The 57,671-nt window shown below is 62.6% G+C and carries 36 protein-coding genes, 6 rRNA genes and 2 pseudogenes (2 of these 44 running past the window's edge); 16 read left to right on the top strand and 28 right to left on the bottom strand.

What is annotated here, in order from left to right; translation table 11 throughout:
- A protein-coding gene (locus tag AU252_RS11535; RefSeq protein WP_058930832.1) for a PxKF domain-containing protein crosses the window boundary here: on the bottom strand, window positions 1-681 show its beginning. Its footprint begins 1,248 nt before the window's first position; 681 of the gene's 1,929 nt are visible here — the first part of the coding sequence; it begins with the start codon at window positions 679-681; the stop codon falls past the left edge of the window.
- Between the two features lie 467 nt (window positions 682-1,148).
- On the opposite strand from AU252_RS11535, the gene AU252_RS11530 reads away from it, so the two are divergent.
- The 7 genes from AU252_RS11530 to AU252_RS11500 all read left to right on the top strand — a co-directional run bounded on the left by AU252_RS11530 (window position 1,149) and on the right by AU252_RS11500 (window position 9,065).
- The gene (locus tag AU252_RS11530) at window positions 1,149-2,150 is read left to right on the top strand and encodes an ABC transporter substrate-binding protein (RefSeq protein ID WP_058930831.1); all 1,002 of its coding nucleotides are present in this window, start codon (window positions 1,149-1,151) and stop codon (window positions 2,148-2,150) included.
- Between the two features lie 116 nt (window positions 2,151-2,266).
- Window positions 2,267-2,707, top strand: coding sequence for a GNAT family N-acetyltransferase (locus AU252_RS11525; RefSeq protein WP_058930830.1), 441 nt, complete (start codon window positions 2,267-2,269; stop codon window positions 2,705-2,707).
- Window positions 2,708-2,827: 120 nt separating this feature from the next.
- A complete protein-coding gene (locus AU252_RS11520; RefSeq protein WP_058930829.1) occupies window positions 2,828-3,454 on the top strand; it encodes a TetR/AcrR family transcriptional regulator in 627 nt (208 codons plus the stop codon).
- Between the two features lie 98 nt (window positions 3,455-3,552).
- Entirely contained in the window at window positions 3,553-5,070 is a 1,518-nt protein-coding gene (locus AU252_RS11515) for an aldehyde dehydrogenase family protein (protein ID WP_058930828.1), read from the top strand.
- Window positions 5,071-6,711, top strand: a complete 1,641-nt coding sequence (locus AU252_RS11510; protein WP_058930827.1) for a GMC family oxidoreductase — start codon at window positions 5,071-5,073, stop codon at window positions 6,709-6,711.
- Window positions 6,712-6,837: 126 nt separating this feature from the next.
- Complete coding sequence (locus AU252_RS11505; RefSeq protein WP_058930826.1) at window positions 6,838-8,433, top strand: APC family permease; 1,596 nt, start codon at window positions 6,838-6,840, stop codon at window positions 8,431-8,433.
- 329 nt (window positions 8,434-8,762) lie between these two features.
- Window positions 8,763-9,065, top strand: a complete 303-nt coding sequence (locus AU252_RS11500; RefSeq protein ID WP_058930825.1) for a DUF4193 domain-containing protein — start codon at window positions 8,763-8,765, stop codon at window positions 9,063-9,065.
- Between the two features lie 177 nt (window positions 9,066-9,242).
- Here the strand turns inward: AU252_RS11500 and AU252_RS11495 are convergent, their stop codons facing one another.
- The 5 genes from AU252_RS11495 to AU252_RS11475 form a co-directional block, all read right to left on the bottom strand.
- The gene (locus AU252_RS11495) at window positions 9,243-9,572 is read right to left on the bottom strand and encodes a hypothetical protein (protein ID WP_058930824.1); all 330 of its coding nucleotides are present in this window, start codon (window positions 9,570-9,572) and stop codon (window positions 9,243-9,245) included.
- A gap of 254 nt (window positions 9,573-9,826) precedes the next feature.
- Window positions 9,827-10,414, bottom strand: a complete 588-nt coding sequence (locus AU252_RS11490) for a hypothetical protein (protein WP_058930823.1) — start codon at window positions 10,412-10,414, stop codon at window positions 9,827-9,829.
- Window positions 10,415-10,454: 40 nt separating this feature from the next.
- Window positions 10,455-11,966 carry a recombinase XerD gene (locus AU252_RS11485; RefSeq protein WP_205630561.1) on the bottom strand — a complete coding sequence of 504 codons (1,512 nt, stop codon included), beginning with the start codon at window positions 11,964-11,966 and terminating at the stop codon, window positions 10,455-10,457.
- Window positions 11,956-12,294: a helix-turn-helix domain-containing protein gene (locus AU252_RS11480; RefSeq protein ID WP_058930822.1), complete on the bottom strand. Its 339-nt coding sequence runs from the start codon at window positions 12,292-12,294 to the stop codon at window positions 11,956-11,958. The genes AU252_RS11485 and AU252_RS11480 overlap by 11 nt, the downstream gene beginning before the upstream one ends.
- Window positions 12,291-13,397 carry a tyrosine-type recombinase/integrase gene (locus AU252_RS11475; protein WP_058930821.1) on the bottom strand — a complete coding sequence of 369 codons (1,107 nt, stop codon included), beginning with the start codon at window positions 13,395-13,397 and terminating at the stop codon, window positions 12,291-12,293. The genes AU252_RS11480 and AU252_RS11475 overlap by 4 nt, the downstream gene beginning before the upstream one ends.
- Before the next feature lie 927 nt (window positions 13,398-14,324).
- On the opposite strand from AU252_RS11475, the gene AU252_RS11470 reads away from it, so the two are divergent.
- From AU252_RS11470 to AU252_RS11455, 4 genes are read left to right on the top strand one after another with little or no spacing between them, the layout of a single operon-like run.
- Window positions 14,325-15,488, top strand: a complete 1,164-nt coding sequence (locus AU252_RS11470) for a hypothetical protein (protein WP_058930820.1) — start codon at window positions 14,325-14,327, stop codon at window positions 15,486-15,488.
- On the top strand, window positions 15,485-17,626 hold the full coding sequence (locus AU252_RS11465; protein ID WP_058930819.1) for a caspase family protein: 2,142 nt from the start codon (window positions 15,485-15,487) through the stop codon (window positions 17,624-17,626). Before AU252_RS11470 ends, AU252_RS11465 begins: the two co-directional genes overlap by 4 nt.
- Window positions 17,623-18,594, top strand: a complete 972-nt coding sequence (locus AU252_RS11460) for an AAA family ATPase (RefSeq protein ID WP_058930818.1) — start codon at window positions 17,623-17,625, stop codon at window positions 18,592-18,594. Before AU252_RS11465 ends, AU252_RS11460 begins: the two co-directional genes overlap by 4 nt.
- A complete protein-coding gene (locus tag AU252_RS11455; protein WP_058930817.1) occupies window positions 18,591-23,744 on the top strand; it encodes an SAV_2336 N-terminal domain-related protein in 5,154 nt (1,717 codons plus the stop codon). Before AU252_RS11460 ends, AU252_RS11455 begins: the two co-directional genes overlap by 4 nt.
- A gap of 476 nt (window positions 23,745-24,220) precedes the next feature.
- Here the strand turns inward: AU252_RS11455 and AU252_RS11450 are convergent, their stop codons facing one another.
- From AU252_RS11450 to AU252_RS11415, 8 genes and pseudogenes are all read right to left on the bottom strand, one after another.
- On the bottom strand, window positions 24,221-24,400 hold the full coding sequence (locus AU252_RS11450) for a hypothetical protein (RefSeq protein WP_058930816.1): 180 nt from the start codon (window positions 24,398-24,400) through the stop codon (window positions 24,221-24,223).
- Window positions 24,397-25,761 (bottom strand): NtaA/DmoA family FMN-dependent monooxygenase, encoded by a 1,365-nt coding sequence (locus AU252_RS11445; protein ID WP_058930815.1) that lies wholly within the window; start codon window positions 25,759-25,761, stop codon window positions 24,397-24,399. Before AU252_RS11445 ends, AU252_RS11450 begins: the two co-directional genes overlap by 4 nt.
- A gap of 11 nt (window positions 25,762-25,772) precedes the next feature.
- Window positions 25,773-26,864: an LLM class flavin-dependent oxidoreductase gene (locus AU252_RS11440; protein ID WP_058930814.1), complete on the bottom strand. Its 1,092-nt coding sequence runs from the start codon at window positions 26,862-26,864 to the stop codon at window positions 25,773-25,775.
- A complete protein-coding gene (locus AU252_RS11435; RefSeq protein ID WP_058930813.1) occupies window positions 26,861-27,724 on the bottom strand; it encodes a DUF1684 domain-containing protein in 864 nt (287 codons plus the stop codon). Before AU252_RS11435 ends, AU252_RS11440 begins: the two co-directional genes overlap by 4 nt.
- Window positions 27,708-28,829, bottom strand: coding sequence for an LLM class flavin-dependent oxidoreductase (locus tag AU252_RS11430; protein WP_058930812.1), 1,122 nt, complete (start codon window positions 28,827-28,829; stop codon window positions 27,708-27,710). Before AU252_RS11430 ends, AU252_RS11435 begins: the two co-directional genes overlap by 17 nt.
- On the bottom strand, window positions 28,826-29,854 hold the full coding sequence (locus tag AU252_RS11425) for a transporter substrate-binding domain-containing protein (protein ID WP_058930811.1): 1,029 nt from the start codon (window positions 29,852-29,854) through the stop codon (window positions 28,826-28,828). The genes AU252_RS11430 and AU252_RS11425 overlap by 4 nt, the downstream gene beginning before the upstream one ends.
- 11 nt (window positions 29,855-29,865) lie before the next feature.
- Window positions 29,866-30,663, bottom strand: a pseudogene (locus tag AU252_RS11420) (amino acid ABC transporter ATP-binding protein).
- Window positions 30,660-31,676 carry an amino acid ABC transporter permease gene (locus tag AU252_RS11415; RefSeq protein WP_058930810.1) on the bottom strand — a complete coding sequence of 339 codons (1,017 nt, stop codon included), beginning with the start codon at window positions 31,674-31,676 and terminating at the stop codon, window positions 30,660-30,662. The pseudogene AU252_RS11420 and the gene AU252_RS11415 overlap by 4 nt, the downstream one beginning before the upstream one ends.
- Window positions 31,677-31,986: 310 nt before the next feature.
- On the opposite strand from AU252_RS11415, the gene AU252_RS11410 reads away from it, so the two are divergent.
- From AU252_RS11410 to AU252_RS11395, 4 genes are all read left to right on the top strand, one after another.
- Window positions 31,987-33,960 (top strand): FAD/NAD(P)-binding protein, encoded by a 1,974-nt coding sequence (locus tag AU252_RS11410; protein WP_058930809.1) that lies wholly within the window; start codon window positions 31,987-31,989, stop codon window positions 33,958-33,960.
- Between the two features lie 123 nt (window positions 33,961-34,083).
- Complete coding sequence (locus tag AU252_RS11405) at window positions 34,084-34,554, top strand: GNAT family N-acetyltransferase (protein WP_240484398.1); 471 nt, start codon at window positions 34,084-34,086, stop codon at window positions 34,552-34,554.
- 4 nt (window positions 34,555-34,558) lie between these two features.
- Window positions 34,559-36,286 carry a helicase HerA-like domain-containing protein gene (locus AU252_RS11400; protein ID WP_058930808.1) on the top strand — a complete coding sequence of 576 codons (1,728 nt, stop codon included), beginning with the start codon at window positions 34,559-34,561 and terminating at the stop codon, window positions 36,284-36,286.
- 130 nt (window positions 36,287-36,416) lie between these two features.
- On the top strand, window positions 36,417-37,409 hold the full coding sequence (locus tag AU252_RS11395) for a hypothetical protein (protein ID WP_205630695.1): 993 nt from the start codon (window positions 36,417-36,419) through the stop codon (window positions 37,407-37,409).
- 303 nt (window positions 37,410-37,712) lie between these two features.
- Here AU252_RS11395 and AU252_RS11390 read toward each other — a convergent pair whose 3' ends face one another.
- From AU252_RS11390 to AU252_RS11355, 8 genes and pseudogenes are all read right to left on the bottom strand, one after another.
- The gene (locus AU252_RS11390; RefSeq protein WP_058930807.1) at window positions 37,713-39,764 is read right to left on the bottom strand and encodes an NHL domain-containing thioredoxin family protein; all 2,052 of its coding nucleotides are present in this window, start codon (window positions 39,762-39,764) and stop codon (window positions 37,713-37,715) included.
- Window positions 39,764-41,914, bottom strand: coding sequence for a cytochrome c oxidase assembly protein (locus AU252_RS11385; RefSeq protein ID WP_058930806.1), 2,151 nt, complete (start codon window positions 41,912-41,914; stop codon window positions 39,764-39,766). The genes AU252_RS11390 and AU252_RS11385 overlap by 1 nt, the downstream gene beginning before the upstream one ends.
- A 118-nt stretch (window positions 41,915-42,032) precedes the next feature.
- Complete coding sequence (locus AU252_RS11380) at window positions 42,033-42,320, bottom strand: HU family DNA-binding protein (protein ID WP_056341443.1); 288 nt, start codon at window positions 42,318-42,320, stop codon at window positions 42,033-42,035.
- Window positions 42,321-42,740: 420 nt separating this feature from the next.
- Window positions 42,741-42,857 (bottom strand): 5S ribosomal RNA (gene rrf / locus AU252_RS11375).
- A 234-nt stretch (window positions 42,858-43,091) separates the two neighbouring features.
- A 23S ribosomal RNA gene (locus AU252_RS11370) occupies window positions 43,092-46,227 on the bottom strand.
- 517 nt (window positions 46,228-46,744) lie between these two features.
- Window positions 46,745-48,268: ribosomal RNA gene (locus AU252_RS11365) — 16S ribosomal RNA — on the bottom strand.
- Together the 16S, 23S and 5S rRNA genes form the textbook arrangement of a ribosomal RNA operon.
- A 695-nt stretch (window positions 48,269-48,963) precedes the next feature.
- The gene (locus AU252_RS11360) at window positions 48,964-49,569 is read right to left on the bottom strand and encodes a class I SAM-dependent methyltransferase (protein WP_058930805.1); all 606 of its coding nucleotides are present in this window, start codon (window positions 49,567-49,569) and stop codon (window positions 48,964-48,966) included.
- A gap of 76 nt (window positions 49,570-49,645) precedes the next feature.
- Window positions 49,646-49,929, bottom strand: a pseudogene (locus AU252_RS11355) (transposase); the annotation flags it as partial.
- 231 nt (window positions 49,930-50,160) lie between these two features.
- On the opposite strand from AU252_RS11355, the gene AU252_RS11350 reads away from it, so the two are divergent.
- Complete coding sequence (locus AU252_RS11350; protein WP_058930803.1) at window positions 50,161-50,502, top strand: YciI family protein; 342 nt, start codon at window positions 50,161-50,163, stop codon at window positions 50,500-50,502.
- A 387-nt stretch (window positions 50,503-50,889) separates the two neighbouring features.
- On the opposite strand, the gene rrf (AU252_RS11345) is transcribed toward AU252_RS11350, so the two are convergent.
- The 6 genes from rrf (AU252_RS11345) to rpmB all read right to left on the bottom strand — a co-directional run.
- Window positions 50,890-51,006, bottom strand: a 5S ribosomal RNA gene (rrf, locus tag AU252_RS11345).
- Between the two features lie 234 nt (window positions 51,007-51,240).
- A 23S ribosomal RNA gene (locus AU252_RS11340) occupies window positions 51,241-54,376 on the bottom strand.
- A gap of 517 nt (window positions 54,377-54,893) precedes the next feature.
- Window positions 54,894-56,417, bottom strand: a 16S ribosomal RNA gene (locus tag AU252_RS11335).
- 692 nt (window positions 56,418-57,109) lie between these two features.
- Entirely contained in the window at window positions 57,110-57,415 is a 306-nt protein-coding gene (rpsN, locus tag AU252_RS11330) for a 30S ribosomal protein S14 (protein ID WP_026266887.1), read from the bottom strand.
- A gap of 4 nt (window positions 57,416-57,419) precedes the next feature.
- Window positions 57,420-57,587 carry a 50S ribosomal protein L33 gene (gene rpmG, locus AU252_RS11325; protein ID WP_013602737.1) on the bottom strand — a complete coding sequence of 56 codons (168 nt, stop codon included), beginning with the start codon at window positions 57,585-57,587 and terminating at the stop codon, window positions 57,420-57,422.
- Window positions 57,587-57,671, bottom strand: the final stretch of a protein-coding gene (gene rpmB / locus AU252_RS11320; RefSeq protein ID WP_056342125.1) for a 50S ribosomal protein L28. It continues 152 nt past the right edge of the window; only the last 85 of its 237 coding nucleotides appear in the window; its start codon lies off the right edge, out of view; it ends in the stop codon at window positions 57,587-57,589. Before rpmB ends, rpmG begins: the two co-directional genes overlap by 1 nt.

The raw sequence follows: 57,671 nt of genomic DNA, 5'->3' as shown, positions 1-57,671 counted from the left end.
GCCGTCCGCCGCGGCGGGGCTGAGGGTATAGCTGATCACCGGGGCCGAGGCGTCCACGATGTTGTAGGTCACCGAACTCTTCACGTAGATGCCGCCATTGTCCGTGTGCTCGCAGGTCGCCTTCTGCGATCCCACTCCACTCGCGGAATCATCGCCCGTGATGGGGCTGACTTCGGCAGGGAACGTCTCGTGGCCGTCTTCGGCGTCGTCAACCACACACACAGCGTCGGGAACGGAGCCTTTGAAGTATGAGCCACCGTTCTCAACACCGCTGAACGTCAGGACTGGCGCAGCATTTGACGGTGCGGGGGCAGCGACATCGACGCGGAATGCTGCGGGAAGGACGTCGAACAGGTACGTAGTTGAGTTGCTGATGATACGGACAGTGACGTTGGCCGATCCAGCAGCAAGTGGCGTGATTGTCAGCGGCTGAGTGAATCCGCAGGAATCGAACGTAGTTTCTGAGGGTGACACAGTAGCCACCCCTGGGTTACTGGAGGCAAGGCTGAGCTTAAGCGTGTTCTGTCCCGTAAGGTTGCATCCGTTCTTTCCGTCGCCGCCTGTCTCGAAAAGAGCCAGCGAAGTGGCACCCTTCGCCCCACCCACGTTCAAAGCCATGACCTCCGCCTCGGTATCAATACCTGCGTCGATAGTGTTGTGGATCTGGTCCGCGTAAACCACGCCCGCACTCGCGAGGAGGAGGCTCCCGGCGGTTATCGCGGCCGCCGCCCTGAACCCCGCACGCCGGAGTAATTTATTCCCCGACCCCGCGTTTCGATTTGCCACTGAACGGTTCATGGAATGCCCTCCCTCATAGCAGTGCGGCCAGCCCTAGACGCACTGTAGTCCAACCGTAGGGACCGCCCCCGTCGCGCACACGCGTAGTCCCCACCCGTCTTTCCCTCCCGGGTACTCGTTTTCCCGGAGCCCGCATGGCCCGCTACTTGGTTTGCCCGGGAAGAACCGCCAAAACACACGCTGAGTACTCCGTAAGCCGCCAAATGTGACCGCCGCGGTCGCACGGTTAACGGCCGTTACGCCTTGTATCTCTGGGTTTCGGCAGCTTTGATTACCGGTCCGGGGCTGCCGGATAGTTGCTGCCTAGAACACCGTTCCGTTCGGCAATTCAGCAAATTTGAGGGGTAATCATGGCGAAATTCAGGGCAAGGCAGGTTGCCGGCGCAGCAGTCGCAATCACCACACTGCTGGCGCTGGCAGCCTGCTCGGACCCGGGCGCGACGGCGGCGTCAGCACCGTCGTCGGGATCCACAGTGCCCGCAGCAGGCAAGACGTTCAACCTGGCCCCGGAGCAGAACCGCGTCAAGGTGACGGTGGACGCCGAGGCCGCCGCATTGGTCCCGGACGCCATCAGGGCGGACGGCAAGCTCACTGTGGTGAGCACCGGCGGCACGGCCCCGCTGAGTCTCTTCGCTACCGACAACAAGACGCCTATCGGCAGCGAGGTGGACATCGCCTATGCGGTCGGCGAGACGCTGGGACTGACGGTGGAGGTGCTTCCCGTGGCCTGGGCCGACTGGCCGCTGGGCGTTGAATCCGGCAAGTACGAGGCAGTCCTTTCCAACGTCACCGTCACCGAGGCGCGCAAGGAGAAGTTCGACTTCGCCAGCTACCGCAACGACCTCCTGGGCTTCTACGCCAAGACCGATTCCACCATCGGCGACATCAAGGAAGCCAAGGACGTCGCCGGCAAGCGCATCATTGTCGGCTCGGGCACCAACCAGGAAGCGATCCTGGTGCGCTGGGACGAAGAGAACAAGACCAAGGGGCTCGCGCCGGTTGAGTTCCAGTATTACGACGACGACTCCGCCTCCACGCTGGCACTCCAGTCCGGCCGTGCGGACCTGACGTTCGGGCCCAACGCCGGGGCGGCCTACAAGGCCGCGAAGGACGGCAAGACCAAGGAAGTGGGCACGCTCAACGGCGCCTGGCCGCTGACCGCCGAAATCGCCTTCACCACACAGAAGGGCAACGGCCTGGCCGTTGCTGCCCAGGCTGCCCAGGCTGCCCAGGCTGCCCTGAACACTCTCATAAACGACGGCAGCTACGCCGAGATCCTGGACCGGTGGGGCCTGTCCTCGGAGGCCATCAAGACCTCCGAACTGAACCCGCCCGGCCTGCCCAAGAAGTAGGTCCGCCGCTGACAAGAATCCCCGCCGGATATCTTCCGGCGGGGATTCTTTCGTGTCCGCAATGTCCGGCGCCACGAAAATTTGCGACGCTCTGACCCGCCCCGTTGAATAGTGGAATGCCCTACTCGTATCAGCTCCGCCCCAGCCTCGATACTGACGGCCCGTGGATCGCCGAGCTCCGCGCCGTCGTGATGCGTCCGGACCTTGACCGGCTGGGCCGCTTTGACCCGGTTCGCGTGCGCGAGCGCTTCCTCAATGGGTTCCAGCCGGAGCACACCTTCGTCGTCGAGGTGGCGGGGCAGAATGCGGGCGTGATCGCTGTCCGCCCGGAGCCCGACGCGCAGTGGATCGAACACTTTTACCTGGCCCCGGAGCATCAGGGAAAGGGCCTCGGCAGTGCCGTGCTCCGGCAGGCCATGGACCGGTCCCGGGACCACCGGCCCTTCCGCCTGAACGTCCTCCAGGGGAGTGCCGCTCGGCGTCTGTATGAGCGCCATGGTTTCGTACTGGAACACCAGGACCCCGTGGATGTGTTTATGGTGGCACCGGTCCCTTAACATCGAGTGCTCCGTGGGGTTGATGCCGCGTTCCTGGAGTTCCGGGTCGAGGTGGTTGACGATGTCGTCCGCCTGTTCCGGAAAGTGCACTAACGGCGGGTTTGGCAATAGTCTGGCCAGATGGGGACAAATACCGTGAACTCCGGCGAACAGATCGACAGGCAGTCGCGCATTCTCGAGGCTGCGCTCGATCTGCTGTCGCGCCACGGCATCTCAGGCGTGAGCATGCGTGCCGTGGCGCGCGAAGCCGGCGTCGCACTGGGCCTGGTGAACTACTACTACGACGACAAAACGAGCCTGATCCGGGCAGCCCTGCACCGGGTGGACGAGCAGGACCTCCAACTGGTGGCCCAGGACCCATCGTTGACGCCGGACGAACAGCTCCGCAAGGCCCTGCGGCGGGTTGCCGGCGCCGAGCTGCTGACCACCCGGTACCTGTCCCTGCGCCTGCACCTGTGGGCCCTCGCCCAGGCCGACGAAGGCTATGCCGAGATCAACGCTGCGGCCTTCGACCGGTACCTCGACGGCGTTGCCGCACTCGTATCCAACGCCAAACCCGAACTCTCCTGGGAGGAATGCCGGGAGCGGGCAGCGGACATCGTCGTCATACAGAACGGCATGTGGCTGACGTCGCTTCTGGGCGTGGACAACGCCTCCATCCAGCGCAGCATCGCCCGCACGGAGGAGATCGCCTTCGCCCCGAGCCGCAGGAGTACCAGCGGGGACGCAGCACTCAGGGAACTCTAAATCACGCCCCGCGCGGCGGTGCAGTAGCGCCCGTCACACTTGAACGAGTGTTCAAGAAAGTATTGAACACTCGTTCAACGTGCGTTATTGTCCTCCGTATGACTTACGCCACAACGTCTCATGACGTGACAGCATCCACCCTGTTCATCAACGGCTCGTGGGAGCCGGCCGCCTCCGGCGCGGTGCGCCACATCCACAACCCGGCCGACGGCGAGCTGGCCGACACAGTGTCAGAGGCCGGCCGGGAAGATGCCGGACGGGCCATCGCTGCAGCCCGGGCGGCCTTCGACTCCGGCGTCTGGGCTTCGGTACCGGCACCCGAGCGCGGCACTTTCCTGCTCAAGGTCGCCGCCGAACTGCGCCAACGCCGGGAAAAGTTCGCCCGCGCCGAATCCCTGGACACCGGGAAGCGGATCGCCGAAAGCCGCATCGACATGGACGACATCGCCGCCTGCTTCGAATATTTCGGACGGCTGGCCGGGCAGCAGGCGGGCCGCATGGTCGACGCCGGGGACCCCGCCGTCGTCAGCAAAATCGTCTACGAGCCCGTGGGCGTCTGCGGCCTGATCACACCGTGGAACTACCCCCTGCTCCAGGCCGCCTGGAAGATCGCACCCGCTCTGGCCGCCGGCTGCACCTTCGTCCTTAAGCCCTCGGAGCTGACTCCCTCCACCGCCATCCTCGCCATGCAGCTGCTGCAGGACCTCGGCCTGCCGGACGGCGTCGCCAACCTCGTGACGGGACCCGGTGCGGAGGCGGGGGCACCGCTCTCCGAACACCCCGCCGTCGACCTGGTTTCCTTCACCGGCGGACTGGAAACCGGCAAGCGTATCGCTGCGGCCGCCGCCGGCACCGTGAAAAAGGTGGCGCTGGAACTGGGTGGCAAGAACCCCAACGTGGTGTTTGCCGACGCGGACTTCGACGCCGCCGTCGACAATGCCCTGAACGGGGCATTCGTCCACTCAGGGCAGGTCTGCTCCGCCGGGGCGCGGCTGGTGGTGGAAGAATCAATCGCCGAGCGCTTCGTCGATGAGCTGGTCCGCCGTGCGCGGGAAATCCGACTCGGAGGGCCGTTTGACGACGACGCCGAAACCGGGCCGCTGATCTCCGGGGCCCACCGGGACAAGGTTGATGCCTACGTCCAGCGCGGCATGCAGGAGGGAGCGCGGCTGCGGTGTGGCGGCGCGGCCCCTGAAGGGCAGCAGTACGACGCCGGTTTCTACTACCAGCCCACGGTCCTGGACCGCGTGCAGCGCGGGATGTCCGTCGTCGTGGATGAAGCGTTCGGCCCCGTGGTGACCGTCGAGACCTTCCGCACCGAGGACGAGGCCGTCGCCACGGCCAACGACACCATCTACGGGCTGGCCGGCGCGGTCTGGACTCAGGACGCCGGCAAGGCGCAGCGCGTGGCTTCCCGGCTGCGGCACGGGACGGTTTGGATCAACGACTACCACCCCTACCTGCCCCAGGCCGAGTGGGGCGGCTTCGGCCAGTCCGGCGTCGGCCGCGAACTCGGCCCGACCGGCCTGGCGGAATACCAGGAAGCCAAGCACATCTACCAGAACACCAGCCCCCAGGTGACCGGCTGGTTCGCTGACCACGGGAAGGAGAGCTAGATGCATACCGACAACATCGAAAACCTCAGCGAGCGCGGTTGGGACTACATCATCGTCGGCGGCGGATCGGCGGGGGCCGCCGTCGCCGCGCGGCTGAGCGAGGATCCGGACGTGTCCGTTGCCTTGGTGGAGGCCGGCCCGGATGACCGGAACCTTCCCGAGATCCTGCAGCTGGACCGCTGGATGGAGCTGCTGGAATCCGGCTATGACTGGGACTACCCGGTGGAACCGCAGGAGAACGGCAACTCATTTATGCGCCACGCCCGGGCGAAGGTCATGGGCGGCTGCTCCAGCCACAACTCCTGCATCGCATTCTGGGCCCCGCGCGAAGACCTGGACGAGTGGGAGTCCAAGTACGGCGCCACCGGCTGGAACGCTGACGCCGCCTGGCCGCTCTACCGGCGGCTGGAGACCAACGAGGACGCAGGCCCGGACGCGCCGCACCATGGTGACTCAGGCCCCGTGCACCTGATGAACGTGCCTCCGGTGGATCCGGCCGGTGTCGCGCTCCTGGACGCGTGCGAACAGGCCGGGATCCCCCGCGCAAAGTTCAACACCGGAACCACTGTGGTCAACGGCGCCGACTTTTTCCAGATCAACCGCCGCGCGGACGGCACCCGTTCCTCCAGCTCGGTGTCCTACATCCACCCCATCGTGGAGCGCGAAAACTTCACACTGCTGACCGGCCTCCGCGCCCGCCAACTGGTATTCGACGCGGACAAGCGCTGCACAGGCGTGGACGTGGTGGACTCGGCGTTCGGCCGGACCCACCGGCTCTCCGCCCACCGTGAGGTCATCCTGTCCACCGGCGCCATCGACTCCCCCAAGCTGCTCATGCTCTCCGGCATCGGCCCAGCAGCGCACCTGGCCCAGCATGGCATCGAGGTGCTGGTGGACTCACCCGGCGTGGGCGAGCACCTGCAGGACCACCCCGAGGGCGTGGTGCAGTTCGAGGCCAGGCAGCCGATGGTCCAAACTTCGACGCAATGGTGGGAAATCGGCATCTTCACCCCCACCGAGGACGGCCTGGACCGCCCGGACCTGATGATGCACTACGGTTCCGTCCCGTTCGACATGAACACGCTGCGGCACGGCTACCCCACCACGGAGAACGGCTTCAGCCTCACCCCGAACGTCACGCACGCCCGCTCCCGCGGCACCGTCCGGCTGCGCAGCCGCGACTTCCGCGACAAGCCCATGGTGGACCCGCGCTACTTCACGGATCCGGAGGGCCACGACATGCGGGTCATGGTGGCCGGCATCCGCAAGGCCCGCGAAATCGCCGCCCAGCCGGCCATGGCCGCATGGACCGGCCGGGAGCTTTCGCCCGGCGTCGAAGCACAGTCGGACGAGGAACTGCGGGACTACATCCGCAAGACCCACAACACCGTGTACCACCCCGTCGGCACCGTCCGCATGGGCCCGGCCGACGACGACATGTCACCGCTCGATCCCGAGCTGCGGGTCAAGGGCGTCACCGGACTCCGGGTTGCCGACGCCTCCGTCATGCCTGAACACGTCACCGTCAACCCCAACATCACCGTCATGATGATCGGCGAGCGCTGCGCCGACCTGATCCGCGCAGGACGGTCCGGGAGCATGACGGAGGAAGAGGTGCAGCTCAGCGCATCGTTCGCCTGAGTGCCTGCGCACAGTTACGGGCGGAAGCGGCCGGCCACCACCGGGGTGGCGCCAGGCCATTGACCTTCCCTGCGCCAACAGGGTGACCGGTCATCACTATCGTGCTTTTCTGATTGAGGAGTCCAAATGATGGAACCCAGCAAGAGTATTGATTCAAGCGGCATGGACGAATTCGGCTACACCCAGACCCTGGACCGGAGCATCGGCAAGTTTGCCAGTTTCGCCGCAGGCGTCAGCTACATCTCCATCCTCACCGGCGTTTTTCAACTGTTCTATTTCGGTTTTTCCATGGCCGGCCCGGCATACGCCTGGTCCTGGCCGATTGTCTTCGCCGGCCAGCTGATGGTGGCGCTGTGTTTTGCCGAGCTGGCCGGCCGCTACCCCGTTGCGGGATCGGTCTACAACTGGGCCAAACGGCTGGCGTCCGGAACCTCGGCATGGCTGGCCGGCTGGCTGCTGCTGCTGTCCTCCATCATGGCGCTGGGGGCAGTGGCACTGGCGCTGCAGCTCACCCTGCCGCAGCTCTGGTCCGGCTTCCAGTTCGTCGGTGACGGCACCGGCCCGTATGACTTCGCCATGAACGGCGTTGTGCTGGCCACCATCATGATCACCATCTCCACCCTCATCAACGCGTTCGGCGTGAAGCTCATGACCAGGATCAACAGCGTCGGCGTTTTCGTGGAGCTGGTCGCAGCCGTCCTGCTGATCCTCGCACTGGGCTGGCACGTGGTGCGCGGGCCTGAGGTCTTCTTCGACACCGCCGGTTTCGGGGAAGGCCATGACCTGGGCTTCTTCGGCGTCTTCCTGATCGGTGCCATGGCTTCCGGCTATGTCATGTACGGCTTTGACACTGCCAGCTCCCTCGGGGAGGAAACAAAGGACCCCAAACGCACCGCGCCCAAGGCCATCCTGCGAGCCGTCACGGCCTCGTTCCTGCTCGGTGGCCTGATCCTGCTTTTTGGCATCCTGGCCGCGCCGGACCTCACCGATCCCAAAGTGGGCTCTGCCGACGGCGGCCTGCAGCACATCGTGCTTTCCGTCCTGGGCGGACCCTTCGGCAAGGCCTTCCTCGTCTGCATCGTGGTGGCCGTGGTGGTCTGCACCCTGTCCGTCCACGCGGCCGCCATCCGGATGATGTTCGCCATGGCCCGGGACAACAACCTGCCGTTCAGCCGGCAGCTCAGCAAAGTTGATCCGGTCCGCAGAACCCCCACTGTTGCGGCCATCGTCATCGGCGTCCTGGCCGTCATGCCACTGCTCATCAACGTCATGCAGCCGGCGATTTTCACGATTCTGTCCAGCATCAGCATCGTGCTGATTTATCTGTCCTATCTCCTGGTCACCGCACCCATGCTGCGCAACCGGCTCCTGGGGAGGTGGCCGGGTGATGATTCCGACGCCGGATTCAGCATGGGCAGATGGGGGCTTCCGGTGAATATCCTCGCTGTCCTGTGGGGCGGCGCCATGACGGTGAACCTGGTCTGGCCGCGCTCGGAGATCTACAACTCGGTGCCGCCGTTCGAGTGGTACCTGCAGTGGGGCGGGGTGCTGTTCGTTGCCGCCGTCACGGCAGGCGGTGCCCTGCTGTACCGCCTGAAGATCCGCCATCAAACGGGGGTGCTCGCCGAGCACGCCGCGGCCGTCGCAGCACATCCGTCGTCGGGCTCCGCCCTGCAGGAAGCATCAGCCGAAGAGCAGATGGTGGAGTCCAAAGCCACCTAATGCCGCTGCTCCCCATCAGCCGAAAGCCGGCAGTTCCCAGGAAGGGTCGACGGCGGCACTCACCTTGCCGCCGTCGACCCTTCTGTTTAAGAATTCAGGTTGACGAAACGTCGACTATCGGCAGTCGGCGCCCGTGGGGGAGCCTCGATCTGGGCCGCGGCATATCGCTCCGGCATTGGGTGACGCGGGTATGCACCGGCGTGGTCCGCTTTATGGCGCGGCCCTGACGTCCTCCGGTTCTTTGACATGGGAACACCGGCGCTTTGGTGTACGTTGCTTTCTCGTCAGAAAGAACATCGTAGAAACGTTAGAGCTGAGAATCACCTAAAGTGGCAACCGATTATGACGAAGTCCGTTCCGATGTCAAGGAAACCCAGGACCGTTCCCTGGAGGTATTGCAGTCTGCGAATGCTCCGGATGCCCGCAGCGTCGTCACTGAACTGGACGAAGCGGATGCACTCGATGAGGGTCTGACTCCCGGGGGAGAGATCGTCGCCGAGGAGCTCATCGTTCAGGTCATTCCCCAGGCCGCGGACGAGTTCACCTGCTATTCCTGTTTCCTCGTCCGGCACAGGTCCCAGCTCGCACGCGAAAGCAACGGCCGCTCGTACTGCATCGAGTGCGAAGGCTAGGGCATCCATTCCTCAGGACGCAGTCCGACAGCAGATCAGCGTGACGTGCTCTCCACTAGCGGTGTGTGCGGAATCCCCACAAAAGCGCGGGGGAGAGGCTGCATTACGGGCCGCTTCGCCGACTCGAGCGGCGACTCGTCGTCAGTGGATCTATCTCCCCTGAGATTGCTTTGCGGGTCAGGCTGCCTGTGCAGCCATTGCTGCCAGGGGCGCCGCGTTGTCGGGGGCGAGGATGCTGAGCCTGTAGTCGGACTGGAGCGGATCGACGAGGGCAGGCAGATGGTGCGAGCGTGAGCAGGCCCGGAGTTCTTCCAAGGCGTCGGGCTCGATGAGGGCGCGGGTCATGTCGAGTTCCAGGGTCATGCCGGCAGTGAGTGAGTTGGCGCGCTTCATGACGGCATAGAGGCCGTGGACGCTTTGGGAGGTCACGTGGCCCTGGGCGGCAACCTGGGCTGTGGCGCAGTCGAGGTCCACGCGGACCAGCACCCGAAGTTTGTCTTTTGTCACGAATATTTCTCCGCTCTAAGTTGGGTGCCACGACGCTGTGGCGCCCCGGACAACCATAGATCAAATGTGATCCAGGCAACATACCTGCCGGTGTGGAATTTTTGGCCGCGGCCGGGGACGTGGGAGGGGCCCGCCCGGGGCGGCAAGAAGGCCCGATCGGAGACCCCTCTTGGCCTCTACTGGCACCCCTGCGTATCAGGTTTGTGCGTATTCGTTTCGGAACAGGCGCACATTAGGGATTTTCCAGCGATTCTTTAGCGGCCGACCGCGCCTTGCTCGAGTGTTCGGAGAGCTCCAGGAAGTGCATAAACACTGTTGAGGAAGCCGAGCTGGATGTCGAGGTCCGGCCGAACGGCCCCACGCTCAAGGCCCCACACTTTCGTCCCCTTGCGCCGTATCCAGCCGATCGTCCGGTTGACCCAGCGTTCATAATCCACCGATATGGCGGCCATCGAATCGGCTTGTGACCCGAGCATGCTCACGCCTAACACTTCTTTGGAGATTTCGGCGGGCTCCCAGAAGAGCACCGGGGACGCGTTCGAGTCCACCAGAGCCTTGTCGAGGGAAGGGCGCAACCGGTCCCAATTGAGCCGGTTGAAGAGGCCCGCCCTCGTCGGTCCATCCATCGCGCCGTCACCCAAACGAATAGACACCGGTGGGCCGAGGTCCCGATTGACCACGAAAATCTGCGGGCCCGCCAGGGCTGCGTCGCGGTTGAGGACATCCAGGGGAGTTCGAACAACCGGCCACGGATGCAATGTGACTTTGTCCGGTTCTCCCAGGTAGTCGAGTAGCGTCGCTTGGTCCTCAAGGGTCGCAAAGTAGAAAGCGGCAGTTACCATGCTTGGAAGTCTCGCACGAGCTCGCGTAATGGCCCCTTATTCACGTGCGCTCACTGGCATAACGCGTCCAAGCTTCTTCTGCGGCATCTGCGTGGAGGAAGGCGACCTGGTAGCTGTATCCGAGTGCGTCGGCGACCAGTGGTGGCGGGGTGACTGAGAGGTGCTCGTCCAGGGCCGCGTTCCGTGCGCCGAGCAGGTCCAGCCCGAGGCCACGGAGTCTGTCCATAATGGTGTTTGGGTGGAGGTGTTGACCTGCCCGAGTACCAGGGAATAGCCATTGGCTGTCCCCGTCTGATGCTGTTCGGAGGTTGGGGCGGTTCCGGAGGTGCTGCTTGAGGAGTTCCGCGAAAGGCTGCGGGACCGGAACGGGGTGTGTGCCAAGACAGATCCTGATCGCGCCGGTGGTGTCGTTGATGCTGATGGCGTCGGTGCGGAGCGAGGCCACCCGGACCAGGGGTTGGGCATAGAGGAGGAGCAGTGTCCCTGCGACTCTGTAGGGCAGGGACTCGCTGGTGCCGGTGAGCAGTTCCTTTAGCCAGGCAAGGCGTTGTTCCTGCGGGATGGCAGGCCGGCCTTTAGCGGCGTAGTGCCCAATCTCGACTCGCATGTTCGTGCCGGTCTTTTTCGCGAAGATGAAGAAGGTCCGGATGGCCTTTCTGGTGGTCGGCCCGGTCGTGAGCCAGGTGTCCACGTCCTGCTGGGTGCAGGTGGCGGCGGTGCGGTGATGGGTCTGCCAGAGCCAGTCGAGGAACTTGATGGTTTCGGTGATCTCCTGTTTGGCGGAGTGCACCGGCCCCTGGGCCGTAGTGTCTGGGGTTGCCATGGCACGGATGCGTCGGAGGTGGTGCCATTTGGCGAAGTGCTCGACGGGTTTGGCAACTTCGGCCGGCATGGGGCGCAGCTTGACGTCGATCCAGGCTTCGAAGCGGCTCAGATAGGGGTCCTGGTAGGGGAAGAGCCCGTGATGGACGAGTAGGGCCCGGAGGTGGTCGGCTGCCCGTCCCGCCGTATCGCGGTGACTGTCGAGGCCTTCGTGGCTCAGGGGAGTCTGTCCGCTCGAGATGGAGGTCAGGAGCGTCTGGACCTTGGCGGAGCGTTTCCAGGTGATAATGCTTTCCGGTCGATCAGCTTGGCAGAGGATATCGACCAGGCGGTTTGCGGTTGTCGGATTGGCCGGATTCGTGAGCAGCAGGGCGGTGAGGTCGTCCCTGAGTGCGCAGCGGGCGCAGATGCCGCGGCGGTAGAACTCACCTTCGTGGTTGCAGCGGGCGCAGTGGAAGTTGTGGAGGATACCGGCGCAGGGGGCGCACCGTGGTCCTCCATCCTGTGCGGGTGGGCCGGGGAGTAGCCTGTGGTGGCCGCAGTCGGGGCAGGTGCCGTGGGTGCGGGTCGCAACGGTGAAGCAGGGACCGCAGATCTTGCCTTCCGGCCAGCTCGCCCGGGTCTTGCCGGCGTTGCGGCCGCAGCGGGCGCACTGGACGGTTCCGGTTGTGCGGGGCCGGCCGCGGACGGTGTTGCGCGGGATGAGTCCTTCCGGGAGTTCAGTGGTCATCGTCGATGATGCGGGCCCGGCGCGGGCGGACGGTGCGGTTCAGGTCCACGACGTTGGGGGAGTTGCCGGTTCCGGTCTTGCGTGCCCGGACGTCGGCGGCGGTGACGGTGATGAGGTCTTCGGGGCCGCAGGAGAAGATGTCGCAGATCGCAGCGATGACCTGCAGAGCGACCCGCTCGGGCTTCTGGTTGACGATGCGGTAGACCTGGGGCCGGGACAGGATGATTCCGCGCTCGGCGAGCAGGGGGATGAGATCGGTGGTGTTGTGAAGACCGCGTGCTGCCATCAGCTCGGACAGCCGCCACGTGTATTCGACCTCGCGCTTCATCGCTGACCTCCCGATTGTTTGCCGAGTGCCTGGTCCATCGTGCGGTCCAGGGACGCCCGCAGCGTGGTGCTGCGGAAGTCGTCGCTGACAAATTGGTAGATGCCTGTGGTCGAGGCGTACTCGTGGCCCATTTGATATTGCACGAATCTAGGATCCCATCCGGCCTCCAACAGGTGCGTGGCATAAGAGCGCCGCAGGGAATGCAGATCCAACCCGTCCGCAGGCATCCCCAGCTCGTCCAGATACCGCCGGAGCCGCCGCAGCAGGGTGGACTCGACGATCAGGCCGCCGCGTTCGCTGGGGAAGAGATCGAGGGTGTGACGGGTCCCTCGGCCGTTGGCGAGCCAATCCTCAAGGACGCCGGCGGTCCAATCGAAGACCGTCAGGACGCTGCGGGGCTTGGGTGGAGATGCCTTGCGGGACTTGCCGAACCGGACCTTGCAAACACCGAATTTCCCGAACTTGCGCGCGTGCGGGTTGGTTGCGAAATCGACGGTCTGCAGGTGCCGCAGCTCATTGAACCGAAGACCGTAGGAGTAAGCCATTTTGAGCATCACGGCGTCGCGGTAGGCCGCCTGCCAACCCTTCTTGCCCGAGGCCTCAATGACTTGAACCTCGTCATCGGCGTGGTCAAAAAGCCTCTGGAGTTCCTCCTTCGTGTAGGCACGCTTGGAGGGTCGGCCTTCGAATTCCTGCACATGCGTGGAGGTGTTCCACTCATAAAAGACCTGGGCCGGATGGGTACCAAAGCGCTCTTCGCAGACCCTGTCCCAGCCATAATCGGGATTGGCGACGTAGGACGTGAAGTGACGCAGCGCGGACTGGTGGGCCCGAAGCGTCGAGTGGCTCACGTGCCGGATCGAGCGCAGGTCCCCGAAATACTCCTCGACATGGGCCGGCGTCCAATGCCACGGAAATTCATTCACATGATCCACGAACCTGCGAACATACCGGATGCGCTGGTCAATGGTGTCGAACTTCAGGTTGCGAGACAGCTGCTGGTTCCGCCAGCCATCGAGCATCTGATCGAAGGACTGCTCTTCAGGATGAAGCAGCTGGACGGAGCCCAGAAGGTGCACCCGTCCGGATCCATCGACTGCCATTCCGCCTCCTAAACCTGCTCCAAAATCTGAATCAATGTTTCATTAAATGCATCATCTCAGCAAATCCGCAGGTCAGAGGCGTTTTTTCTGTCATTCGGCGCGCTGACCCGGCCCGCCCAGTCATGACTGGGAACATCGATTGGAGTCGGATAAATCCCCCGAACGCCGCGGCGCAAGGCGCCGCCAACGCTTGTCGCGCAATTCCGCGGGAGAGGGTCTGAATGATTCATCCGATGAGATACGCAGAGTACAGCTTGACGTAATCTTCATTATCGGCGCTTGAGCAAACCTTCACAACCGATTCTGTTGGATGTGCATCGAGCGGCCGTCGTCGCTTGGGGTGGATGCGGAGGCTGTTCCTGAACATCATGCGCTCATAACAGCCCGCAATGGCGAACTCGACGGAACAAAATCATTTTCGCCGTCGCCGCCTATCTCAAACGGCAGCAGCGAGGCCAACGAATACAGTACGTTGTAGTTCACATGGTCGTTAAGGGTGACAAAAATTTCGTTTTGGGCCAAAGTTTGGATCAATATCCAAAAAGAGCAGGGTGTCACCCCGACCCACCTCTACGGCGAATCGGCCATCCATCTACCTAGCCATACCAATCTCCTTGTGATCAATTCTCGGCAAAGCCCAGCATGCCAACAAAAGTCCTCTAATGTTGGCCCTTGCCACCGCTAAAGGGTATAGCTGCATGTTTCGAACACGAGAAGGGGAGGACACGCTGCGGGATAACGCCCAGATCTTACTAGTGGCTTACGGGCCCCACCACCAACCCTACGTGGACGCACTATCCTGCAGGGACTAGCACGGCCGGCCACCCCTTGTAGCGCGCGTGCTAGTGCCACATCATAGTCGCATAGGGCAACGCCGCTCCTGGAGCGAACTCGACGGAGCGCCAACTTCAACAGGAGGTCGCTGCGATGATGACGCTGCTGTTCGTCCACGGCACTGGAGTGCGGGAAGAAGGATACAGGGTCTCCTTGGATCTCATCGAGAAAAAGGTCGCGTCGTTAGGGCTGAAATTACTTGTAAAGGGGTGCTATTGGGGAGCGGAGTCAGGCGCGCGGCTCGAGCTCGGCGGAGCCTCCATTCCGACGTTCGCGAGCACCGGAGGTGAACAGCAGACAGAGGAGGAGGAAGCGGTCGCGCTGTGGCGAATCCTTTACTCGGATCCGTGCTATGAACTCCGGGTTTTGCGCCTAAAGCCCACAGCGGAGGTGTTTGGTCCCCCGCCCGGAGACGCTCTCATCAAGCAGCTAAAGAAGTACTCGCCGTCCGTCGAACTCACGGCTAGGTTCCATGACGCCCGATTGGCAGACCACCTTAAGCGGGGGGTCGCCGAGATCGCTGCGTCCCCCGAGCTAGCGAAGGCCGCAATGACCGCTCCTGCTCAGCCGCTGGAGCATCGTCAAGCAATTGGGCGCGCGATCGTCGCGCAAACAATTGTTTTGGCAGAGAACGCTGGGGTGCCTGATATCCCCGGTGCTCAGCGCGACGAGCTTGTGAAGGCTCTCAGTTCGGAACTGGGCGCCTACGGGTTGGGCATCGGAAGGTGGCTCAAGAACGCCGTCAAAACACTCGCCGCCGAATTCATCACGCGACCGCTAGTGGAGCGTCGCGGAGCCCTGTCTGATAAAGCGTCTCCAATCGCCGGCGATATCCTGAAATTTTTAGCCGATCCAGTCACGGCCACCGGACTTCTTCGCGCGACCCTCGCCGATCTTGTGGACGAGCGCGTCGTCCTACTCGGTCATTCCCTCGGCGGAGTCATGTGCGTAGATTTGCTCGCGCGGGAGGAGTTTTCCCACGTCGAGGGTCTCATCACGGTCGGATCCCAGTCCCCGTACTTTTTTGAGATCGGGGCGCTGCCCGCCGTACAGCCAGGAAAGGCGCTCCCGCAGAGCGTCCCGCGGTGGCTCAACATTTACGATCTGCGGGACGGACTGTCATACATTGGCGCCGAGGTTTTCCCAGGCAGGGTTACAGATGTAGGGGTCGACAACGGCCAGCCCTTCCCCCAGTCGCACAGCGCGTACTGGAACAACCCTGCAACATGGACGGAAATTGCGGGCTTTCTCGCATGACAACGGATCTCCCTCCCCTCCCCGCCATCAATCCAGCACGAGTCTCAGTGCTGGCGATCGGACTTGAAACGTACGGCGACCTCGGTGTCGATTGGGACTTACCCGGCGCCGGACTGCACGCCGTCCGATTCGTACAATGGGCGATTGACCACCGCGTCCCACCCGAACGCGTCTGCCTCGGTTGCACGTGGGTGGGGGGCCTGGAGGATTCGCGTGCGATGGCGCTAGCGGCCAAGGGCGTCCGGATGATCTCGACGTCCACGGACGGAATCAAAGCCTCCGCGAGTGATCTTGTGGAAAACGGCGGCGACCTCCTGCTGGTTTACTGGTGCGGTCATGGGGTCAGCACAAGCCGTCAGCGCCTCTTACTTACAACCGGCGCAATACGAAATCCGGAGCAGCTTACTAATTTCCGAATCGACGATCTTCAGACCCTGCTTGCCGCAAAGTCGGAGGATATCGCCGGTTTCCCCAATCAGGTCATGTTCTTCGACGCGTGTGCCAACGAACTAGAGGGCCGTCGACTTCCGAATCCTGGTGACTGGGGCGAATTCCCGAATGGTAGACCACAACAATTGCTCTACTATTCGACTGACATCGGGCTGTATGCGGACTTCGACAAGGATGCGGGTCGGGCCGCCTACTCGACGGAACTGCTCACTTGGCTGGAGGGCCATACGGACGCATTCCCACCCGATTTCGCGCGGCTGTCGGACCACGTGCACAGGCGCTTTCATGAAAAGAAAGACGAGTTTATCAATAGACCCGTACGTCTCTATACCGGCGTGTCTGGGGAGGGCGGGGCCGAGTTTGTTTACGAGTCGGCATCCCTCGCACTGCAACCATCCCAGCTTCTGGCTGTCGAGCAGGCAGTCGAGCAGGCGCTTATTCGAGCACCCGAACTGATGACGAGCGAGAGCCAGAGTGTGCGCAGCATCTTCGCCTCTGGCGGCGGCGACGATTTTGTTCGTGCCATGGAAGATCGGGCAGAGGCATCCGACATCGACCGGCTCCTGCACGCTGCCGAGCACGTTCGCAATACCTATGATCGGCAGAAATGGATTCTTACGCCTCTCCGAGTAATCGAGAACGTCGACCTTAACACTCTCCGCACTGCCTACCGAGAAACGCGGCAGGGGTACGGCGAGATTTTCGTTGTGGAAGGCCTCGTTCAGACGCTCGATCACGCTGCCTCATTTTGGCGCCGCTACCACGAGGACGCCCCGCTGTACCGCCTGATCGCGAGGCTAGAGTGGGTGACGGGAAAACGCGTTGACGCGTGGTTCCGAAGTGAACTCGACTCCGACGCTGTTGCCCGGGTGCGTGCCTCTAGCCGCCCAGGTGAGACACCGCCGCGAATCGTTGTGGTATTCGACCTTACCGAAGCGGATGAAAACAATGACACGCCGCCTCAGCTCAAGACGCACACCTGGGTCGCGAACGAAGAAAACCCTCGCGGATGGTGGGAGGCGTCCAGCCCGCGCGCGTGCGGGACGACCAGGGAAGAGATTGCGCGTGCAGTGGCTGAGGAGTTGGGTGAGATCTTCCACATCCGTCACCCGGATGGCTACCCCGACACTGCCTCCGTCGGCTTCATCCTTACGCCAGACCGTCTCGCTTGGCGGCCGGAGCTTTGGGAGGCTCCTGTATGGGACAGGCGTACGAAGGAGGTCATGGCAAACTCGCTGCCGGTGGTGCTGCACCTGCGCCGCCGCGGACCGTATGAAAGAAGGTGGAAGGATCGCTTGAAAGTCGTCCTAGAACGCGCTGGCAACGGGGTGCCCGCCGTGGAGTGGCTGTCCCCTGGCGAGAAGTCGGAGGCTAGAACCAACGACAACATTTGCTGCACGGCGCTCAATTACCGGCCCTTGATGCACGGCGACGGGCAGTTCGAGGAACTCTTACGCACCGGTGCACCTTTCATCCTGTGGTCCGATGACGACCCGAGCGATGCGGTGGCGGCTCGCGACCGCATAACCGAGCTCATCAACGCGGGACTCGAGGACTTTCCTGAACGGCGCCGAAACGATCTCCGAGACATCGCCGTCGACACCGGCTTTTCGCTCCGCATCATCTGGGACCATGCAGCTCGGCTGCCCCCGAATCCGAACGCCCGCTCTAACGAGGAGGTCCAGTGAGCCAGTGGAAGATATACACGGGCCACGCGAACCCGCACAAGCCGGAGCTACCGGCGGCCCCGCCATGGCGGCGGTTCCCTGCAGACTTGGACGCCGGTTCAGCCTTCATGGCCACCGAAGAGATGGCTGAGGCCGTAAACGCAGCGCTTCACCTTCGCCGGCCGCTCCTGCTGACTGGTCGTGCGGGCTCCGGTAAGTCGTCGCTAATCGATTCCGTCGCGCGCGAGCTACGGCTGGGGCGCGTGCTTCGATGGCACGTGACGTCGTCGACCACGCTCACCGAAGCTCTGTACCGCTACGACGCAATCGGACGCCTGCATTCTAGGGGGCTCGAGAAGGACCCTAACGCCTCGCCTCCGCCGATCTCCGAGTACCTGCGACTCGGGCCCCTCGGGACGGCGCTGGTACCGGGGTCACGACCGCGCGCCCTGCTAATCGACGAGATCGACAAGAGTGACATTGATTTGCCTAACGACCTCCTCAACATTTTTGAACGCGGCGAGTTTGAGATCCCCGAGCTGGCCAGGCATAACGAGCGATGGGTCGACATCCCCGGACACGACGAAAAGGACACGAGTTACCGCATCGAACGAGGACAGGTACAGTGCACGGAATTTCCCTTCGTCGTGCTCACGAGCAACGGTGAGCGGGACTTCCCCGCGGCGTTCCTCCGTCGATGTATCCGGCTCCGGATGCCAGATCCTGGGCTTGAAGAGCTGACTGCGATCGTCCGCGCCCACCTCGGCGACGCCGTATTCAAAGATGGCAAAACGGCAATCGAGGTTCAGATCCTCGACTTCATCCAACGCCGCAAGCATTCCGAGGTCGCAACAGACCAGCTGTTAAATGCCATATATCTCGTGACAGGTCCGTTTCGGGCCGAAGGCGACGAGCGCAACAAGATCATCGACCTTCTGCTCAGCGAACTAAAAAGCGACACCGTGACCGACAGGACGCCCCCGCAATGATCCCTGAGCTCGCTTCCGCGCTACGGAAGGCCGGCCTGGCCGTCGACTGGCGCGAGCTCGCCGATATCGTGTGGCTTATACGCGCGCAGGTAGCACATGCCGCCGAGACGGAGACCAAGCCGACGGCGAACGCTGAACCGGTTCCATCCTCTTGGGAAGAGCCCGGCCCTCCCGACGCCGTATCGCGCTTCCCGTCCCCAGACCAGATCCCACCACCCCAGTCACCCTTGTCATCACCAGAAGTACCATCTGCCCCGAAACCCCTCCGCGCGGCGTCCACCGTAGGGCGGATCCTAACGACCGGGCAGGTGAGCGGGGATGCAGTTGCCGACCTCTCCGCCGTTGCCCCCCGCCGATTCGCGCTTCCGCGCCGCCGCGAACTCGAACGCGCTATCCGACCGCTCATACGCCGACAACGGTCGTCCCGTCGCCGGGAGCTTGACCTCGCGGCCACCGTGGACCACTACTGCGACACAGAACTGCTCGTCCCCTTGCTTCGGCGACAGGAGGAGCCGTGGCTTGATGTCTCGCTCATAACCGATTCCGGCCCGTCTATGACCATATGGCAGGACACATGCCGTGCGTTCGGCGATCTACTGGAGCGGTCAGGAGCGTTTCGGCACGTCGGCCGGTGGTCAATCGACGCGAGCGGGGGAGGCTTCGCGCTAACGACGCCCACGGGTCTGCTCCACCCCGATGTCGGAGGTCGGACGCTCGTGCTGGTGCTCACCGATGGCATGTCGCCGCGTTGGGCCGAAACGGAAGTCTGGCAGGCGCTGAAGCTGTGGGGTAAGTGGTCGCCCACTGCGATCTTGCAGTTACTATCTGGATCAGCGGCGGACCTTACGACCCTTGGGGAGGCCGAGCTCGCCGCCACGGCGCGGGCGGCGGCGACGCCCAGCGCGCGGCTTCAGTTCGATTATCCGTGGTGGATAGACGAGACAGGCACCGAAGCCGCATCAACAGTGGAAGTCGTTCCTCTCGTTTCGCTAACACCTGGGCGCCTAGCCGCATGGGCCCGGCTTGTAACGGGAGCAGTGGGCGCGGAGGTCGATGCGGTTGTCGCGGGCCCGCGCGACGCACCGCCAGATGGCGGGCTCCTCCCCGCGGACGACGAGGCGGCCCGGGACCTACTCAATACGTCCCTGTCCCCACGCACACGGCGGCTCGGGGTGCTACTTTCCACGGTCCACTTGTCGCTGGACCTCGTGCGAATCGTCATGGAGCGCCTGATCCCGGACGCAGACATCTCTGACCTCGCCCACCTCATAGCCATCGACGCACTAGTCTTCAAGGAAGACAGCCTCGCATTCGCCCCCGTTGCCCAACGCTATTTCCACGATCTAGTGACAGCGCCAGACGCACTGGATGTCTGGATCGCGGTTGCACCCTACCTTGAGGCCATCGGTGGCCGATCGCCGTTCTCACTATTGTATGAAGAGGACCGGGATGCCGTTGCCGACCTCCCCGGGACAACCATCCCGCTGGAACTCGTCGAACGGCTCGGACTCGCTCGGAAAACCTCGGCACCGGCCCTCCGAGAGGCACTTGCTGCGCCCAGTCCTTCGACAGCCGAACAGGTTCGGACGGAGCCGGATGGCAGCATGCGCCTGGACGTGAAAGCGCCTGTAAGCGCAATGGACTGCCTAGTGACAGGTGGACGTCTCGTCGCCGTTGCCAGAACAGACACCGGCACAGTCCGCGCGTGGGATCTCACTCTCCGACGACCCTTTGGTCCTCAGCCAACTGATTGGGATGTCGTTGACGCGGGTCCCATCGTCTGCACGCACCAACGGGACCGCCCAATCGCCCTGACAGCAGGACACTCCGGCTCCGTTCTCTTGTGGGCGCTCGGCTCCTCGCACATCGAGGACCTCGCCAGTGGCAAGTCAGAGGACTTCGCTGAGTCAGTATTCTCGACCGGCCCACAACCTGATTCGCGGATCACGGCACTCGGTTCTGGCATGATCGAGGGTCGACCGTTCGTCGTCAGCGGGCACGCAGACGGTGGTCTCTGGGTTTGGGATCTCTCAGGATCAGCCAAGGGCGGGAGTGTGATCGGACAATCGACAAGCGCCTACAAGTCATTGGTGTGGGCGTCACTTGATGACGGGCCATGCCTCCTGAGCGCGGACTCCGAGGGTGGCATGACGGTATGGGCCCTTCAAGTGGCAGAGGCCGGGCTCTCAGCACGGGTCACTTGGAAGGCGCCGGCACGTGATGTCATCACGTGCCTTGCAGTGACGGAGCACGAGGGAAGACCACTATTCGTCACAGGCGCCGGGAACGCTATCGAGGTCTGGGACGCTGCGACCGGATCCTTGGTCCGACCGGCATTCAAGGGTCACCTCCAAGCTGTTACCGCTATCGCCTCCTGCGAATCCAATTCCGGGGGCGTCATCGTGAGCGGAGATGCAAGTGGTCACCTCATCGCGTGGGACCTAGCCTCCGGCGTGACCCTCCAGGTCGGGCTTCAAGATCACACGGAGCACGTTACGTCAATCGTCTGCATCCGGGAGGACGACCGCGTGGTCATCGTCTCGGCTGGGGCCGACGGGGTGATCCGACGTCATCCTACGCTCGACCTGGGCGAACGTGCGAGCGGCGCCGAGCCAGATATCGATTTCACTCCACTGGAAAGCGGCGGTCCCCTCGTCCTGTCCATCACCTCGACGTTCTCCGACGGGGATGAGGTACTGGATTGGCGGTATGTTGACCGAGGAGAGACAGTCTTCGAAAGAAGTGGAACGCCCCGCACCGTCCGACGAAGATTGGCCGAGGGACTCGGCAGTGTCCGCAGCCGGACCCAGTTGAGCGAACGGGCCACAGAGACCGTCCTGGCGTTGCGCCGGATCATACCCCCACGGCTCTGGCCGCATTTGCGAGAGATCACCCCTTCACGAGAAGTGACGCTAGTCCTGACCACAGACCTCACCGGCGTCCCCTGGCACCTGTTGCCTCGCGACAAGAAATCAACCAGGTGGGAATCGAGTCTTGGATGGCGGTCGCCGGTAACGGTAGTTCCGGGGTGGTGGACCAATCCCTATCAAGGTCACCTGCTGGCGGAGGACTTCGTCGTTCTACTTCCTCCACCAGAAAGCCAGACACTGTCAAGCGCGCAACAGGAGGGCGTAGACCTCGCCTCGGCCTACCCGGTCCGACCGGTTTTCGCGACAGATGAAGGCCCCACAAGCCCGGTGGGTCACCCGCAGGTAATCCACGCCGCGGGTGGGTCGATGGGCAGCCTCGACCTCAGGTGGGGCCCGCTCGTCTTCGTAAACGTCGGCTCCACGGCCGACCTCGCAACGAAGCTGCTCGAAGCGGGTGCCCGGGCCGTTGTGGCGCCGCTGTGGGCTGTCAACGCAAAGGCAGCCCGTCGTGTTGCGGAGCGGTTCTACGCGCACGTCGCCAGCGGATCGACCACAGCCCACGCACTGACTCAAGTGCGGGCCGAAATGGCGAACGAAAGCTATACGGTGTCCAAAACGGTGCTGGCCTTCCAGCATTTCGGGGACCCGTCTCTCACAATTGAATTCCCGCCGCCAACGTCGTCGGATGCATTTCAGACGGAGGTAGAGCGGACGCTCCGGCTAGTCGCGCCCAGCCGGCCACCGATGTTCGCAGCTGCCCTCCTCCTCGACCTTGGCACCGATTCAAGGGCGTCACAGCAAGTGGACGATATCGTCCGATGGCTAGTTGCACCGGAAGGCGCGAACGTCGATGAGGATGTTAGGGTGATCCGCGCCCCAACCGGCCCGGCCACGGTCACCGCCGCAATTGATGCTCTGCTTGGCACAAGTGGTGCTAGCCGGCACAAGCCATTGTTCTTGCTTGTCAACGGCAGTGGACAGAGCGCTCGAGGCGACGACCCCGTCTTGGTCTTTGATGATGCACCCGATGAACCTGCCGTCCGCTTGCGGGACATCGTCCTGAGGCTGGCCGGTTCTCACCCAGGCGGTGTCCTGGCTGTGTCACAAGCGGGAACCCTCCCGCACTCGTCCTCCCGCAGAATCAGCCTCTTGGAAGTGTCTCCGCAGCAACCTGCCCCCTGGATGCTCGTCCATTGGCCCACCGTTCATCCCCGATTGTCAACCATTACCTGGGCTATCGATGACCTCCGCAGCGGGGCACGAGCCACCGGAGACGTATTGTTGACGGCGCTCAGAACACCCCCAGAGAACCGTGGCCAACTGAAAGCCCTACACGAGTTCGCTGAGACACTAGAGGGTTCAGCGCCAAAGGATGACGATGCCGTACGCGAGACGAGGGCCGAGGTACAGGCCCGGATATGGGAAATTGGCCAGAAGCACGAGCGGGAAGGTTTCTGGGGAGACGTAACTGTCCAGGGGTTCAACCTCCAGCGACTGGTCTTCACTACCGGAAACGAGTACGAGCAGCATCCCTTGGTAACATCTGCAGCGCCTTTGGAACTTCACTCTGGCGATTTCTCGCCTCTTGTTATCGATCGTTTGGGTCTCCGTGAAAAATTGCGTGAGTTGGTGCAACTCAGGTTGTACAACGTGCTGGTTGTCAACGGACCTGCAGGGAGCGGCAAGACCTTCGCGGCCCGGATGCTTGAGCATCTCGCCAGCCAGACTGGGCTATTTGAAGTATTTGTCGTAGACCTTGCCAGCACGCCCGGAATCACGCCGTTGGCTGTCGTGGGGATGTTGTCGCGCAGCATGGACAGCGAGAGGCGGCTTGTGCCGCCCCCTGACGGCGACCTGTACGCTCTCGCACTTTGGGTCGTTCAGGAGTTCACAGCCAGCGACCGAACAATGGTGTGGGTTCTCGACGGAATAGATGCCTTAGGGGTTTCCCCCCGCATGAAGGAATTTGCGCGACGCCTCGCCCTCGTCGTGTCGCAAGAGCCTCGCTCATCGCTGGCGTTGGTTTTGCTCGATTTTGATGATCAATCCAACGAACTTCGTAACTCGGGAGTGGCATGGGAACAACTCAGTGGCATAGAGCCCGACGATGTTCGTGCCTTCCTGGAAACAAGCGCTGTACAAATGAGAACTCCGATGAGCGACGAAGTCCTGGACGAGGCTACAAGGCAATTGATGTCGGGGCTTCCGGCAGGACCTGAGCGGCTCGCCATCCTGTCCGAACGAGTGTGGCGATGGGCAGGCTCCGCGGCTCAACGGTAGTTACTCTCACTCCGGCACCGCCGACCGCTGCAGACCCGAGCCTTTTCCTCGCCTGACTAGCCCAGTTTCGCCCATGGGAGCAGAGGATCGAAGGCTTGCGGTAGCGCCGCCGGGATCAGTCTCGCTGCCTGCAGTTCACCTCACCACTTCACTAAGGTCATGCCCTTCCGGATCTCGAGCAGACCCGGTGCCGTTCTATCGTCTCGGCCCCACTCCGCAGAGATAAGGGTGCGGACTGACCTCGTTTCCCGCTCGTGACGGACCTCCCTCCTTATGTCCTGCCACGATCAGCTACACCCCAATCTGACGTCAGACTTGGGTCGAAAAGGATGTCAGGATAGGGTCCGTTCCGCGCATTTTGAACACGCCTTTGTGCCAGTCCCAGATTTCAAAATGACACATTTTGGCGGCTGTGACCCCGGTACAAGTGCCTCGCCTTCACCTAGCGCTCCTTCTGGAATCCACGCAATAAACTCTTACAGCGGCTGTTCCCACACCGTCAGCTGCAGCCTGACCGCGCCACCGTCGGGCACGTGGCCAGCGTCGGGGAGGGCGGCAACGTCCCCAGCGCCGCCGCCGTCGAACACCCCAATGTAGCTGCAGCGCACCGTCCCCCACAGGCGCTGCCACAAGCCGCCGGGGCGGTCCGCGCTCATAAAGCGCGGGCCGCTTCAACCGAACGAACGGGAGTTGCCAGGGCCAGGTTTTCACGCAGGGTGCTGCCCCGATACTCCGTCGGGTAGACGCCGCGTTCCTGCAATTCCGGCACCAGGTGGTTCACGATGTCATCCAGGCCGGACGGGATCAGCCACGGCGAGATGTTGAAGCCGTCCACCGCGCCGACCCGTGCATATTCAGCCAGCTGGTCCGCCACCGCGGAGTACGAGCCTGTGAACGTGGCGTCCACGCGGGCTGTGCGGGAGGTGACGAACTGGCGGATGGAGAGGCCCTTGTCCTTGGCCTCTGCCCGCCACTGGTCCGCCAGCTGCCGAGCTTTGGCGCCATGGAAGCCGCTGCCGCGGGTCTCGGAGGTTTCCTCCACCACAGGATCAATCTCCGGGAGCGGCCCGTCCGGATCGTATGCCGACAGCTCGCGGCCCCAGAACTGCTCCAGGTAAGCCACGGCCTGCTGCGGACCGATTTGCAGGCTGCGCACCCATTCCTTCTTCGCCGCAGCCTCGTCAGCCGTGGGTGCCAGGATGAATTCGCTGGCCGGCATGATCTGTACCGCGTTGGCTCCGCGGCCCGCGTTCAGCGAGCGTGCCACGAGGTCCTTGCGGAACTCGACGGCGGCATCGAACTTCGGGTGGGCCGAGAAGATGACGTCCGCCTGGCGGGCAGCAAAGTCACGTCCTTCCGGGGAGTCGCCGGCCTGGAAGAGCACGGGCCGGTACTGCGCGCTTCGAGGCAGCCGGGGAGTCACGTCCACCGTGTAGTGCTGCCCTTCATGGAGTACCCGGCCCGCGGGTCCCTCCGCAGTTTCCCAGGAATCCCAAATGCGCTTGGCCGTCTCCACGAATGCTTCGGCGTGCCTGTAACGGTCGGCGTGGTCCAGGTATCCCCCGCGCCGGAAGTTGGCACCGGTCCAGGCGTTGTCCGTGGTCACGATGTTCCACGCGGCACGGCCACGGGAAATCAGGTCGAGGGACGAGAGGCGGTGTGCCAGGTCGGCGGGGTCGTTGTACGTGGTGTTCTGGGTGGCCACCAGGCCGATGTTTGTGGTCACGGAAGCTAACGCCGCGAGCATGGTCTGCGCATCTGGTCGGCCCACGACGTCCAGCGCATGCGGCCTGCCGAGGTGTTCCCGCAGGCGGAGGCCTTCGCCCAGGAAAAACGCGGCGAACAGCCCCCGCTCGGCCGTCTGCACAATACGGCGGAACGATTCGAAGTCGGTCTGCGAACCGGATTCGGCTGCCTTCCAGATGGTTCCGGAGTTGACGCCCTGGAAAAAGACGCCGAACTGCAGCTTGCCCGTCGGCACAAAAACGTCGGATTGAGCTCCGCTGTGCTGTGTCATTGGTCTTCCCCTTAGTTTCCGGCGGCAGTGGCCGCGGATGAGTCTGTGTAGCGGCTGGCCGGGCGCGTAAGTCCCAGCAGGTCCCGGAAAGTGCCGCCAGGGACCGGGGCACGCAATGCGCCGCGGCGCCGTAGTTCGGGCAGGACCAGCCGTGAAAGTTCGTCCAGTTCCAGGGCGAGCGACGCCGGGTGGAGGCGGACGCCGTCGGCCTCCACCAGTAGGGACTCAAGGAGGTCAGCCAGGCCGGCAGCAGTGCCGGCGTAACGTGCTCGGCCACTTTCGGAGCCGGCCGCGCGGTCGGCGGCGGCCAGCCCGCGGGAGTCCAGGACCACGTCGAGCTCGGCGACTACCGCCACCGGCGCTCCCAGACGGCTTCGAACATCCCTGATTTCGGCGGCGAGCAGTTCGGGGGTCGGTGCGGTGACGAGCACGGCGTCAACGCCGTCCGCCGAAACCTGCCCCTCGCCCACCAGCGACGCGGCAGCAAGCACCGGCAGCTGCCCCTGCAACGGCCGGGGAATGATGGACGGGCCCTTGACCGAGTAGCCGGCCCCGGCAAAATCCGCCGGTGTTTCAAAGTCCGCATGGTGCAGCTTGTCCACGTCGATGTACCGGCCGGTGGCGACGTCGCGGATGACGGCGTCGTCCTCCCAGGAGTCCCACAGCCGGCGGGACACCTCAATCGAAGCGGCGGCTTCCTGTGCAAGGGCGGCGCCGGTGACGTCGCTGCGCCCGACGGCGGCTGCCGCCTCCGGTGATTCCGCTGCGGTTGCGATCCACCCGGCACGGCCGCCGGAGACGTAGTCCAGGCTCGCGAGCTGGGTAGAGACGTGGAACGGTTCGGTGTGCACGGTGTCCACTTCGGGAACCAGGGCGATGCTCCGGGTTACCGGCCCGGCGTAGGCGGCGCGCTGCAGGGCGTTGGTCCGCCCCGCAACGGGCGCGTCGGTGAAGGTGGCAGCGTGGAAACCCGCGGATTCAACGGCGAGGACGGCTTCGGCGAGGCTCGCGAAGTCCCCGCCATCCCACCCTGCTCCGTCAAGTTCGATCGCCAGGAATCCGGTGTGTCCCGCTTCGGTGGCGTGCTCTTCCGTTGTGCTCACTGCTGGTCCTGACGTTCGTAGGGGATCTGCTCGCCGGCTTCGATGGCCACGCTCAGCCGGTTCTCAGCCGGCGGCAGCGGGCAGGTGGCCAGGTCGGTGTAGGCGCACGGCAGGTTCACCGCGCGGTTGAAATCCAGGAGCACTGTCCCGTCCGGGCCCGGCGCCGCGACCGCAAGGGAGCGGTTGGCGGCGTAGGTGGTCTTGCCCGACGTGGCATCCGTGAACAGCACAGACAGCGTGCCGGGCGTGTGACCATTGAACGCAGTGAGCGTGAGATCCCGTCCACCGAGGCGGAAGCGGATCTCGCCCGGCGCCTCGTAAACGTGCTGGATGCCTTCGACGGCGGCACCCACCGTGGTGGAGCGCGGCACGTCGAACGGCACGAACGTGCCGGTGACGGCGAAGGCCGCGTCGGGTTCGTAGGCCGGCGTTCCGTTGTACGCGGTCAGCAGCGCGTTTTCAGGGTGCCGCGGGCGGACTATGTACTCTCCGCCGCGCTTGGCCAGTTCGACGACGGTCTCCCCCGACGTGAGGTTGATTCCGTCCCGTTCTGCGATGGATCCGAAGGAGACGGTGCCGCCGGCACCGCCCGGGTTCAGCTCCTTGCCGTCCCGGCGCAGGCTTTCGCCTCCCGACAGAACCACCGTGACGGCGTCGTCCTTAACGCTCCAGGTTCCCGGCACACCCTCCAGGACATCGGGCGCGGAACCCAGCCAGTGCAGGTGGGTGACGGCCAGGAAGCCGTGCGGGTCGGCGCGGTGCCCTTCGTGGGCCGTGTGCCACTCCTGCCAGGCATCGGCGAAGGACACAGTGAAGGGCGCGGCATCCGTGTCGATGTCAGTATCAGTGTGCGTAGGCATGATTGCTCCTGTTGGCGTTGAGGGCGGCGGATTCGGGTCGGCTGCCGTAGGGGTCCTCGGTCTCCCACAGGGTGGTGGGGGCGGCTGCCCGGACGGCTGGGATGACTTCGAGAGCGAACCGTTCGAGGATGTCCAGCTGCTGTCCGAACGGCAGCGTGGTGGGCAGGGAGATCGACTGCAGGTCGTGGCCGTAGAGCGAGTGGTAGCTCAGGATTTTGTCGATCACCTGTTCGGAGCTGCCCACCAGTGCCGGACCTTCGGCAACGGCGTGCTGGATATCGCGGAAGGGCGAGTTGTTCCCGGGGACGTTGCGGTTGGCCGTCAGTGCCTCGTAAACCGGGCCGAACTGGCGGATGGCTTCCTGGGTGGTGTCCGCGATGAAGACTCCGCCGGCGCCGCTGCCCGAACCCAGGTATTGCTGCTTCGGGTCGTGTCCGTGACGCTCGTACTCTGCACGGTAGTGATCGATCAGGGCCTGGTAGTTTTCCCGCGGCTGGATGGCGTTGGCGGTGAAGAGCGGGTCGCCCCATTTCGCGGCCAGCGCGGCGGACGTCAGGGTTGTAGCAGACCCGTGCCAAATCCGGGGCGGGCCGGCAAACGGACGCGGCGTGGTGGTGGTCGGTTCCGTCAGCGGCGCGCGGAAGCGGCCGGACCAGGTAACGCCTTCCTCGCGCCAGAGCCGCCGCAGCAGCCCGTACTTCTCGGCCAACAGGTCCCACTGGTCCGCCAGGTCAAGGCCAAAAAGCGGGTACTGCAGCACTTCGTTGCCCTTGCCGATCACCAGTTCCAGCCGGCCTCGGCTCAGCTGGTCGATCGTCGCATAGTCCTCGGCCACCCGCACGGGATCCAGCACGGCGAGCACGGTGACGCCGCTCTGCAGCCGGATCCGGTCGGTGACGGCGGCGATGGCCGCCAGAACGGTGGTGGGCGAGGAGGAAATGAATTCACCGGCGTGCCGCTCCCCTACCGAGAAGCTGTCGAAGCCGAGTTCCTCCGCCCGGCGCGCCGTTTCCACCACCTGGTTGAGCCGGTCCGCCGTGGAGACAATCTCACCGGTCAGGGGATTCTCGAGGTGCGGGATGATGTCCAGGACCTGGAACTTCACTTGGCTGCTCCGGCCTGGCCAGCTCCGAAGTTGGCCTCGTTGATGGTCTTGGATTCCGGCAGGGCCTCCTCGGAGAGCCCCCAGCGCTCCAGGACTTCGGCGTACGAGCCGTCCTTGATGGCGGAGTTCAGCGCCTCCGAGAGCACGGGCGCGAGGCCGTTGCCCTTGAGTGTGGTGGCGGCCACCAGCGTTTCGGAGGGCCAGCCGGCGTTGACCTTGCCCACGATCTTCAGGTCGTCGCGGGTGTTCTCGCGGTACACCGTGGACGGGTACGGGGCGATGTTCAGGTCGGTCCGGCCGGAGGAGAGCGCCAGGATGGTGTCCGCGTCCGAGGAGTAGTACTGCAGGACGGCCGGCGCCTTGCCCTTGCCTTCCAGCTCGGCATTCCACGCCAGCAGGATCTTTTCCTGGTTGGTGCCCGAGCCCACGGAAATTCTCAGGCCGGAGATGTCATCCGCGCCCTTGATGTCGTAGGTCGCGGACTTCTTGGCCTCGTAGCCCATAAACGCCGCCCGGTACGTGGCGAAGTCGAACAGCTTCACGCGGTCCTTGTTGACGCCAACATTGGAGAACACGGCCTCGAAGTCCCCGGACTGGGTCTTCAGCGGCCAGTTTTCCCAGGACGTCACCTGGATGTCGAGTTCCAGTCCCAGCTTGTCCGCCACCAGCTGGGCGATGTCCAGTTCCGAGCCGATGGCCGTTTTGTCGTCCGTCGCGTGGAAGGACAGCGGGATGGAGCCCGCCGTGGTGGCCACGGTCAGCTTGCCGTCCTTGCCGATCAGGTCCGGCACCTGCGCGGCGAGCGCCGCATCCTTCTCTGCCCGGACCCGCTGCTGGTCCGGGGAAGTGTTGTACACAACACCGTTGCGGGCCGCCGTCGTCGACGCATCAGTCGCACCGGAAGCTGCGGCGCCGGGATCTGAGCAGGCGGACAGCGCTGCGGTGCCAAGAAGTACGACGGCGGGCAGGGCCACTAGGGAGCGCACCCGGCCACCGCGGCGGTTAAGGTCTGTGAAGAAAGCCATGGGAAGTTCCTTTAGATGTTGAAGGCCGGTTCGAGCACCTTGGAGAGGAAGCTCCGGGTGCGTGGTTCCTGCGGGTTGGTGAAGATCTGTTCCGGGCTGCCCTGTTCCACGACCTGGCCCTCGTCCATAAACACCACGGTGTCCGCCACGTCGCGGGCGAACCCCATCTCGTGGGTGACGATGATCAGGGTGGTGCCGGACTTCGCGAGTTCGCGGATGGCATCGAGGACCTCGTTCACCAGCTCCGGGTCCAGGGCGGAGGTGGGCTCGTCGAACAGCAGGATTTTCGGGTTCAGGGCCAGCGCACGGGCAATGGCCACTCGTTGCTGCTGGCCGCCCGACAGCTGCCGGGGGTACGCGCCGGCTCGGTCTTTGAGGCCAACGCGGTCCAGGAGTTCCAGGCCGCGGCGGCGGGCTTCCTCCTTGGACCGGCCCTGCGCGACGACGGGGGCCTCGGCCACGTTCTCCAGCGCGGTGAGGTGCGGGAAGAGGTTGAAATTCTGGAACACCATGCCGATTTCGGTGCGCTGCTTCAAGATCGCCTTTTCACGAAGCTCGTGCAGGCGCTTGCCCCGGACCTCATAGCCCACCAGCTTTCCGTCGATGGCGATGTGCCCGCCGTCCACCTTTTCCAGGTGGTTGATGGTTCGCAGGAGCGTGGACTTGCCGGAGCCCTACGGGCCTACGATCACGGCCACGCCGCCTGGCTCAACGGTCAGGGTGATGCCCCTGAGGACCTCGGTGGCTCCGAAGGATTTCCGGACTTTGGTGATTTCCACGAGGCCGCGGGTGGCAGTGGCGGTGCTCATCGGGGGCTCCTTGCGCGGTTGGTTGCCTCGGCGTGCGTGGCGAAGAATTTGCGGGCCTTCTGGAGCGGCGTCAGCGGCAGGGTCCGGACGGCGCCCTTGGAGTAGTGCCGTTCGATGTAGTACTGGAAGACACTCAGGACGGAGGTGATCACCACGTACCAGAGCGTGGCCACCAGGAGCAGCGGCAGGACCTGCTGGGTGCGGTTGTAGATGACCTGCACGGTGTAGAACAGCTCGGAATAGGCCAGGACGTAGACGATGGAGGTGCCCTTGACCAGGCCGATGATCTCGTTGAACGCCGTGGGCAGGATGGCCCGCATGGCCTGCGGCAGGACAATCCGGGTGGACCGGCGCCAGGCCGGAATGCCCAGCGCGGCTGCGGCCTCGAGCTGCCCCTGGTCCACGGACAGGATGCCGCCGCGGATGATTTCCGCCGAGTAGGCGGCCTGGTTCAGGGTCAGGCCCAACACTGCTGCCGCAAACTGGCTGATCAGTGTGGTGGTCTGCACCTCGAAGAAGCGGACATCCGTGAACGGGATGCCTAAGCTGATCTTCTCGTACAGATAGCCCAGGTTGTACCAAAGGAGCATCTGCACCAGCAGCGGAGTGGAGCGGAAGATCCATGAAAACGTCCAAGAGACGGAAACCAGCAGCGGCGAGGCGGACAGCCGCATCAGCGCGAGGATGAAGCCCAGGACAAACCCCAGCAGGCCGGAAATGGCCGTCAGCTTGAGCGTCTCCAGAAGCCCGTTCACTACGGACTGGGCGGTGAACCACTGCGCCACCACGCCCCACTCCCAGCGCGGGTTGGTGGCCAGCGACCACGCGATGGCAACAATGCCGAGGCCTACCGCTGCCGTTCCCACCCAGCGCCACGGATGCTTCGCGGCCACCAGGGGGAACCCGGAGTAGTCGGTGGCCGCCGCGGTGGGCGCAGGCTCCGCGGCCTGCCGTGCTTGTGCTGACTGTGCTGACTCTGCCGGCTGGGCCACGTCGGTTGCTGCTGAACTCATGCGCCACCTCGCTTCTGATGCGTCGGGATTTTCGGTGCCGGAACGGGTTGCTCCAAGCTGCTGGCTGCCAATCTAGGGCGGTCAGGAAAGGGGCAGCAAGGCAGCAGGTTGCATAACTTCACCCGGCTTCGCACAGCGTCATGAGTCGGTTTCTTGCGTCTCTTGACCTGCTGTGACGCGGAGTTAACGGGCATTACCGGCCCGTCGACCGCCGCCGTCAACGCTGCCTAGCATGGGCACTCGGCCACCCGTCCGGGCGGCCCCGCCCACACCGCCCACACCGCCCACACCGACCCGATCAGGAGCCACCATGCCAGCGAACGCCCCCTCGGTTGTCTTCATCGGCGGCGGTCCGCGGGCGGCAGGCGTGCTGGAGCGGCTGGCCGCCAACCGCGACGAACTCTTCCCCCGCCCGCTGGACCTCCACGTGGTGGAACCGTATGAGCCGGGTTCGGGGCGGATCTGGCGCTACGACCAGCACCCCGGCCTCATGCTCAACTCGGCCGCCACGGATGTCACCATGTTCACCGATTCCTCCGTGGCATGCGAGGGCCCCGCCATCGACGGGCCCGGGCTCGCCGAATGGGCCGCCGGCGTCCTCGACGGTTCCGTCACGGACGTACCGGATTTCCCCCTCGCCATCCGTGAGCAACTGCATGCCCTCACGGGCGCCATCTTCCCCACCCGCCAACTCCACAGCCAGTACCTCGAGTGGTTCTTCCGCCGGGCTGTTGCGAAACTCGGCGGGACGGTCACCGTCCACCGCACCACCGCAGTGGCCATCGAGCGTGCCGGTGACTTCTCCTCCACAACCGCGGACGACGCCGGCACGCACCTTGTGCGGCTGGCCAACGGCGGGACGTTGCGGGCCGACGTCGTGGTCACCGCGCTAGGCCACACGGACTCACAGCCGGATGCCGCGTCCGCCGGCTGGTCCGGCTTCGCCGCCCGGCACGGCGCCTTCCATGCGGCACCGAGCTACACCACCGACGTCGACTATTCAGCCCTCGTCCCCGGCCAGGACGTCATTGTGGCCGGGATGGGCCTGGCGTTTGTGGACCTGATGGTGCTGCTGATGGAAGGGCGCGGCGGCCGGTTCGAGGAAACACCCGACGGCGGCCTGCGGTACCGGGCATCCGGCAGGGAACCGCGGCTGTGGGCCGGTTCGCGGCGCGGAGTGCCCTACCACTCCAAGATTTCCGCGGCCCTGCGCGGCGAGGTTCCCGGCGGCCTGCGCTTCTTCACCGCCGCCGCCGTGGACGCACTGCTGGAGCGTCATGCCGAGCTCGATTTCCAGGACCACCTGTGGCCCCTCATTGCCAAGGAAGCCGGGTATGGGTACTACCGGGAGCTGTTCACCGGCAGCCCGGACCGCGTGAGCGCCGGCTGGCCGGAGTTTTCGGGCCGCTTCGCCGAGCTGGACTGGTACAGCACCGGACGGGAGGACCTGGTGGCAGCGGCCGTCCCGGACCCCGCCCTGCGCCTGGACCTCGAGGCCCTGGACCGGCCCTTCGCCGGGGCGTTGTTTGGCGGATCCGCCGACGTCCAGGAGGCGGTGGCCCGGTACATCGAGCAGGATCTCGCCCTCCGCGACAGCCCGGACCATCCGGAGACGCTGGCCCTCTTTGTGGCGCTGCTGAAGGTGTACATGGACCTGGGCCGGCTGGTCCCGGCCGAGCGGCTCAACGCCCGGTCCCAGCAGACCGTCCACGGCTGGTGGCATGGATTCTTCAGCTTCGTGGACTCCGGGCCGCCCCCGCGCCGGCTGCGCGAGATGCTGGCCCTGCACCGGGCCGGGCTGCTGCGGTTCCTTGGCCCGGGCCTTAGCGTCATGGCGGATGAGTCCACCGGCGAGTTTGTGGCTACGTCCCCGCAGGCAGGATTTGCCGTCCGGACCGCAGCGTTCATCGAAGCGCGGCTGCCGGCGACATCCGTGGCCCGGTCGCTCAACCCGATATTGGCGTCGCTCCATTTGTCCGGGCTGGGAAGCGAACAGCAGCTGCTCACGGCGGACGGCATCCACTCCACCGGAAAGCTGCTCGTCTCGGACCGGCACGAGCTGCTGGACGAGCAGGGTAGGGCTGGAGGCCGGCTCTTCGGCGTGGGGCCGGGAACATCCGGCTGGGGTGCCGGCGCCTTTGCGAGGCCCGGCACCAATGCCGCCCCGTTCCGCGAAAACGACGCCCTGGCCAGGACTGTCCTGGGCGTCGCGGCAGAGCTGGCCTCGTCCCGCACGGCCGGCCAGGCCGCACCTGCCGAAGCCGCCGCCGTCGGAAGAGCCTGAACAATGAACGTGAAAACCAGCATCCCCGCCAGCCCGGCGGCACTGACCCCGGACGCCCTCACACAGGCGCCACGGAACCCGGCGGCACTGAACAGGTCCGAACTCACCGTCCTGAACCTACCCATGCACGATCCGCGGGTCCGCCCGCTCCTGGATGAACTGGCCGTGGAATACGATTCCCGCTACGGTGACCTCTTTGGCCGCGGAGCAGCGGCCGACGAACTCAACCGCTACCCGGCGTCGGAATTCAAGGGACCGGGCGGCGCGCTGCTGGTGGTCCAGGAAAACGGCGGGTCCATAGCCGGCGGCGCGTTCCGCCGGTACGACAACGAGACGGCGGAGTTCAAGCGGATCTGGACCCACTCGGCGCACCGCCGCCGCGGGCTCGCCCGTTTCGTCCTCGCGGAGCTGGAGGCGCTGGCCGCCGGCAGGGGCTACCGTCGAGTCTTCCTGACCACCGGTCCGCGCCAGCCTGAAGCCAAGCACCTGTACCTCACCTCGGGTTATGAGCCGCAGTTCGACCTGGACCAGGATCCGGAGATCATCAGGTCGCTCGCGTTCACCAAGAATCTCCCGGCGGCCCCGCTAAGCTAGCGGCATGGCCAACAAAACCACTGCAGAAAAGCTCGCCACCATCCAGAAGGGCTACACCCTGGAGGGTGCCACCATCGAGTTGGGTGCCGCCATTGTTGACGGCGAACTCCACAAGGAAGCCCAGGTCCGCCTGCCGCTGGCCATGATGAACAGGCACGGCCTCGTAGCAGGCGCCACCGGCACCGGCAAGACCGTCACGCTGCACATGATGGCCGAGCAGCTGTCCGCAGCCGGAGTTCCCGTGTTCCTCGCGGACATCAAGGGTGACCTGTCCGGCCTGGCCACTGCGGCCGCCGGCAGTGACAAGCTGAAGGCGCGCACCGACAGCATCGGCCAGGTCTGGGCCGGCAAGACGTTCCCGGTGGAGTTCCTGGCCCTGGGCGGCGACGGCAACGGCATTCCCGTCCGTGCCACCATCACCTCGTTTGGCCCCATCCTGCTCTCGCGTGTGATGGAGCTCAATGACACCCAGGAATCCAGCCTGCAGCTGGTCTTCCACTTTGCGGACAAGAACAACCTTGAGCTGATCGATCTCAAGGACCTCCGCGCGGTCATCCAGTTCCTCACCTCGGACGAGGGCAAGGACGAGCTGGAGGAACTGGGCGGCCTGTCCAAGGCCACCGCCGGCGTCATCCTCCGCGAACTGGTGAATCTTGAAGCGCAGGGCCTGGAAAGGTTCTTCGGCGAGCCTGAGTTCGACACGGCCGAGCTGCTCCGGACCGCCCCGGACGGGCGCGGCGTCATCACCTGCCTGGAGCTGCCCACGCTGCAGACCAAGCCGATGCTGTTCTCGACCTTCCTGATGTGGCTGCTGGCTGACCTGTTCGAGGACCTCCCCGAAGCCGGCGACCTGGACAAGCCCAAACTGGTGTTCTTCCTCGATGAGGCCCACCTGCTGTTCAACGGCGCGTCCAAGGCCTTCCTGAACGCCATCACCACCACGGTCCGGCTGATCCGTTCCAAGGGTGTGGGGATCTTCTTCGTCACCCAGACCCCCAAGGACGTCCCCGCCGACGTCCTGGGCCAGCTGGCCAACCGCATCCAGCACGCCCTCCGCGCCTTCACCCCGGAGGACGCCAAGGCCCTGAAAGCCACCGTGTCCACGTTCCCGATGAGCGATTATGACCTGGAGGAGACCCTCACGTCCGCGGGGATCGGCGAGGCCGTCATTACCGTCATGAATGAGAAGGGCGCCCCGACGCCGGTCGCGCACACTCGCCTGCGCGCCCCGGAATCCGTCATGGGCCCCAGCACTGAGGAGCTCATCAAGAGCACGGTGGGCGGGTCCGCGTTGCTCGCCAAGTACGGGACCGCCGTGGACAACATCTCCGCCTACGAGAAGCTCACCGGCAAGGGCGCTGCGCCCACCGGCGGAGCCGCGCCCGGCGAGCCCCCGGTTCCGGGGACTTCCGGGCAGCCAGGTCCGGGGCAGGCAGGTTCGGACCAGGCCGACGTCGACGTCGACGCCGAGGCCCGCAGGATCGAAGAGGAAATCCTGGGCCGGCCCAGCAGCCGTCCCGCGCCGGATCGTGGTGCCGGCACTGATGCGCCCTCGCGGCGTGCACCGGAACCTGCGGCCCCGGCCGGCGGCGGCATGGTGGGCGACCTCGCCGGAGCACTCGGCGGGGCATTGGGTGGCGGGCTGAAAAGCATGGTCCGTTCCTTGGGCACACAGCTTGGCCGGGAGCTGCTCCGCGGCGTCTTCGGCACCTCGTCCCGTCGCCGCCGGTAGGCAAAACCGGACGATGTCCCGCCCTGGACTTCCCGCCGTCGGGCATCAGGAAAGCCGCCGCACCCCGCTACACGGGGCGGCGGCGACACCTGTGTTCAGCGGGCTTGCAGGTAACGTAAGTGAAGTGCAGATGAGTCAGGCGTTGGTGAGGATGGCAGCAGGGTGGCTGCTTGGCCTCATGCTTGCCGTGGCCGCGGCCGTCGTTGGGGTCAACGTGGTGAACAATACGGTGGCGAGTCCACAGCAGCCTGTCCGGGAGTATCTCGACGCCCTCCACGAGGGCGACGGCGGCAAGGCGCTGGGTCTGTTGCGGGCCACTGTGCCGCCCAGCAACGCCGCCATGCTCGACGGCACAGCGCTGCAGACGGCCTCTTCCCGGCTGGCGAACGTCAGCATCGGCGAAGCCGAGGAACGCTCGGGCAACCAGGTCATGGTGCCCGTGCAGTACACGATCGATGGCAGCAGGCTTCGCACCGAGTTCCTGCTGGAGAAGACCGGCACCGAATGGCTGTTCTTTAACACGTGGGCGTTTGTGCCGTCGCGGCTGCCCACGGTGGGCCTGACAGTGGTCAACGCCAGCGAAGCCAACCTCAACGGCGTGCCGGTGAACATGCCCCAAGGGAGAAATTCGTTCGCCGTGTTCTATCCGGGTGAATACGAAGCCTCCCTGAACGGTGAATACTTCGCCGCGCCCGCCACACGCGCCACGGTGACATCCCGCGATGTCCCGGCGGCTCCGTTGAACCTGCTGACCGAGGCCACCGACCAGCTGCGGAAGGATGTGGGCGCGAAGGTACAGGAGTTCCTGGACACCTGCGCCGCCGAAGCTGTGAAGCAGCAAAAGCTGCAACCGGACTGCCCCTTCTACTTCGCCAGCACCAACAACGTGGACGACGGCACCATCAAGTGGACTATCACCGAGTACCCGGAGATATCCATCGAGCCCTTTGACGGCCGCTGGGTGGTTGCTCCCCTCGACGGGAAGGCCAAGGTGGAGGCGGTCCAGCAGAGTTCCTTCACGGGCGCCTGGTCCCCGCTCAACGAAGAGGTGGACTTCAGCTTCACCACCCGCCTGGACGTCGCCGGCGACACCATCAGGGTCACCCCGCTCCTGAGCTACTAGCGCGTCGGCTACCGGCGGGCCTCGTGTCACGCACAGCACGCTCTTGCCATGCTGCCGTTGCCGAGGGTCTGGCCGCGCCCTCAGGGCGGCGTATGTGGAAAACTCGTGGGCCCGGCAGCCGCCCCACGGCGTCACGCAGAGCACGCTTTTGGCCACGGCCGGCGGCCTTAAACCCCGGAAATCCGCGGCCATCCCAGCCCGCGGCGTGCAAAAGGCTGCCTCCCGTGACATCAAGTCACAGAAGGCAGCCTCTTCACACCGGCTCAGCAAGCCGGCGCCGCAAAGCCGTAGCGGCGGCGGTGATCAGTCCATTCCGCGCAGGTCCAGGACCAACTCGGTGTCGCCGTCGTCCGTCAGCAACACGGGGATGCCCCAGTCCTGCTGGTACAGGTGGCAGGCGGCGTGGTCCGGGATCTCGCCGTCCGCATCCTCCGGGCCGTCGCAGGCCGCGGCGCGGGCGGTGATGTGCAGGATGCCCTCCGGAATGTCGGAAGCCAGTTCCAGCGTGCGGAGCAGCCCCACCGAGGTTCCTCCGCCGGCCACAAGCAGCTCCGGCGGGGTGGAGGAGATCTTCAGCTGCGTGGGGTCGCCCCAGCGGTCATCGAGCTTCTGCCCGGTGGGCGCGGTGAAGCGCACGGTCAGCTCGAGCAGCCCGGGGGCGACCGGGCTCTTGGGCCGGTGAGTCTGCGAGGCGCCCTCGTCCACCTGCTGGGCTTCCTTGGGGATGGGCACGTAGACCAGCTGGTGCTTGTTGGCCTCAACCACCACCAGCAGCGGCTCGGAGCCAGCGGCGTGCGTGTGGTCCACAATCACGTCGGAGGGTTCCGAAAGTCCGCGGGCCAGCGTGGACACGGTCCCCGCGGCGGGGTCGTAGCGCCGCACAGCACCGTTGTAGGTGTCGGCGATGGCAATGGAGCCGTCGGGCAGGACGGTGACGCCGAGGGGGTGCTGGAGGCGTGCCTCGGAGGCGGGGCCGTCGCGGAAGCCGAAGTCGAACAGGCCCTTGCCCACGGCAGTCACCACGGTGACCGTGCCGCCGTCGTCAATGACCAGCTTGCGGATGGCGGAGGTTTCGGAGTCCGCCACCCAGATGTTGCCGTCGGCGTCCTCGGCCAGGCCGGAGGGCTGAGCGAACCAGGCTTCGTGGGCGGGCCCGTCCAGCAAACCCTCCAGGCCGTTGCCGGCAATAATTGCCACGGCGCCGGTGAGGGGGTCGAAGCTGAAGATCTGGTGCGTGCCGGCCATGGCGATCACCACCGCGTTGAGCTTGGTGGACCAGACGACGTCCCACGGCGAGCTGAGGGACACCTCCAGCGGATGCTCGCTGAGCTGGCCCGTGAATCCGGCAGCGTCTTCGTCCACCCGGGCGGGGCCGGTTTCCAGCAGACGCTGGACGCCGTTGCCAACAATCGTTGTGGCCTTGCCGTCCGTGAGCGAGAGCCCCCGGAGGCGGTGGTTGACTGAGTCAGCAATGACGACGTCGTAGCCCGCCTTCGCTGCCACCTCTTCCGGAAGCAGCACGAGGCCCTGCGGCTCGTTGAACCGTGCGGTGGGCTCCACGGAGTCGACGGCGGCGGCCGGGCCGTCAGCGTGTCCCTTGGTTCCGGAGCCGTAGGTGCGCAGCACCGTCTGGAAGTCGTTGCCCAGCTCCACGAGACGGTGGTGGCCCGTGTCGGTTACCAGCCAGGAACCCCCGGTGGCGGTATCCGCGGCAGCCGGAGTCCCGCCGTCGGACGCTCCCTGCACGCCTGAACCCTGGGCGCCTGAACCGGGTCCGGCGGAACCGCGCCCGGCGGGCAGGAACAGTGCCTTCCCGGGGAAGCGCAGCGTGCCCGAGGTCGCTTCCGGCGCCACGTACGGGCCGGAGCCGCGGTGCAGTGTGCCTTTGGCCTCGTGCTCGGCGATCAGCTCGGGGACGAGCACGGCCAGGCCGTCAGCGTGGCCTTCGCCGGACAGGTGCGCCACGATGTAGCCCTCGGGGTCGATGACCACCAGGGTGGGCCAGGCGCGCGCCGTGTACGCCTTCCAGGTGTCCAGCTCGGGGTCGTCCAGGACGGGGTGGTGGATCTCGTAGCGTTCCACGGCGGCGGCCAGGGCCACGGGATCTGCTTCGTGCTCAAACTTGGGCGAGTGGACGCCCACGGTGACCAGGACGTCGGAGTACTGTTCCTCGAGCGGGCGCAGCTCATCCAGGACGTGCAGGCAGTTGATGCAGCAGAAGGTCCAGAAGTCGAGCAGCACGATCTTGCCGCGCAGGGCTTCGAGGTCCAGCGACTTGCCGCCGGTGTTGAGCCAGTTGCGGCCCACCAGTTCGGAGGCGCGGACCCGGTGTTGGGTGCGTACGGTTTCGCTCATCAGCGTCCTTCCAGCTTTGAGTTGCGTTCAGCCAATCTGGCATCGCGTTCAGCCAATTTGGCAAACATATCGTTGTAAGCAGTGAGATCGGCGTCGTTATTCCTGTCCGCCGCCCGATCGGTCCGCTTGGACTCCCGGGCATCGGAGCGGGACCACATGATGGCGACGCCGATGGCCACCAGGAGCGTGGGCACTTCGCCGATGCCCCAGGCCACGGCCCCGCCCATCTGCTGGTCCAGGAGAGCCGACGGCCCCCAGGCGCGGCCAAGGTTGCCGAAGTAGTCGGCCGCCAGCAGGCTGGTGCCGCCCATGATGGCGACGCCGAAGAACGCGTGGAAGCCCATGGTCGCCAGCAGCAGGAGCAGGCGCATGGGATACGGTGCGCGGCGGGGCAGCGGGTCCGTGCCGATCATGGTCAGGATGAAGATGTAACCCGTGAGCGTGAAGTGCAGGGTCATGAGCTCGTGGCCCACGTGGTCCCGCATGGCGAAGCCGAACGCGTCCGAGTAGTAGAACAGCACGATGGACCCCGCGAAATTGGCCGCCGCGAAGATGGGGTGCGTGACCAGCTGGGAGAACTTGGAGTGGATAAACACGAGCAGCCATTCGCGCGCCCCCCGGGTGCCGTCGCCGCGGGCAGGCAACGCCCGCAGGGCCAGCGTCACCGGGGCGCCGAGCACCAGGAAGATGGGTGCCACCATGGTCAGCGCCATGTGGTCCACCATGTGCGCGGAGAAGAGGATCCTGCCATAGACCGACGGCGGCCCTGACGTGATGAAGGTCAGCACCAGGAGGCCGATCACCCAATTCACTGCGCGGAACCACTGCCACTTGTCGCCGCGTCCAAGCACCTTGGCGACGCCCAGGAAGTAGGCCACCAGCCCGAAGAGCACCACGGCCACCCAGAGCCAGTCAAAGCGCCACTCCGTCAGCCAGCGTTCCGGCGTCAGTTCAGGCGGCAGCTCGTAGCCGGTGAGGATAAAGGCCGGCGACGCGTCCGGCGCAAACGTGGTGGGCTGCGGCGGGGCCGACCGGCTCAGGGCCACGGCGACGCCGGAGGTGGCTCCCATAACCAGGAGCTCCACGAGCACCAGCTGCCACAGCACGCGGCGTGAGGACATGGCCGAGCCTTTGCGGCCCAGCTGGGGGATCACCCATTGCCGGTGCATCAAACCGATGCCGCCAAGGACCAGGGTGGCTGCCGATTTCGCGAGGATCAGCTGTCCGTAAGGGGAACCAAAAAGGTCACCCCAGTTGGTGATGCGGATGCTGGCATTGATGACGCCGGAGGCAAAGACGAGCACAAACGCAAAGCCGGCCAGGGAGGAGAAACGCCGCAGCGTCGGTTCGGTAATGTCGGCGGCCGTGCCGGGCTTCGAGCCGGTCAGGATTCCGGACAGCAGCGCCAGGACGACGATGCCGCCAACCCACGCGCTGACGCCTACAAGGTGCAGGCCCAGGGAGTTGATGGCGCCTTCATGGTCCGACGAGCTTGAGGAGTGGCCGATCAGCGCGGCGGGAACCAGCCCGGCCAGCGCCAGGATCAGCGTGAGGGCAAGGCCGCCAAGGGATCTGACACCGAACAGCGCCGTGGTCACCACGGCCGCGATGATGGTCACGCTCAACCATGCCCGGCCGGTCTCGATGTCCGTCATGAAGTACACCAGGGCGCGGGTGAACTCCGCGTCCCCGCCAACGGCCTGTCCGGCAACGTCTGAGTAAGTAAGGACCAGTACGGCCACCGCCGACAGCGTCCAGGCAGCACCCGCAGCGGCAGCAATGGCCAGGGCCCGGGCGAACGCCGGATGTTCCGGAGCGTCGCCTTTCTGGGTCCGGGACCGGGGACCCGCAGTTCTGGGGAGGATGCCGACGGCGAAGATCAGTCCGCCGATCACCGTCGCCAGTGCCACGTTGTGGATGGCCTTGCTGACGGGAAGCCCCCAGCGGACCAGTGCCCCCGGGTCAGAGACCTCACGGGCCGCGGCGGCGCCGGAGAAAAGGAGTGCCGCTGTCAGTCCCAGGAAGAGGGCTGCAAGGCCCGCGAGCTGCCACGGCCGGGAAATCCCCACGACGCCGCCAGCCCTGGCCGGGGCGCCCCTGTCGGGGCCTGGCTGGGGTGCTGCGGGACGGGATTTTGCTGCAGAAGGCACCTATCCATTGTCCGCTACGGGTGCCCGCGCGGCGAATCGGATTAAAGCAGAATCGGCTTAAAGCAAAGGAGCGGCAACCCTGAGGTTGCCGCTCCTTTGCTGCTGTGGCTGAAGAAGACTACTTCTTCTTGGCGACTGCAGCCTTCAGCTTGGAGCCGGCGGTCAGCTTGACGCTGTGGCCTGCGGCGATCTGGATGGTCTCGCCCGTCTGCGGGTTGCGGCCGGTGCGTGCTGCACGGTCGGTGCGCTCAACTGCGAGCCAGCCCGGGATGGTGATCTTCTCGCCGGCGGCGACGGAAGTCTCGAATACCTCGAACAGTGCATCGAGGACGGAGTTGACGGCTGCCTGGCTGGTGCCGGCCTTGCCTGCTACCTCTGAAACAAGTTCACTACGGTTCTTAGCCATTGATGTCCTCCTGGACGGTCACGATTTCTGGAGCCTGAACGCGGCATGCGTGCAAGCCACTGTTCGAAAACTTACCAGCTTGGGCCCGCGAGGTCCGCAAATTCCGCGTGTTTCCGCCATTTTTTGACTAAAATCACCGGTTTTCCGGGGAATTGCGGGGGAATTGCGCCCTCAGCGGACGCTCTCGCAGTTCCTGCAGTGTTCCGCCGGATGCTCTCTCAGTTCGTGCGACGTTCAGCCGGACGCTCTGTCAGTTCGGGTCCTGGGTAGTATGGCGTACGACGGCGGCAGGTGTGGTGGGTGCGGCGTTTTCGGTGGGGTGCCGGCCTGGTCCTGCGTTGGGGGGGTGTTGTGGTGTGGGTGGTTAAAGTGGGAGAGCCCCCCAACCTGGTGGTTGGGGGGCTCTCGACCGTAATGATGTTCCGGCGGTGACCTACTCTCCCACACCCTCCCGGGTGCAGTACCATCGGCGCTGTGGGTCTTAGCTTCCGGGTTCGGAATGGGACCGGGCGTTTCCCCCACGCTATGACCGCCGTAACCCTTCGACCCGTCACACCCGAAAGGGGGTGTGTGGGAAATCTGGTTACAACATGCTTTCTGCAACTTTTGGTTGCAGGTGTGGTGTTGTTATTGTGTTGTGTTTTTTGTTCCCTGCAACGTGCCCGTGTCGGGTTTGTTGTTTGGGAACCACATAGTGGACGCAAGCAGTCTTGTTATCTTTTTACCACCCGTTGGTGCAAACCTCTTTTGAATAGGTTTGCAGGGTGGTGTGTGGTGTAAGTTATCGGCCTATTAGTACCGGTCAGCTTCACGAGTCGTTAGTCCTCGCTTCCACATCCGGCCTATCAACCCAGTGGTCTGGCTGGGGGCCTCTCACACACAAGGTGTATGGAAATCTCATCTCGAAGCGAGCTTCCCGCTTAGATGCTTTCAGCGGTTATCCCATCCGAACGTAGCTAATCAGCGGTGCACTTGGCAGTACAACTGACACACCAGAGGTTCGTCCGTCCCGGTCCTCTCGTACTAAGGACAGCCCTTCTCAAATTTCCTGCGCGCGCAGCGGATAGGGACCGAACTGTCTCACGACGTTCTAAACCCAGCTCGCGTACCGCTTTAATGGGCGAACAGCCCAACCCTTGGGACCTACTCCAGCCCCAGGATGCGACGAGCCGACATCGAGGTGCCAAACCATGCCGTCGATATGGACTCTTGGGCAAGATCAGCCTGTTATCCCCGAGGTACCTTTTATCCGTTGAGCGACGGCCATTCCACAATGTACCGCCGGATCACTAGTCCCGACTTTCGTCCCTGCTCGAGATGTCTCTCTCACAGTCAAGCTCCCTTGTGCACTTACACTCGACACCTGATTGCCAACCAGGCTGAGGGAACCTTTGGGCGCCTCCGTTACTTTTTAGGAGGCAACCGCCCCAGTTAAACTACCCATCAGGCACTGTCCCTGACCCGGATTACGGGCCGAAGTTAGATGTCCAAAGTGACCAGAGTGGTATTTCAACGATGACTCCACCCGAACTGGCGTCCGGGCTTCAACGTCTCCCACCTATCCTACACAAGCCACTCCGAACACCAATACCAAACTATAGTAAAGGTCTCGGGGTCTTTCCGTCCTGCTGCGCGTAACGAGCATCTTTACTCGTACTGCAATTTCGCCGAGTTTATGGTTGAGACAGCGGGGAAGTCGTTACTCCATTCGTGCAGGTCGGAACTTACCCGACAAGGAATTTCGCTACCTTAGGATGGTTATAGTTACCACCGCCGTTTACTGGGGCTTGAATTCTCAGCTTCGCCGTAAGGCTAACCGGTCCTCTTAACCTTCCAGCACCGGGCAGGAGTCAGTCCGTATACATCGTCTTGCGACTTCGCACGGACCTGTGTTTTTAGTAAACAGTCGCTTCCCCCTGGTCTCTGCGGCCCCGATCCCCTCCCACCAGCAAGTGGTGTTCAAGGTTGGGGCCCCCCTTCTCCCGAAGTTACGGGGGCATTTTGCCGAGTTCCTTAACCATAATTCTCTCGATCGCCTTAGTATTCTCTACCTGATCACCTGTGTCGGTTTGGGGTACGGGCGGCTAAAACCTCGCGTCGATGCTTTTCTCGGCAGCATAGGATCACCAAATCCCCCCGTGAGGGGGTCCCATCAGATCTCAGGCATCATGAACGGCGGATTTGCCTACCGTTCGCCCTACATCCTTAGACCGGGACAACCATCGCCCGGCTTGGCTACCTTCCTGCGTCACACCTGTTAATACGCTTGCCTCCCAGGATCAGGTCCCGCGCTCCACCAAAACCCACATCACCCCGAAGGGTGGGCGGGCAGGTATCGGGCGGTTAGTATCCCCTGTTCAACATGGACGGTTTTTCGCCGGTACGGGAATATCAACCCGTTGTCCATCGACTACGCCTGTCGGCCTCGCCTTAGGTCCCGACTTACCCAGGGCAGATTAGCTTGACCCTGGAACCCTTGATCATTCGGCGGACGGGTTTCTCACCCGTCTTTCGCTACTCATGCCTGCATTCTCACTCGTGTAGGCTCCACCGCTGGTTTACACCGCGACTTCACTGCCCACACGACGCTCCCCTACCACTCCAGACGCCTGAACCAACCCACAAGGGGCGGCTTAGCTAATATCTGAAATCCACAACTTCGGCGGTGTACTTGAGCCCCGCTACATTGTCGGCGCGGAATCACTTGACCAGTGAGCTATTACGCACTCTTTTAAGGATGGCTGCTTCTAAGCCAACCTCCTGGTTGTCTTCGCAACTCCACATCCTTTCCCACTTAGCACACGCTTAGGGGCCTTAGTTGGTGGTCTGGGCTGTTTCCCTCTCGACTATGAAGCTTATCCCCCACAGTCTCACTGCTGCGCTCTCACTTACCGGCATTCGGAGTTTGGCTGACGTCAGTAACCTTGTAGGGCCCATTAGCCATCCAGTAGCTCTACCTCCAGCAAGAAACACGCAACGCTGCACCTAAATGCATTTCGGGGAGAACCAGCTATCACGAAGTTTGATTGGCCTTTCACCCCTACCCACAGCTCATCCCCTCCATTTTCAACTGAAGTGGGTTCGGTCCTCCACGACGTCTTACCGTCGCTTCAACCTGGCCATGGGTAGATCACTTCGCTTCGGGTCTAGATCACGCCACTGCAACGCCCTATTCAGACTCGCTTTCGCTACGGCTTCCCCACACGGGTTAACCTCGCGACGTAACACTAACTCGCAGGCTCATTCTTCAAAAGGCACGCCGTCACAACTACAAGGTTGCTCCGACGGATTGTAAGCACACGGTTTCAGGTACTGTTTCACTCCCCTCCCGGGGTACTTTTCACCTTTCCCTCACGGTACTGGTCCGCTATCGGTCATTAGGGAGTATTTAGGCTTATCAGGTGGTCCTGACAGATTCACACGGGATTTCTCGGGCCCCGTGCTACTTGGGATACTCTCCAGGCGGCACAAAACATTTCGGTTACGGGGCTCACACCCTCTCTGGCCGGCCTTTCAAGACCGTTCACCTATGCCTGCACATCACACCTCACCAGTCCGGCAGAACTGGTATGGAAAGTCCCACAACCCCGACCATGCAACGCCCGCCGGCTATCACACATGGAACGGTTTAGCCTGATCCGCGTTCGCTCGCCACTACTGACGGAATCACTATTGTTTTCTCTTCCTGCGGGTACTGAGATGTTTCACTTCCCCGCGTTCCCTCCACGCACCCTATGTGTTCAGATGCGGGTCACCAGGCAGCTCGCGCCCCTGGCGGGGTTTCCCCATTCGGACACCCTGGGATCACAGTCCGGTTATCGACTCCCCCAGGCTTATCGCAGATTCCTACGTCCTTCTTCGGCTCCTAATGCCAAGGCATCCACCGTGTGCTCTTAAAAACTTGACCACAAAAGATCAAAAACGCTAATTTTCGAGAGAACCATGAAAACCACCCACACCCCAAAAGAGTGCGGACAGATCCAGGTTCATAATTCTTGGAAATTGCTTCTTATAAAAGATGCTCGCGTCCACTATGTAGTTCTCAAACAACAACCCCGTACCACACACCCCACACACAACCCCAAAAGGGTCAACCGTGTGATCGATGCAGCCAGGAAACCAGAAACAAACAAACCCGACAGACGACACCGCAACCCGTAAGCTGCAACCCCATCCCCCGGCCCTGTTGCCTCAGGACCCAACAGTGTGCCAAACACTAAACCACCCACCCCCAACCCACACCGTTCCAGGACACCCCCAAGAGGGAATCCGTACTGGGCAAGGAAAGAAACAAGCGGCCGCTATTCGTTGATATTCCACCCTTGAGCACCCGCCGCAGAACAAACGTCTGCGCAACGGGCATATACTCCTGACAAACCCCCACACCACATACATGGCATGAACAATCTGTAGGTGCTCCTTAGAAAGGAGGTGATCCAGCCGCACCTTCCGGTACGGCTACCTTGTTACGACTTAGTCCCAATCGCCAGTCCCACCTTCGACAGCTCCCTCCCACAAGGGGTTAGGCCACCGGCTTCGGGTGTTACCAACTTTCGTGACTTGACGGGCGGTGTGTACAAGGCCCGGGAACGTATTCACCGCAGCGTTGCTGATCTGCGATTACTAGCGACTCCGACTTCATGGGGTCGAGTTGCAGACCCCAATCCGAACTGAGACCGGCTTTTTGGGATTAGCTCCACCTCACAGTATCGCAACCCTTTGTACCGGCCATTGTAGCATGCGTGAAGCCCAAGACATAAGGGGCATGATGATTTGACGTCGTCCCCACCTTCCTCCGAGTTGACCCCGGCAGTCTCCTATGAGTCCCCGCCATAACGCGCTGGCAACATAGAACGAGGGTTGCGCTCGTTGCGGGACTTAACCCAACATCTCACGACACGAGCTGACGACAACCATGCACCACCTGTAAACCGACCGCAAGCGGGGCACCTGTTTCCAGGTATTTCCGGTTCATGTCAAGCCTTGGTAAGGTTCTTCGCGTTGCATCGAATTAATCCGCATGCTCCGCCGCTTGTGCGGGCCCCCGTCAATTCCTTTGAGTTTTAGCCTTGCGGCCGTACTCCCCAGGCGGGGCACTTAATGCGTTAGCTACGGCGCGGAAAACGTGGAATGTCCCCCACACCTAGTGCCCAACGTTTACGGCATGGACTACCAGGGTATCTAATCCTGTTCGCTCCCCATGCTTTCGCTCCTCAGCGTCAGTTAATGCCCAGAGACCTGCCTTCGCCATCGGTGTTCCTCCTGATATCTGCGCATTTCACCGCTACACCAGGAATTCCAGTCTCCCCTACATCACTCTAGTCTGCCCGTACCCACCGCAGATCCGGAGTTGAGCCCCGGACTTTCACGGCAGACGCGACAAACCGCCTACGAGCTCTTTACGCCCAATAATTCCGGATAACGCTTGCGCCCTACGTATTACCGCGGCTGCTGGCACGTAGTTAGCCGGCGCTTCTTCTGCAGGTACCGTCACTTTCGCTTCTTCCCTACTGAAAGAGGTTTACAACCCGAAGGCCGTCATCCCTCACGCGGCGTCGCTGCATCAGGCTTTCGCCCATTGTGCAATATTCCCCACTGCTGCCTCCCGTAGGAGTCTGGGCCGTGTCTCAGTCCCAGTGTGGCCGGTCACCCTCTCAGGCCGGCTACCCGTCGTCGCCTTGGTGAGCCATTACCTCACCAACAAGCTGATAGGCCGCGAGTCCATCCAAAACCACAATAAAGCTTTCCACCCCCCACCATGCGATGAGGAGTCATATCCGGTATTAGACCCAGTTTCCCAGGCTTATCCCAGAGTTAAGGGCAGGTTACTCACGTGTTACTCACCCGTTCGCCACTAATCCACCAGCAAGCTGGCATCATCGTTCGACTTGCATGTGTTAAGCACGCCGCCAGCGTTCATCCTGAGCCAGGATCAAACTCTCCGTTGAAGTAAAACAGACACAACCACCAACCCCGGAAATAACAGGATAAAATGGCTGCACAAAATTTGAAACCAGCTGTAAAAACCAGACCACACCACGGGGTGGCGGATCCAGTCAATTCAACCAATTCAATACAATAAATTGGTATCAACAAACTTGGCACACTATTGAGTTCTCAAACAACAGACACACCCGGCACCACCACAACCATACAATCGGCCGTGGATCGCTCCGGAGCAACTTTTCAAACTTACCCGGTTTCCCGCCCCGATGCAAATCCATATTCCAGGACCCGCACCAGCAGAAAACACATCCCCACCAAACAAAGGCGCTCAAAAGAACAACCAACATTTGGTCTTGAATTAGGGGGTTTGGCCGCCCGCGGTAACCAGCTCTTCGCTGTTCCCCTCGCGGCGACTTAGAAAACAATACACCCACCCAACCCCCACCGCAAATCCACCCCCACAAGGGGTCCTATGCCCCCAGGATCCGCGTCGTGGCGGGGAATCTGAGGGGCTCACCGGAGTCCCGGTGCAGTATTCGGCCAGAACGGGTTTCTGTTGACTGGATCACATCACGCGAGGATTTGGCCCACGGCCGATTCAACCCAGGCCGTCGCCTTTCCGGTTACAGGTCAGCCCAAGCCTTGTTGTAGTTTCGGTTTACCTTTCGCCTGCCTGCATTCCTCCTGTTGCTGTCTCTTATGAATGGCTCAGGCGTGCACTGATAGCGGCGTGCGGCCGATGACCAGGATCAGTTCGTCGCTGATGGGAGGTGGTTTCGAAGCCGGCTGCACTAAGGATCCTGCTGAGGTCTCCCACGGGCCAGGAGTACGCAGGCGTCACCGCATGTGGAAATCTCGTGATTTCGTCTCCTTCAAACAGACCTAGCAGGAGAAGTCCGCCTGGAGTCAGGCGCCGTGCCAGTTCCCGGAGAGCGGAGGGAACCTGGTCGGGTTCAAAGTGGATCAGCGAGTACCAGGCCAGGATGCCTGATGCATATCCTTCGGGAACGCCGAGACTCGTGAGGGAGGCTACGCGGAATGGGATGCCGGGGAAGGATGCTTCTGCTTGCTTGATGAACGCCGGCACCAAATCGATTCCTTCGACCGCCGCCCCTTGGTCCGCGAGGAACTTGGTCCAATGGCCGGGCCCGCATCCCACATCCAGCACTGGCCCCACCAGAGGTGCGACCCAGTCAGCTACGAGCTTCCGGTCAGCTGGATGAGAGGACTCGACCGACCCAAATCTGGCAGTGTACTCGGCGGCTCTCTTTGAGTACGCGGTCTCGACCTCTGCATCCGTCATGCAGCCACCTTATGGTGGGCACAGGAATCGATGCTTCCGGGCAGAGTTGCCTATTCGTTTGACGTGCCCTCTACAGACCGGTACGGCCGCGGTGGCCATGGATGGCCTGCTGGCCCCGACGCCGGCACTCATCGAGCGCCTTGCCGGCCAGGCGCGCCACGTGGAAGGGATCCAGGACCGCGACCGCCTCCACGGTTTCGCGCCAAGCCGTGGGTCGCTCGGCCAGCCAGTCCTTGAACGCCTGTTTGGAGCGGCCGTCTACCATGTCGAGCAGGCGCGCGGGGCCGGTTCCCTCACGGATCGGGTGAGGTCGATGACGACGGTGACGTACTGGTCGCCACGCCTGGTGTGTCGCCACACGCGCCCGCAGTCGATGCACCGGTGCAGCGGATCGTAACCTCGCCCTTCTTCGCGGGCGCGGGCTTTAGAACGTGCTCCCAGACGGTACCGCTCGAGCAGTTTCAGCGGGTCGACCGCGACGCATACCTTGACCATATGTCGGGCGCCAGAGCCATAATCAGTCTGGGCACCAGAGCGGTGCCGCAGAGAAGAGCCCGTCGGATGGCGCCGCCGGAGCAGAGGAGTCCTCGAATGACGAAGTACCTGATCTCGTTCCCCGGTGAGGCCATGGTGGTCCCCGAGGAGGACTTCGAGGCGGTAGTCGAAGCCTCGCATGCCGTCATCGACGAGGCCAAGGCGGCGGGTGTGTACGTCTTCGGCGGCGGGACCGATGAGGACGTAGACCCGGTACTCGTGGCCGGTGACGGCACCGTCACCGAGGGCACGTACCCAGGCCACAAGGTGCCCAACGGCGGCTACACCGTTCTCGAGCTGCCCTCGCGGGAGGCGGCACTTGAATGGGCCGCGAAGATCGCCGTCGCCTGCCGCTGCTCGCAAGAGGTCCGGCAGTTCCTGTACGACCCGGCAAGCTGACCGACGGCACCTCGCCGGCCTACTGGTAGATCGGAGCCGGTCGGCCTCCGGTGTACGCCAGCGGGCAAACCAACATGCCACCACCGGTCATTTCTAAGTTGCGTTGATACTGCCGGAGGAGCGCTCTTTCTACATCCGGCCGAGGGAAAGTCGGCCCGTACGATACGACCTTGTTGGGTTCGGGCTGGAACGCGGACATGAAGCTGACCACGCGGATGCGACATTGCTGCGGGTGGTGGGTGCGGGTGTCCAAATTCACTGCAGGAGGGTCCGGGTTTTCGCTGCATTAAGTGAGAGAGCGTCCCGGGCTGCGTGTTTGTGGTGTGGGTGGTTAAAGTGGGAGAGCCCCCCAACCTGGTGGTTGGGGGGCTCTCGACCGTAATGATGTTCCGGCGGTGACCTACTCTCCCACACCCTCCCGGGTGCAGTACCATCGGCGCTGTGGGTCTTAGCTTCCGGGTTCGGAATGGGACCGGGCGTTTCCCCCACGCTATGACCGCCGTAACCCTTCGACCCGTCACACCCGAAAGGGGGTGTGTGGGAAATCTGGTTACAACATGCTTTCTGCAACTTTTGGTTGCAGGTGTGGTGTTGTTATTGTGTTGTGTTTTTTGTTCCCTGCAACGTGCCCGTGTCGGGTTTGTTGTTTGGGAACCACATAGTGGACGCAAGCAGTCTTGTTATCTTTTTACCACCCGTTGGTGCAAACCTCTTTTGAATAGGTTTGCAGGGTGGTGTGTGGTGTAAGTTATCGGCCTATTAGTACCGGTCAGCTTCACGAGTCGTTAGTCCTCGCTTCCACATCCGGCCTATCAACCCAGTGGTCTGGCTGGGGGCCTCTCACACACAAGGTGTATGGAAATCTCATCTCGAAGCGAGCTTCCCGCTTAGATGCTTTCAGCGGTTATCCCATCCGAACGTAGCTAATCAGCGGTGCACTTGGCAGTACAACTGACACACCAGAGGTTCGTCCGTCCCGGTCCTCTCGTACTAAGGACAGCCCTTCTCAAATTTCCTGCGCGCGCAGCGGATAGGGACCGAACTGTCTCACGACGTTCTAAACCCAGCTCGCGTACCGCTTTAATGGGCGAACAGCCCAACCCTTGGGACCTACTCCAGCCCCAGGATGCGACGAGCCGACATCGAGGTGCCAAACCATGCCGTCGATATGGACTCTTGGGCAAGATCAGCCTGTTATCCCCGAGGTACCTTTTATCCGTTGAGCGACGGCCATTCCACAATGTACCGCCGGATCACTAGTCCCGACTTTCGTCCCTGCTCGAGATGTCTCTCTCACAGTCAAGCTCCCTTGTGCACTTACACTCGACACCTGATTGCCAACCAGGCTGAGGGAACCTTTGGGCGCCTCCGTTACTTTTTAGGAGGCAACCGCCCCAGTTAAACTACCCATCAGGCACTGTCCCTGACCCGGATTACGGGCCGAAGTTAGATGTCCAAAGTGACCAGAGTGGTATTTCAACGATGACTCCACCCGAACTGGCGTCCGGGCTTCAACGTCTCCCACCTATCCTACACAAGCCACTCCGAACACCAATACCAAACTATAGTAAAGGTCTCGGGGTCTTTCCGTCCTGCTGCGCGTAACGAGCATCTTTACTCGTACTGCAATTTCGCCGAGTTTATGGTTGAGACAGCGGGGAAGTCGTTACTCCATTCGTGCAGGTCGGAACTTACCCGACAAGGAATTTCGCTACCTTAGGATGGTTATAGTTACCACCGCCGTTTACTGGGGCTTGAATTCTCAGCTTCGCCGTAAGGCTAACCGGTCCTCTTAACCTTCCAGCACCGGGCAGGAGTCAGTCCGTATACATCGTCTTGCGACTTCGCACGGACCTGTGTTTTTAGTAAACAGTCGCTTCCCCCTGGTCTCTGCGGCCCCGATCCCCTCCCACCAGCAAGTGGTGTTCAAGGTTGGGGCCCCCCTTCTCCCGAAGTTACGGGGGCATTTTGCCGAGTTCCTTAACCATAATTCTCTCGATCGCCTTAGTATTCTCTACCTGATCACCTGTGTCGGTTTGGGGTACGGGCGGCTAAAACCTCGCGTCGATGCTTTTCTCGGCAGCATAGGATCACCAAATCCCCCCGTGAGGGGGTCCCATCAGATCTCAGGCATCATGAACGGCGGATTTGCCTACCGTTCGCCCTACATCCTTAGACCGGGACAACCATCGCCCGGCTTGGCTACCTTCCTGCGTCACACCTGTTAATACGCTTGCCTCCCAGGATCAGGTCCCGCGCTCCACCAAAACCCACATCACCCCGAAGGGTGGGCGGGCAGGTATCGGGCGGTTAGTATCCCCTGTTCAACATGGACGGTTTTTCGCCGGTACGGGAATATCAACCCGTTGTCCATCGACTACGCCTGTCGGCCTCGCCTTAGGTCCCGACTTACCCAGGGCAGATTAGCTTGACCCTGGAACCCTTGATCATTCGGCGGACGGGTTTCTCACCCGTCTTTCGCTACTCATGCCTGCATTCTCACTCGTGTAGGCTCCACCGCTGGTTTACACCGCGACTTCACTGCCCACACGACGCTCCCCTACCACTCCAGACGCCTGAACCAACCCACAAGGGGCGGCTTAGCTAATATCTGAAATCCACAACTTCGGCGGTGTACTTGAGCCCCGCTACATTGTCGGCGCGGAATCACTTGACCAGTGAGCTATTACGCACTCTTTTAAGGATGGCTGCTTCTAAGCCAACCTCCTGGTTGTCTTCGCAACTCCACATCCTTTCCCACTTAGCACACGCTTAGGGGCCTTAGTTGGTGGTCTGGGCTGTTTCCCTCTCGACTATGAAGCTTATCCCCCACAGTCTCACTGCTGCGCTCTCACTTACCGGCATTCGGAGTTTGGCTGACGTCAGTAACCTTGTAGGGCCCATTAGCCATCCAGTAGCTCTACCTCCAGCAAGAAACACGCAACGCTGCACCTAAATGCATTTCGGGGAGAACCAGCTATCACGAAGTTTGATTGGCCTTTCACCCCTACCCACAGCTCATCCCCTCCATTTTCAACTGAAGTGGGTTCGGTCCTCCACGACGTCTTACCGTCGCTTCAACCTGGCCATGGGTAGATCACTTCGCTTCGGGTCTAGATCACGCCACTGCAACGCCCTATTCAGACTCGCTTTCGCTACGGCTTCCCCACACGGGTTAACCTCGCGACGTAACACTAACTCGCAGGCTCATTCTTCAAAAGGCACGCCGTCACAACTACAAGGTTGCTCCGACGGATTGTAAGCACACGGTTTCAGGTACTGTTTCACTCCCCTCCCGGGGTACTTTTCACCTTTCCCTCACGGTACTGGTCCGCTATCGGTCATTAGGGAGTATTTAGGCTTATCAGGTGGTCCTGACAGATTCACACGGGATTTCTCGGGCCCCGTGCTACTTGGGATACTCTCCAGGCGGCACAAAACATTTCGGTTACGGGGCTCACACCCTCTCTGGCCGGCCTTTCAAGACCGTTCACCTATGCCTGCACATCACACCTCACCAGTCCGGCAGAACTGGTATGGAAAGTCCCACAACCCCGACCATGCAACGCCCGCCGGCTATCACACATGGAACGGTTTAGCCTGATCCGCGTTCGCTCGCCACTACTGACGGAATCACTATTGTTTTCTCTTCCTGCGGGTACTGAGATGTTTCACTTCCCCGCGTTCCCTCCACGCACCCTATGTGTTCAGATGCGGGTCACCAGGCAGCTCGCGCCCCTGGCGGGGTTTCCCCATTCGGACACCCTGGGATCACAGTCCGGTTATCGACTCCCCCAGGCTTATCGCAGATTCCTACGTCCTTCTTCGGCTCCTAATGCCAAGGCATCCACCGTGTGCTCTTAAAAACTTGACCACAAAAGATCAAAAACGCTAATTTTCGAGAGAACCATGAAAACCACCCACACCCCAAAAGAGTGCGGACAGATCCAGGTTCATAATTCTTGGAAATTGCTTCTTATAAAAGATGCTCGCGTCCACTATGTAGTTCTCAAACAACAACCCCGTACCACACACCCCACACACAACCCCAAAAGGGTCAACCGTGTGATCGATGCAGCCAGGAAACCAGAAACAAACAAACCCGACAGACGACACCGCAACCCGTAAGCTGCAACCCCATCCCCCGGCCCTGTTGCCTCAGGACCCAACAGTGTGCCAAACACTAAACCACCCACCCCCAACCCACACCGTTCCAGGACACCCCCAAGAGGGAATCCGTACTGGGCAAGGAAAGAAACAAGCGGCCGCTATTCGTTGATATTCCACCCTTGAGCACCCGCCGCAGAACAAACGTCTGCGCAACGGGCATATACTCCTGACAAACCCCCACACCACATACATGGCATGAACAATCTGTAGGTGCTCCTTAGAAAGGAGGTGATCCAGCCGCACCTTCCGGTACGGCTACCTTGTTACGACTTAGTCCCAATCGCCAGTCCCACCTTCGACAGCTCCCTCCCACAAGGGGTTAGGCCACCGGCTTCGGGTGTTACCAACTTTCGTGACTTGACGGGCGGTGTGTACAAGGCCCGGGAACGTATTCACCGCAGCGTTGCTGATCTGCGATTACTAGCGACTCCGACTTCATGGGGTCGAGTTGCAGACCCCAATCCGAACTGAGACCGGCTTTTTGGGATTAGCTCCACCTCACAGTATCGCAACCCTTTGTACCGGCCATTGTAGCATGCGTGAAGCCCAAGACATAAGGGGCATGATGATTTGACGTCGTCCCCACCTTCCTCCGAGTTGACCCCGGCAGTCTCCTATGAGTCCCCGCCATAACGCGCTGGCAACATAGAACGAGGGTTGCGCTCGTTGCGGGACTTAACCCAACATCTCACGACACGAGCTGACGACAACCATGCACCACCTGTAAACCGACCGCAAGCGGGGCACCTGTTTCCAGGTATTTCCGGTTCATGTCAAGCCTTGGTAAGGTTCTTCGCGTTGCATCGAATTAATCCGCATGCTCCGCCGCTTGTGCGGGCCCCCGTCAATTCCTTTGAGTTTTAGCCTTGCGGCCGTACTCCCCAGGCGGGGCACTTAATGCGTTAGCTACGGCGCGGAAAACGTGGAATGTCCCCCACACCTAGTGCCCAACGTTTACGGCATGGACTACCAGGGTATCTAATCCTGTTCGCTCCCCATGCTTTCGCTCCTCAGCGTCAGTTAATGCCCAGAGACCTGCCTTCGCCATCGGTGTTCCTCCTGATATCTGCGCATTTCACCGCTACACCAGGAATTCCAGTCTCCCCTACATCACTCTAGTCTGCCCGTACCCACCGCAGATCCGGAGTTGAGCCCCGGACTTTCACGGCAGACGCGACAAACCGCCTACGAGCTCTTTACGCCCAATAATTCCGGATAACGCTTGCGCCCTACGTATTACCGCGGCTGCTGGCACGTAGTTAGCCGGCGCTTCTTCTGCAGGTACCGTCACTTTCGCTTCTTCCCTACTGAAAGAGGTTTACAACCCGAAGGCCGTCATCCCTCACGCGGCGTCGCTGCATCAGGCTTTCGCCCATTGTGCAATATTCCCCACTGCTGCCTCCCGTAGGAGTCTGGGCCGTGTCTCAGTCCCAGTGTGGCCGGTCACCCTCTCAGGCCGGCTACCCGTCGTCGCCTTGGTGAGCCATTACCTCACCAACAAGCTGATAGGCCGCGAGTCCATCCAAAACCACAATAAAGCTTTCCACCCCCCACCATGCGATGAGGAGTCATATCCGGTATTAGACCCAGTTTCCCAGGCTTATCCCAGAGTTAAGGGCAGGTTACTCACGTGTTACTCACCCGTTCGCCACTAATCCACCAGCAAGCTGGCATCATCGTTCGACTTGCATGTGTTAAGCACGCCGCCAGCGTTCATCCTGAGCCAGGATCAAACTCTCCGTTGAAGTAAAACAGACACAACCACCAACCCCGGAAATAACAGGATAAAATGGCTGCACAAAATTTGAAACCAGCTGTAAAAACCAGACCACACCACGGGGTGGCATAATCCAGTCAATTCAACCAATTCAATACAATAAATTGGTATCAACAAACTTGGCACACTATTGAGTTCTCAAACAACAGACACACCCGGCACCACCACAACCATTCAATCGGCCGTGGATCGCTCCGGAGCAACTTTTCAAACTTACCCGGTTTCCCGCCCCGATGCAAATCCATATTCCAGGACCCGCACCAGCAGAAAACACATCCCCACCAAACAAAGGCGCTCAAAAGAACAACCAACATTTGGTCTTGAATTAGGGGGTTTGGCCGCCCGCGGTAACCAGCTCTTCGCTGTTCCCCTCGCGGCGACTTAGAAAACAATACACCCACCCAACCCCCACCGCAAATCCACCCCCACAACAGGTCGAAACCCCGCCATTCCGGGCCCAAAGCCGGCATCGGCACCCAAATTCGGGCGCCGCCGTCGTAAGTGAGTTCTGTGTGCTGCGGCACAACGGCCGACGCCTCTCACGGATCTCGACAAGCTCGATCACCGATGGGCTCGATCACCGCAAGCCTTAAACGCAGAAGGGCCGGCAACCAAATGGTTGCCGGCCCTTCTCAAGCAGCTGGAATCAGCGGTACTGAATTACCAGGAAGACTTGGTGATGCCCGGGAGCTCACCACGGTGAGCCATGTCGCGGAAGCGAACACGGGAGATACCGAACTTCTGGAAGGTACCGCGGGGACGGCCGTCGATGATGTCGCGGTTACGCAGACGGACGGGCGACGCGTTGCGGGGAAGCTTCTGCAGGCCGAGGCGTGCTGCTTCGCGAACTTCGTCGGTCGAGTTGGGGTCAACCAGAGCCTTCTTCAGTTCGAGGCGCTTTGCAGCGTAACGCTCAACGATGACTTTACGCTGTTCGTTCTTTGCGATCATTGACTTCTTAGCCATGTGTTTAGCGCTCCTCTCGGAATTCGACGTGCTGACGGATCTTGGGATCGTACTTCTTCAGAACCATGCGGTCCGGGTCGTTACGACGGTTCTTCCGCGTCACGTAGGTGTAACCCGTGCCCGCAGTCGACTTGAGCTTGATGATCGGACGTACGTCCTTGTCCTTAGCCATTAGAGCTTCACTCCCCGAGCAAGGATGGCGGCGACGACTACGTCGATGCCGCGTACGTCGATGGTCTTGATGCCCTTTGCAGAA

The organism is Pseudarthrobacter sulfonivorans (assembly GCF_001484605.1).
GTDB classification, from domain to species: domain Bacteria; phylum Actinomycetota; class Actinomycetes; order Actinomycetales; family Micrococcaceae; genus Arthrobacter; species Arthrobacter sulfonivorans_A.
This window is presented reverse-complemented; position numbering and strand designations above follow the sequence as displayed.

Bases quoted from the DNA above. Each gene is read 5' to 3' on its own strand.
- AU252_RS11485 (WP_205630561.1), bottom strand. From the start codon at position 11,966: ATGACCACTGAACTCCCGGAAGGACTCATCCCGCGCAACACCGTCCGC.
- AU252_RS11400 (WP_058930808.1), top strand. From the start codon at position 34,559: ATGGCCAACAAAACCACTGCAGAAAAGCTCGCCACCATCCAGAAGGGC.
- AU252_RS11425 (WP_058930811.1), bottom strand. From the start codon at position 29,854: ATGGCTTTCTTCACAGACCTTAACCGCCGCGGTGGCCGGGTGCGCTCC.
- AU252_RS11455 (WP_058930817.1), top strand. From the start codon at position 18,591: ATGATCCCTGAGCTCGCTTCCGCGCTACGGAAGGCCGGCCTGGCCGTC.
- AU252_RS11475 (WP_058930821.1), bottom strand. From the start codon at position 13,397: ATGGCAGTCGATGGATCCGGACGGGTGCACCTTCTGGGCTCCGTCCAG.
- AU252_RS11510 (WP_058930827.1), top strand. From the start codon at position 5,071: ATGCATACCGACAACATCGAAAACCTCAGCGAGCGCGGTTGGGACTAC.
- AU252_RS11470 (WP_058930820.1), top strand. From the start codon at position 14,325: ATGATGACGCTGCTGTTCGTCCACGGCACTGGAGTGCGGGAAGAAGGA.
- AU252_RS11450 (WP_058930816.1), bottom strand. From the start codon at position 24,400: ATGAGCGCGGACCGCCCCGGCGGCTTGTGGCAGCGCCTGTGGGGGACG.
- AU252_RS11395 (WP_205630695.1), top strand. From the start codon at position 36,417: ATGAGTCAGGCGTTGGTGAGGATGGCAGCAGGGTGGCTGCTTGGCCTC.
- rpsN (WP_026266887.1), bottom strand. From the start codon at position 57,415: ATGGCTAAGAAGTCAATGATCGCAAAGAACGAACAGCGTAAAGTCATC.
- AU252_RS11520 (WP_058930829.1), top strand. From the start codon at position 2,828: ATGGGGACAAATACCGTGAACTCCGGCGAACAGATCGACAGGCAGTCG.
- AU252_RS11525 (WP_058930830.1), top strand. From the start codon at position 2,267: ATGCCCTACTCGTATCAGCTCCGCCCCAGCCTCGATACTGACGGCCCG.
- AU252_RS11360 (WP_058930805.1), bottom strand. From the start codon at position 49,569: ATGACGGATGCAGAGGTCGAGACCGCGTACTCAAAGAGAGCCGCCGAG.
- AU252_RS11350 (WP_058930803.1), top strand. From the start codon at position 50,161: ATGACGAAGTACCTGATCTCGTTCCCCGGTGAGGCCATGGTGGTCCCC.
- rpmG (WP_013602737.1), bottom strand. From the start codon at position 57,587: ATGGCTAAGGACAAGGACGTACGTCCGATCATCAAGCTCAAGTCGACT.
- AU252_RS11490 (WP_058930823.1), bottom strand. From the start codon at position 10,414: ATGGTAACTGCCGCTTTCTACTTTGCGACCCTTGAGGACCAAGCGACG.
- AU252_RS11415 (WP_058930810.1), bottom strand. From the start codon at position 31,676: ATGAGTTCAGCAGCAACCGACGTGGCCCAGCCGGCAGAGTCAGCACAG.
- AU252_RS11505 (WP_058930826.1), top strand. From the start codon at position 6,838: ATGATGGAACCCAGCAAGAGTATTGATTCAAGCGGCATGGACGAATTC.
- AU252_RS11405 (WP_240484398.1), top strand. From the start codon at position 34,084: ATGCACGATCCGCGGGTCCGCCCGCTCCTGGATGAACTGGCCGTGGAA.
- AU252_RS11380 (WP_056341443.1), bottom strand. From the start codon at position 42,320: ATGGCTAAGAACCGTAGTGAACTTGTTTCAGAGGTAGCAGGCAAGGCC.
- AU252_RS11390 (WP_058930807.1), bottom strand. From the start codon at position 39,764: ATGAGCGAAACCGTACGCACCCAACACCGGGTCCGCGCCTCCGAACTG.
- AU252_RS11465 (WP_058930819.1), top strand. From the start codon at position 15,485: ATGACAACGGATCTCCCTCCCCTCCCCGCCATCAATCCAGCACGAGTC.
- AU252_RS11480 (WP_058930822.1), bottom strand. From the start codon at position 12,294: ATGAAGCGCGAGGTCGAATACACGTGGCGGCTGTCCGAGCTGATGGCA.
- AU252_RS11410 (WP_058930809.1), top strand. From the start codon at position 31,987: ATGCCAGCGAACGCCCCCTCGGTTGTCTTCATCGGCGGCGGTCCGCGG.
- AU252_RS11515 (WP_058930828.1), top strand. From the start codon at position 3,553: ATGACTTACGCCACAACGTCTCATGACGTGACAGCATCCACCCTGTTC.
- AU252_RS11435 (WP_058930813.1), bottom strand. From the start codon at position 27,724: ATGCCTACGCACACTGATACTGACATCGACACGGATGCCGCGCCCTTC.
- AU252_RS11530 (WP_058930831.1), top strand. From the start codon at position 1,149: ATGGCGAAATTCAGGGCAAGGCAGGTTGCCGGCGCAGCAGTCGCAATC.
- AU252_RS11445 (WP_058930815.1), bottom strand. From the start codon at position 25,761: ATGACACAGCACAGCGGAGCTCAATCCGACGTTTTTGTGCCGACGGGC.